The organism is Photobacterium sp. R1 (assembly GCF_054600795.1).
Map to the genome: position 1 here is coordinate 115344 of NZ_BAAHZP010000010.1, position 57671 is coordinate 173014.

Consider the following 57671-nt stretch of genomic DNA (forward strand, 5'->3'; position numbering starts at 1 on the left):
TCTGGCCCCTGCCAGTAAGCGTAAGAAAACTATCAATGTCAGCGACATCGAAGCCATGATTGCCCGGATTGCCCGTATTCCTGAGAAATCGGTGTCATCCAGTGACAAAGAAGTGCTGCAAAAACTCGACGGCAAGCTGAAAATGCTGGTGTTTGGTCAGGATCCTGCCATCGATGCACTGACAGAGGTCATCAAGCTGAGTCGTGCTGGTCTGGGGGCTGATAACAAGCCTGTCGGTTCTTTCCTGTTTGCCGGCCCGACCGGGGTAGGTAAAACGGAAGTGACCGTTCAGCTGGCGAAGATTCTTGGCATTGAGCTGCTGCGTTTCGATATGTCCGAGTATATGGAGCGCCATACGGTCAGTCGCCTGATTGGTGCGCCTCCAGGCTATGTCGGGTTTGATCAGGGCGGTTTGCTGACGGATGCCGTCATCAAGCATCCGCATTCAGTGGTGCTGCTGGATGAAATTGAAAAGGCCCATCCGGATGTGTTTAACCTGTTGTTGCAAGTGATGGATAACGGGACGCTGACGGATAATAATGGCCGAAAAGCGGACTTCCGGAATGTCATTCTGGTGATGACCACCAATGCGGGTGTGCAGGAAACGGTGCGTAAATCGATTGGTCTGGTTCAGCAAGATCACAGCCATGACGCGATGTCAGAAATTAAGCGTGTGTTTGCACCGGAGTTCCGCAACCGTCTGGATAACATCATCTGGTTTAACCATCTTGAAAAAGAAGTCATTAATCAGGTCGTCGATAAGTTCATTGTTGAGTTGCAGGCACAACTGGATGCAAGAGGCGTATCCATGGAAGTGTCTAACGAAGCACGTGAATGGCTGGCGAACAAAGGTTATGACAAGTCGATGGGGGCTCGTCCGATGGCCCGTGTCATTCAGGAAAACCTGAAAAAACCAATGGCGAACGAATTGCTCTTTGGCAGTCTGGTCAATGGTGGGTCTGTTCGGGTTGGTCTGCGGGATGACGGTACGCTGGACTTCCACTTCAGCAGTGAAATGGAACCGGCTCACTAGTGTTCCACTGAAAGACAGTATTCGCTGAATAAAGAAACGGGACCTTCAGGTCCCGTTTTTATTCATCCTGTTTCAACAGGGAATGAGAGTTCTGCGTTGTTTGCAGCAGAAAAGCCAGAATGACTGGTCTCTGGCTCAGTACTATTAGCGCGAACGGAAGACGATGCGGCCTTTAGACAGATCGTAAGGAGTCAGTTCTACTGTTACCTTGTCGCCCGTCAGAATACGGATGTAGTTTTTACGCATTTTGCCGGAGATGTGTGCAGTCACAACGTGACCGTTTTCCAGCTCAACGCGGAACATAGTATTAGGTAGTGTATCTAGTACAGTACCTTGCATTTCAATTACGTCTTCTTTTGCCATTGAATCCTCTTAGGCTACCGTGCCATGCTTCTGATTGGGCCGGATAATGCCTTGAAACTGTTTAAGTGTAAAGTTAGGCCCGCAATTTTACCCTCGCAGCTTCTCTTTGTCAGCTTTTGTTGCAAACTTCATTTCTTTTCGCAGAGAAGCGATCGAGATATACCGGCCGAATGCTTTACTGCCATTGCCCCTTGACCAGCTTCTGGTAGGGCTTGAACCGGGTTTTATAGTTCATCGCAGGGCAGTCATCAATCTGATAACCTGGATACAACCAGCGCCGTTCCGTTTCCCGGCAGAAATCAATCTGTTTCAGAACGCATAACGTGCCCAGAGAGAGCGGATGTTCGGGGTCAAAAAACGTATAGACTGCACTCAGGGCTTGATCAAGAAAATCTGTTACAGCAACCGCAACCAGTCGGCCCGCCTGATACAGGTGCAGGAAGCGTGTATCCATCCAGCTCGCCTGGCAAAACTCAAAAAACTGTTGTCTGTTTGCCGGATACATCGCCCCGTGGACGTGCCGTTTCCGGATATAGTTTTCATAGAGCGGAAACCAGTTGTCATCCAGTTTGGATTTGAACTCAGCGTGAAAGCTATCCAGTTGTTTGAGCTGACGTTTCTGGCTTTTACTCGGGCTAAAGTTCTGACAATCAACCCGTAATGGCGTGCAGGCCTGACAGTGTTCACACATCGGCTTATAGATAGCCTGTCCGCTGCGGCGGAAACCGCAGCCGAGTAATGCGCCGTAACCGGACGTCGTCAGCCAGCGGTGGTCAACGACGACACCCAACTGTTCTTGCTGTTCAGGCAGGTAACTGCAATTGATGACGGGCGTAAAACCTAAGCGAATACTGGGAAGGCTCATGATGTTCCTACAACGTAATAACCTGAGGTGAGTAACAGTCTGCTGTAAGTATGGCGCATCTCAGGTGGGCCAGGCTTTGCAAAAATGCGTCACGATCGATTTCTCGTGCGCCCAGAGAGTTCAGGTGAGGGTTCATGATCTGACAATCAATGAGTTTGCCGCCGTGGGCACTGAAGTGGCGGCAAAAATGCCAAAGCGCAATTTTTGAGGCATTATCAGCCAGAGAAAACATCGATTCACCACAAAAAACTGCGCCGACGCTGATTCCGTACAAACCGCCAATCAGCTGGCCTTGCAACCAGACTTCAACGGAGTGGCAGTGCCCCAGTTGATGGAGATTTTTGTAAGCCTGAATCATGGCTGGCGTGATCCAGGTGGCATCCGGACCACGACTGTATGCACACTGCTCAATCACCTGATGACAGGCATGGTTCAGTGTCACCTGATAGCCTGATTTGCGAAAAAATTTTTTCAGGCTTTTGCTGGGCTGGAAAACATCGGGCAGAATGACTGCACGGGGAGAAGGGCTCCACCATAACAGGGGCTCCCCTTCGGCATACCAGGGAAAAATCCCCTGCTGATAGGCATGGATGAGCCGCTGGGGACTGAGGTCGCCGCCAAAGGCCAGCAGACCATTCGGATCTTCCAGTGCGGTATTGGGATGGGGAAACTCTAAATCAACCTGATCAAGCTCAGGCAAGTATATAGCCATATAAATACAATCTAGTTGGAGAAAATCCGTATGAAAAAGTGGTTACTGTTCGTGTTGCTGTTTCCACTGGTGTTGCAAGCTGCACCTTATCACCGCAATCAGGCCCGGCCAGTGAATCAGGTCGTGTTCGGCCAGTTGGAAACTGTACGTTATATTACCCAGCAGGAAGTGGTCAACTCCAGTCATAACGGCTGGGAAACACTTTTGGGGGCTGTGGTCGGGGGCTTGATCGGGAATCAGTTTGGTGGCGGTCACGGGCGTGAAGTTGCAACCGCCATTGGCGCGATGGCTGGCGCTGGGGTTGCGTACCGCCAGCAGGACATCGGACAGGCAATCCGGCACTATAAACTGGTCGAGCTGCTGATCAAAACAGAAGAAGGGAAGCTGGTGGATGTGATCCAGGATGTGGATCCGGATATGCTTTTCCAGTCAGGCGATAATGTCCGTATCCTGTATTTTGATGATGGCGTTCGGGTTGATCGTACCTATCCGTAATCTCTGCCCGTCTCACAACGAAAAAGGCTCTGAAATCATCAGAGCCTTTTGATATGCAGGTCAGATACGTTGCCAGAGTTCGCTGTACCGGCCTTGCTGGGCCATCAGTGAGGCGTGATTGCCTCGTTCTATGATGGCTCCCTCATCCATCAGACAAACCTGATCCATCTGTTCCAGCCCGACCAGGCGGTGGGTGATAAAGACCACGGTTTTCTCCGCCATATGTTCAAACAGCAGTGACAGGATTTGTTGTTCCGTGCGGCGATCCAGTCCCTCTGTCGGTTCATCCAGCAGCATGACCGGAGCATCGTGCAGCAGGGCACGGGCAATCCCCAGCCGACGGCGTTCACCGCCGGAAATCTGGCGGCCACCGTCGCCCAGCCAGGTATCCAGCCCATTGCCTTCCAGCAGTTTTTGCAGTCCGACCTGAGTCAGGGTTTGTGCAAGTTCTTCATCATTGGCCTCAGGTTTGGCCAGCAGCAGGTTCTCACGAACCGTGCCGTTAAAGATATCCACCCGCTGGCTGACCACACTGATCGCGTTGCGCAGCGATGCTTCCTGCCATTGAGCCAAAGGCACATTATCCAGCAGAATCTGTCCTTGCTGAGGGTCCCAGTTCCGGGTCAGTAACTGCAGCAGCGTGGATTTACCACAGCCGGTACGGCCCAGCAGCGCCAGTTTTTCACCGGCTTTCATGGTGAAGGAAACCTGATTGAGGACGCTTTTTTCACTGCCGTGATAAGTGAAGTGAATGCCCTCGACCCGGATATCACCTTTCACATTGGCCTGATGGCCGTTGGGATCAAACGGGGTGTCCGGTTCAGCATGGATGATTTCGTTCAGACGTCTGGCCGATGTCAGGGTTTGTCCCAGATACTGGAATGCGCCGGCGACAGGCATCATCAGTTCAAAGCTGGCCATTGTGGCGAAGGCGGCGAGGGCAATCATTGGATCAGGCGTTGTCCCGCCGACACCATCTGCAGCCAGCCAGAGCATCAGGACCAGGGTCCAGCCAGTCGCCAGCATCAGCATCGCGCTTGCCATGCCGGTCAGGCCGGCCATACGGCGTTGCGCCAGCAGCAGGGACTTTTGTTCATTGAGTGTCTGTTCACGGTAACCCGGTTCTGCATTGAACAGCAGCAGTTCGGCCTGGCCCTGAATCCAATCAAGCAGACGGATTCGGAATCCGGCTTTTGCCAGCGTCAGGGTTTCACCGTGTTTTTGCCCTAATTTGTAGAAAATTACCGGCAGGGTGAACATCAGCGTCAGCAAGATACTGCCAAGGACAAGACCCAGCGTTGGATCAAACCAGGCCAGAAATCCGCTGATTGCCAGCAGTGCTATCACCCCAATTACTAACGGACTGATCAGGCGAAGATACACATGATCCATCGCATCGACATCAGCGACCAGGCGGTTCAGCAAATCTGCATCCCGCAGATTGGTCTGACGGCCCGGGATCAGCGGGGTCAGTTTGCGGAAAAAGAAGATTCGCAGATCCGCCAGCAACTTGAATGTTGCATTGTGGCTGATGACACGCTCTCCCCAGCGACCTGCGGTTCGCGCAATGGAGAAGCCACGCACGCCAGCCGCCGGGAGCATGTAATTGAACGTTTCACGGGCGATGCTCAAACCGGCGACTGCAGATGCGGCCAGAAACCAGCCGGATAAGGTCAGCAGGCTCATGGCGGCAAGTAAGGTCGCCAGGCCCAGCAGCATTCCCAGTGTCAGACCGAACCAGTGCCGGCGGTACAGTTTCAGGTAAGGGATTAAATCACGCATCGAGATCCCTCTTATCAGTGTGCGATAACATGTCGGCTAACAAACCTTCCCGGCTGATCTGGCTGAAATGGCCTTGTTGGACGATCTGGCCATTTTCCAATACCAGGACTTTATCCATTTCGGTGAGCTGGTCCAGACGGTGACTGATCATCAGCGCTGTCTGTCCCTGAGTCGCCTGATTCAGACTCTGCTGAACCAGTTGTTCACTGTTGGCATCCAGACTTGCTGTGGGCTCGTCAAGCAGCCAGAAGCTGCCGTTTTGCAGCAATGCACGCGCGACAGCCAGACGCTGCGCTTGTCCGACGGATAAGCCGGCAGAGCGGTCACCCACCGGGTGATCATATCCACGTTCAAGGCGCTGGATAAATTCGCTGGCAAAGGCTCTTTCGGCGACTTGCTGAATATGCTCGTCCGTGGCCTGCGGGTTCCCTAAAACAATGTTGTCGCGGACACTGCCATGGATCAGCAGCGGATTCTGTCCGACCCAACTGATGGCCTGACGCCATTGAACCGGATCGATTTCTCGCAGCTCTGTACCGTTCACCCGGATGCTGCCTTCATAAGGCAGGAAGCCGAGCAGGGCGTTCAGCAGGCTGGTTTTTCCGGCACCACTCGGTCCGATGAGCGCGACCTGCTGGTGCGCTTCAATGTCAAAACTCAGCGGCCCTGCCAGTATCTGGCCTTGCGGACTCAGTACTTTGACATCGTTCAGGCGGATACTGATGGTTTCAGGCGCTTCGAGCGGCTGCTCGCCCTGGCTCATGTTATCCGCTTTTGTATTCAGGAAAGTCACGATAGATTCTGCAGCGCCAATGGCCTGTGCTTTGGCATGATAATAGGTGCCGAGATCACGCAACGGCTGGTAGAACTCCGGCGCCAGCAGCAGGATAAAGAAGCCGGTAAACAGGGTGATTGGCAGGCCGTAGTGGCCGAAATCTAACTCACCGATGAATGAGAAGCCGAAGTACACGGCGACCAGAGCAATCGAAATTGCCGTAAAAAATTCCAGAACCGCAGAAGAAAGGAATGCAAGACGCAATACTTCCATCGTACGTTTGCGCAGCGTATCTGCGGCGTCATGCAGGTTTTCTGCTTCTGCTTCAGCACGGTTAAACAGGCGCAGTGTCGCCAGTCCCTGCAGGCGGTCATAAAAGTGCCCGGACAGACGCTGCATCGCTGTAAAGTTACGTCGGCTGGCATCTGCGGCACCAATACCAACCAAGGCCATAAAAAAGGGAACCAGTGGTGCGGTGACCAGGAAAATCAGTCCGGCGGCCCAGTTGAACGGGAACACGGCGACTAAAATCACCAGCGGGATCAGAACGGACAGCGCCATTTGCGGGAGATAACGGGCAAAGAAATCCTGCATTTCTTCAACCTGCTCCAGGATCAGACTTGCCCAGGAGCCAGCCGGACGTCCTTTAATGAACGCCGGACCCAACTGATGCAGCCGGTTGATAATCAGTTCCCGGATATGCAGGCGGATTTGTTCGCCACAGCGGTAACCTGCGACTTCCCGTCCCCAGCTGCAGGCAGCACGCAGGGCAACAACAGCAATTAATCCCGCAAAATGAGGAAGCAACTGATGTTTGTCGGTCTGTTCGATAATGAGTTGCTGCAGGATAGTGGCGAGTAGGCCTGCCTGGGCAATAAGGAGAAGACCCGACAGAAATCCCAGGCCCACACTCAGCATCAGCCAGGGTTTGGCCAGCTTGCTTTGCGATTTTAACCACTTGGTCAACTCGCGCTGTAATTGTTTATCCATGTTGAAATAGCGCTGTATGGTTGGTTGAATTCTGGTTTCCCAATTGGGGGAAGGTAAACAGGCCGCAGTCGATTGCCGCGGCCGTAGTCATCGGTATTACTTGCTTAGGGCATCCAGATAGCGTTCTGCATCCAGAGCTGCCATACAGCCTGTTCCGGCAGATGTGATGGCCTGACGATAAACATGATCCATAACATCACCCGCGGCAAAGACACCGGCAACGCTGGTCTGGGTCGCATTTCCTTCCAGCCCGGACTGTACCTTGAGATAACCGTTTTCCATGGCCAGCTGACCGGTGAAAATATCTGTGTTCGGCTGGTGACCAATCGCAATGAAAACACCCATCACGTCGAGGTTTTCGGTGGCGTCTGACTTGGTGTCTCTCAGGCGTACGCCGGTTACACCCATGTCGTCGCCCAGCACTTCATCCAGCGTACGATCGGTATGCAGGATGATGTTGCCGTTGTTCACTTTGTCCATCAGACGATCGATCAGAATCTTCTCTGAGCGGAAGGTATCACGGCGGTGAACCAGGTGAACCTCTGAAGCGATATTGGCTAGATACAGTGCTTCTTCAACCGCTGTATTACCACCGCCAACAACCGCGACTTTCTGATTGCGGTAGAAGAAACCATCGCAGGTTGCACAGGCAGAGACGCCGCGTCCCTGAAATGCCTGCTCGGATTCCAGGCCAATATATTTGGCGGAAGCGCCTGTTGCGATAATCAGCGCGTCACAGGTGTACTCGCCATTGTCTCCTTTGAGGAGGAAAGGTCGCTGGCTGAAGTCTGTTTCGTTGATATGATCGAAAATAATTTCCGTATTGAATTTTTCGGCATGAGTTTTCATGCGTTCCATCAGTGCAGGACCTGTCAGGCCTTCTGCATCGCCTGGCCAGTTCTCTACTTCTGTTGTGGTTGTCAGTTGACCACCTTGCTGCATGCCAGTAATCATGACTGGATTTAAATTGGCGCGGGCCGCATAAACCGCTGCGGTATAGCCGGCTGGGCCAGAACCGAGGATGAGTAGTTTACTGTGTTTTACGTTACTCATTGTTTCTCCAGACTTAGTCAGCGTCACGTATCAGTAAGGCATCGATTGTAGGGAAATTGCAGGTGTAAGGAAAGAGCAGACCATAGCTCTGTTACAAACTCAATGAAAAAGCGCTAAAAACAAAGTTTTCAGCGCTGAAAGGGAAGTTCGGGCTCTGAAATTCACATTAGTGCATACTCAGGGCCACGGTCGGGTCTGTATAGTGCAGATTAAAGGCTTCGGCGACTTCGCGGTAGGTAACTTTACCGTGAATCACGTTCAGCCCGGCAAGGAAACCGGGGTCATCCAGCAGAGCTTGTTTATAGCCCTTGCCGGCCAGTTGAATGATATAGGGGAGTGTGGCGTTGTTCAGTGCAAAAGCTGAGGTTCTGGCCACGGCGCCCGGCATATTTGCCACACAGTAATGAACGACCTGATCCACGATATAGGTCGGATCTGTATGCGTTGTCGGGTGCGAGGTTTCAAAGCAGCCCCCCTGATCGATGGCGACGTCCACCAGACAAGAGCCCGGTTTCATCTGCTTCACGTGTTCCGCCGTGATCAGTTTCGGAGCGGCGGCTCCGGGGATCAGGACTGCACCAATAATGACGTCGGCTTCGGGAACCATCCGGTCGATCAGGTCGTCGGTTGAGTAAAGCAGCTTCACTTTACCCTGAAACTCACAATCCAATGCCCGGAGGGTATCCAGGTTGCGATCGAGTACGGTGACATCAGCCCGCATGCCCATGGCCATCCGGGCCGCGTTTGAGCCGACGACGCCCCCTCCGAGGATCAGGACTTTGGCCGGTTCCACACCCGGCACACCACTGAGCAGCAATCCTCTGCCGCCCCGGGGGTTTTCCAGTGTCTGAGCCGCAGCCTGTACCGACATTCTGCCCGCAACTTCGGACATCGGAGCCAGTAAAGGCAACTGGCCTTTATGGTTTTTGACCGTCTCATAAGCAATACAAATAGATTTGCTCTGAATCAGATCCTTTGTTTGCTCATAATCAGGGGCAAGATGCAAATAAGTGAAGAGGATTTGCCCTTCGCGAAGCATGGCTCTTTCGACGGCTTGAGGTTCTTTTACTTTAATAATCAGCTCTGATCTGGTAAAAACTTCTGAAGCAGTCGAAAGAATGGTTGCTCCGGCAGATTGATAATCTGCATCGGACAACCCTATACCAGCTCCGGCCTGGGTTTCAATGAGAACCTCATGGCCGAGTGAAACCAGCTCTCTGACACTACTGGTGACAAGGCCAACGCGGTATTCATGGTCTTTGATTTCTTTAGGCACACCGATGATCATGCTGTGCTCCTTGATCGATTTAGCAGGGTAAGCTATGGACAAGGTTGAAATGACAGAGCTAATGGCAGTATAGTTTGACTAAAAGAGTATTTGATACTAAAAAACTCGTAGATGTAATATATTTTATTGCAAGGAAGTAAGAAGGTGGAATAAAAAATGGTAGATACCAAAAAGAAACCCTCCAAGGAGTTGGATCGAATAGACCGTAACATTCTGAATGAACTTCAGAAAGACGGTCGAATTTCAAACGTTGAGTTGTCTAAACGTGTAGGTTTGTCCCCAACCCCTTGTCTCGAGCGTGTACGTCGTCTGGAGCGCCAAGGCTACATCAGTGGCTATACTGCGCTTCTGAATCCCCAGTATCTGGATGCCTCTCTGCTGGTTTTCGTAGAGATTACGCTGAATCGTGGTGCGCCGGATGTCTTTGAGCAATTTAACCGCTCAGTTCAGGAACTGGAAGATATTCAGGAATGTCATCTGGTCTCCGGTGATTTCGACTACCTGCTGAAAACCCGCGTATCAGACATGTCGGCATACCGTAAGCTGCTGGGGGAAACCCTGCTGCGTCTGCCGGGTGTGAATGACACGCGTACATATGTGGTGATGGAAGAAGTGAAGCAGACCAACAATCTGGTGATTAAGACCCGTTAATTGGTCTGATTGCTGAACCTGCTTCTCTCGTGAATTCAAGCGGCCTTTGTGCCGCTTGAATTGTTTCTGAGAATGCAGAAAAACATTCGGTCTTGATTGCTGAAAAAGTCTGCAACTCATCATTGAATTGACATTCAGATGAATTATTTGTGTTATCAAGCAACTACAATAAAAGCCTGATGACTGAAGTATTCAGGTCGTGGCGTAAGTAGGCGCGCTTTTTCCTACTTTGCTCCCACATTTTTTCAGGCGGGTAACAATACCAGTGAAGTGGTATAAAATGGGTCACTTGGATATCACAGCGCATCATGCTGATCCGCTCAGCTGGGTTACTGTTACTTACCCCCCGGCTTACAGCCAGTTTTAGCAAGACCGGAGAGAATTTTTGAGGAAGGTAAAAGGCAAATTTCAGCCTGTGCGTTTGTCAGGTGGGCAGCGCTTATTGGAAAGTTTCCTGATCATCGGCATTCTTGCCGCAGTGTATCTTATGGTGGCGCTGGTCAGCTTTGATCCGGCGGATCCGTCCTGGTCACAAACGGCCTGGCAGGGACCGGTTCAGAACAAGGCTGGTGCTTTTGGTGCACTGGTGGCGGATACATTCTTTTTCACTTTCGGTTCTCTGGCATATCCCTTACCCGCCGTGATTCTCGGCGCGACCTGGATCATGTTTCGCCGTCGTGGTGAGCGGACAGCACCGGATTATATGATTTATGGCACCCGGCTGCTCGGGCTGCTGGTTTTGTTCCTGACCAGTTGCGGTCTTGCCGATCTGAACTTTGATGATATCTGGTACTTTTCTTCCGGCGGAGTCATTGGTGATGTGGTTGCCAACCTGACGTTGCCGCTGTTCAACCTGCTGGGCACCACGCTGGTGCTGATGTTTTTATGGGCGGTTGGTTTCACTCTGCTGACGGGGATTTCCTGGTTGCGGGTTGTCGACGGAATTGGAGAATCGACGCTGGGGATGTTCAGCTGGCTGCTGAATAAAATCCGGGGCGAATCGTCGCAAACCCTGACACCTTTTGCCTCTGAAATTCCTGACGAAAGCCAGACGCCTTATGCTGCGACTTTGCTCGACAAGCCGAATGGGTCTGAGATTGACGACGATGACGTCTTACTGAAAAAGCCAGCGGTACGGGTGGCTTACACCCCAACTTCGTTTGCAGACACTGTACTGAACGAAGCGCCGAAGCCTGGTCTCACGTCTGCCGGTTCTGCAATTCCGGCAGCGAAACCTGAGTCTGACGTCGCGGTGAGTACTCCGCCGCCTGCGGAACCGGCCATTGTGATGCCGGAGCGCAGCAGACCGACTGCTGTGCCGGTGAACCAGCCACTGGGTACGAACCCGGATGCTGCGGACCTGACGATTGAAGCCTTGCAGTCTCAGCTGGCTCAGGACGAAGACTATAGTGTGTATGCGCCAGAGGCAGGCAGGGCCCAGGAACATCAGCAAGAGCATACTGCAGAACTGGCCGGAGATGATTTTGATGAAGAGCCGTCTCTGGGGGATCTGTCGTTGATTGAAGACACGCCTGAATTAACTCAGCCGGACCCGGTGCAGGCATCTGAAGCGCCGGAAGAGGATGACCTTCCGTGGGAAGAGCAGGATGAGGTGGAACCTGAAGCAGCTTCAGCCTATGAGGATGCGTTCGAGAGTGAACACGAGATTGAAATCGGTGTTCATGATGGGATGTCTGAGCTGGAACGCGCTGCCGCTGCAGATGAAGCGGATGATGCAGAAGACGCAGAGGAAATCGATGCCGAAGAATCGGACGAAGAGGCTTTCCAGCGTAAAATCCGTGAGGCCCAGCAGCAACAGGCTTATGCTGCCGGTCTCGACAATCCTTTCCTGATGAAGAAAGACGTGGATTTACCGAAGCCGACATCCCCGATGCCGACGCTGGATTTACTTCAGCCGGCACAACAGAATGTGCAGCCAACCAGTGAGGAAGAGCTGAAGCACACGGCAAGGCTGGTGGAATCTAAGCTGGCGGATTACAAAATTAAAGCCAAAGTGGTTGGGATTTATCCGGGCCCGGTGATTACCCGATACGAGTTGGATCTGGCGCCGGGCGTGAAAGTCAGTCGGATCTCAGGGTTGGCGAAAGATTTGGCCCGGGCTCTGTCGGCTTATGCCGTGCGTGTGGTCGAAGTGATTCCGGGCAAACCGTACATTGGTCTGGAATTGCCCAATGAACATCGCGAAACCGTGTATATGTCTGAGGTGCTGGCCAGCGACCGGTTCCAGAATATGCGCAGCGCGCTGCCGATTGTGCTGGGTTATGACATTGCCGGGGAGGCTGTGGTTGCTGACCTGAGTAAAATGCCTCACCTGCTGGTGGCCGGTACCACAGGTTCCGGTAAATCGGTCGGTGTGAACGTGATGATCCTCAGTCTGCTTTACAAGTGTAAGCCTGAAGACTGCCGCTTTATCATGATCGACCCGAAAATGTTGGAATTGTCGATTTATGAAGGAATTCCGCACCTGCTGACCGAAGTGGTCACTGACATGAAAGATGCCGGAAACGCCTTGCGCTGGTGTGTGGGCGAGATGGAGCGCCGTTATAAACTGATGGCCGCAGTTGGGGTTCGTAATCTGGCCGGCTTTAATGCCAAGCTGAAAGAAGCTGCTGCAGCCGGTCATCCGATTCACGATCCGTTATGGCGACCTGGCGATTCTTTAGACGAACACCCGCCGCTGTTGGAGAAAATGCCGAGTATTGTGGTCATAGTGGATGAGTTTGCTGATCTGATGATGGTCGTCGGCAAGAAAGTTGAGGAACTGATTGCGCGTCTGGCCCAGAAAGCGCGGGCTTCAGGGATCCATCTGGTTCTGGCAACTCAGCGTCCGTCGGTGGATGTGATTACCGGTCTGATCAAGGCCAATATTCCAAGCCGGATGGCGTTTACGGTATCCACCAAGACCGACTCACGGACCATTCTGGATCAGGGGGGTGCCGAATCACTGCTGGGTATGGGTGACATGTTGTACCTGCCGGCGGGTCAGAGTCATACAGTGCGTGTTCACGGGGCATTTGCCTCTGATGATGACGTGCATAACGTGGTCAATGACTGGAAAGCCAGAGGTAAACCTCAGTACATTGACGGCATTCTGAATGCCGATCAGGGGACTGAAGGCATGTTGCCCGGAGAGAGTCCGGCCGGTGGAGATGACGATTTGGATCAGCTGTTTGATCAGGTTGCAGCGTTTGTCGCTGAAAGTCGTCGCGGGTCAGTCTCTGGTGTGCAGCGCCGCTTTAAAATTGGCTACAACCGGGCTGCCCGGATTGTAGAACAGCTGGAAGCACACGGTATCGTCAGTCCGCCCGGGCATAACGGCAACCGTGAGGTTCTGGCTCCCGCTCCAACAGGAGATTAATGAATGAAGAAACACCCGAAAATGATAAAGACAGTGCAGCGAATTCTTTTGGCTGCGGCGCTCCTGCCTGGTCTGGCTTTTGCCAGTGCGCAGCAGGAGCTGAGCCAGCGTCTGAATAAAGTGGATGCGTTCAGTGCGAGTTTTACTCAGAAAGTTACCAGCCCGGAAGGCGACCTGCTGGTTGAAGGTCAGGGGAAAGTATCGGTGCAACGTCCGAATCTGTTCCGCTGGCATGCAGATACGCCGGATGAAAACCTGCTGGTTTCTGATGGCCGGACCTTGTGGTATTACACCCCGATGGTTGAACAGGTGACGGCGATGAAGCTGGAGGATGCAACTGAGCAGACGCCTTTTGTTCTGCTGATCCGGAATCAGAATCAGGATTGGGCAAAATATAACGTCGTGCAAACTGCTGATACATTCACGCTGACCCCGAAAGACCGTGCCGCTGTGACCGGTAAGTTTGTCGTGACCGTCGGTAAAGATGGCCAGGTCCGCGGCTTCTCGGTGGAAGAACAGGACGGTCAGCTCAGTCAGTTCCGTTTTGCTCAGTTTGCCAAGGGCAAACAGGACAGAAAGCAGTATAGTTTCACACCACCTGCAGGGGTTGAGCTGGACGACAAGCGCTGATTGCGCTAAAAACAAGAGATTCATATACAGGCGGTAGAAATACCGCCTTTTTCAGTTTTGGATGGTCAGTGTGGATAACTTCAGTCTTAACTTTGCCTCGGATTTTCGTCCGCTAGCCGCTCGTATGCGGCCACGTACTGTTGAAGAGTATATCGGGCAGCAGCATATCCTGGGGCCTGGAAAACCGCTGCGAAGAGCACTGGAAGCCGGGCATCTCCATTCCATGATTCTGTGGGGACCACCGGGCACCGGAAAGACCACACTGGCAGAAGTGGCTGCTCACTATGCTAATGCTGAAGTCGAACGGGTATCTGCAGTGACCTCCGGAGTGAAAGATATTCGCGCGGCCATTGATAAAGCGCATCAGAACCAACAGGCTGGCCGTCGAACCATTCTCTTCGTAGATGAGGTGCACCGCTTCAACAAAAGCCAGCAGGACGCTTTTCTGCCCCATATTGAAGACGGCACCGTGACCTTCATCGGGGCGACCACGGAAAATCCGTCATTCGAGCTGAATAACGCATTATTGTCCCGTGCCCGGGTGTATAAGCTGAAATCCCTGACCCGGGACGATATTCTGACCGTCATCAATCAGGCTCTGGCGGATAAATCCCGTGGGGTTCAGGATGACAGCCTGGCCTTTGCACCGGAAGTGAAAGAAAGTCTGGCACAACTGGTGAACGGCGATGCCCGGATGTCACTGAATTACCTTGAACTGCTGGCTGATATGGCCGAAGAGCAGGAAGGTCAGAAACTCATCACACTGGATTTGCTGGCAGAAGTTGCGGGTGAGAAAGTGACCCGGTTCGATAACAAAGGTGATCTCTGGTACGACATGATTTCTGCCGTGCATAAATCGATTCGGGGTTCCAGTCCGGATGGTGCGCTCTATTGGTATGCCCGGATGCTGCAGGCCGGTTGTGACCCGCTCTATGTTGCCCGCCGTTTGCTGGCAATTGCTTCGGAAGATGTCGGCAACGCCGATCCGCGCGGGATGCAGGTCGCGATTGCGGCCTGGGACTGTTTCACCCGGGTGGGTGCTTATGAAGGTGAGCGGGCGATTGCACAAGCGATTGTGTATCTGGCCTGTGCTCCGAAAAGTAATGCGGTTTATACGGCGTTCAATCAGGCCAAAGCCGATGCGGCGAATTTACCGGACTTTGAAGTGCCGCCGCACCTGAGAAATGCCCCCACCAAACTGATGAAAGAGCTGGGGTATGGGGCAGAGTACCGTTATGCCCATGATGAACCCGGCGCGTATGCGGCGGGTGAGTGTTATCTCCCGCCTGAAATGCAGGGGAAACGGTATTATCAGCCTTCTGAACGAGGCTTAGAGGGTAAAATTCGTGAGAAGCTGGATTATCTGGCTTCTTTGGATGCAAAAAGCCCGCAGAAACGCTATCAATAACCGGTTTTTTTGGGTATGGTTTGTGGACGTACGTTAGGGGTTCTAACGTATTCAGATTTCAACTGATTTAATCCGCATTCGGATTAAACTTTGTGCAACATTCTATGACGAGCACAGGATTAGCATGCTAGATTCTAAACTTCTTCGAACTGAGCTGGACGCGACAGCAGAAAAATTAGCGCAACGTGGGTTTACCCTTGATGTAGAAACACTTCGTTCCCTGGAAGAGCAACGTAAGTCGATCCAGGTAAAAACGGAAGAACTGCAGTCCCAGCGTAACTCCCGCTCGAAGTTGATTGGTCAGCTGAAAGGCAAGGGCGAGCACGAAGAAGCCGAAAAAGTCATGGCTGAAGTTGCGGGTCTGGGATCTGAACTGGACGAAGCAAAAAAAGCGCTGGCAGAAATCCAGTCGCAGCTGAGCGATATTGAACTGTCTATCCCGAATATCCCGGATGAGTCGGCACCTTTTGGTAAAGACGAAGAAGAGAATGTCGAAATTTCTCGCTGGGGTGAGCCGAAGTCTTTTGATTTCGAAGTGAGAGACCACGTCGATCTGGGTGAAATGGGCGAAGGTCTTGATTTTGCCAGTGCTGTGAAATTGTCCGGCTCTCGTTTCATCGTGATGAAAGGCCAGTTTGCCCGTCTGCATCGCGCGATCGCACAGTTTATGCTGGATCTGCACACTGAACAGCATGGTTATACAGAAATGTATGTCCCTTACCTGGTGAACCAGGATAGTCTGTACGGTACGGGTCAGCTGCCGAAGTTTGGTGAAGATCTGTTCAATACCAAGCCTGCGACTGAAGAAGGCGTTGGTATGTCACTGATCCCGACAGCTGAAGTACCGCTGACCAATATGGTTCGCGATACCATCGTTGAAGAAGCAGATCTGCCAATCAAGATGACAGCACATACGCCATGTTTCCGTTCAGAAGCCGGTTCTTATGGTCGTGATACCCGTGGCCTGATCCGTATGCACCAGTTCGATAAGGTTGAGCTGGTTCAGATCACCCGTCCGGAAGATTCAATGGCTGCACTGGAAGAACTGACCGGTCAGGCAGAAAAAGTACTGCAATTGCTGAACCTGCCATACCGTAAAGTGATTCTGTGTACCGGTGATATGGGCTTCGGCGCAATGAAGACTTACGATCTGGAAGTCTGGCTGCCGGCTCAGAACACGTACCGTGAAATCTCTTCTTGCTCAAATGTTGGTGATTTCCAGGCACGCCGGATGCAGGCACGTTTCCGCCGTAAAGGTGAGAAAAAGCCTGAGCTGGTTCATACCCTAAACGGTTCTGGTCTGGCTGTTGGCCGTACCATGGTTGCCATTCTGGAAAACTACCAGCAGGCTGACGGCCGTATCGAGATCCCAGAAGTACTGCGCCAGTACATGGGCGGCCTGACACACATCGGTTAAGTTGGTCAGATTTGTTCTGAACCTGATTTGAATGAAAACCCAGCCTTTTGGCTGGGTTTTTTATTTCAGGCCTGTAGCTTGAGCTGTTCAGCGTCTGCGGTGTCAGCCTTCGACTTTTCCAGCAGCGGCACCAGACTGGCAGGGATGTCGGTGGGAAAGTCATCAATTGCTAGCGCGTGGGCAATTTCAAGCAGTTTGGCGTCAAATAGGCAGAATATATTGTCCGACAAGCTGAGCGATAATTTGTACAGTGCCAGCCTGCATGCATAGGTAGCACTGGCGGATTGCAACAGTGTGTCCAGATCCTGTTCCAGCTGATCGGCCATCAGGGATGGCCCCGGTACAGACAACATCAGGTTCATCTGACCTAAACGGCGTTGCAGCAAATTCAGGTGGCGGCGCAGCAGCACTTCAGTTTTGATCTTCCCGGGACGAAACGAGGCCACCGTTGCCCGAAACTGAGCCAAAGTATCCAGCGCATTCAGAGTGACCGGCCAGAATTGCTGGTATTGATCAAAAAGACTGTCATTGTCGGCGAGCAGCATGCTGGTGGTTAAGTGGTCATCAATCAGATACATCGCATGACGGATGCTTTTCCCGTGCATTGCCTGATTTCGGGACAATGAATGTGCAGGCCACTCATGACACAGCTGCTGCAGGTTCTGGTCCAGAATACGGTACATTGGCTTTTGTTCCAGGCTGACCTGACTGACCAGCTGGCTGCTCATTTGCAGGATCACGTCCTGTTCATGAAAGACCGGGATTGTATGACCTGAACTTTTCATCAGATGGCTGTGCGATAAACGTCTGTGCTGGCGCAGCAGCTGAATCAGCTGTCGTAATCCGAGAATCTGCTCAAAGTGGGCTTCGGTTTGTGCCTGTTGTTGCTTGTTGTAGAAATACCAGGCTGTCAGTGCCAGTACCGTCAGCGTTAAACCGAGAATAATCCACATATCGACTCCTTATCTGCCAGATGAGTGGCATCAATACTTTGTTGTTCCTCTTTGACGTTTTGATTCTGTTTTGAAGTCAGCTTATTGAAGCTTGTGTGCAGTTTCTTAACGACGTTTTACCCCAGCATTTCAATCATGTGCATGGGCAAAAAGCATGCCTTTCCAACTGCCTGTGGGAGATAGAAAAAGCGTGCTGATGACTGAATAACGCAAAAACTGAGCCAGCTTTTCAACGGGGTTGAAATTGAGAAAAACTCAGGTGGATACGGGTGAGAAGAATCCCCCAAAAGAAAACGAGAGTTTTTTGTTGCACTATTTAAGTGCGTTCTGTGGTCTGGAATGCTTTCTTATAGTGCAGTCAGGATTCGGAAAACCTTGAATTGAACCGCGACGGGTTGGATTGGGAAAGGGCGGGGCGGGGAAACTTCTGTTTCAGGGTATTTTTGTGAATCTCAATTATCATTGATATATCAATCAAATCTTAATGAAGAACAAATTGTGTTATGCCGCATTGTTATCTCATGAATTTATTGATTTTCATCAGCCTGATGTCCCTGTCCGCGCTGACCGCTGCGGAAAAATTTGAGGTCAGCCGTTGTGCTTCTTGCCATGAAAAAGAAGTACAGCAATGGCAGGGTTCCCATCATTTTCATGCCATGTCGCCTGCTTCTGAAAAGACGGTTCTTGGTAATTTTCAAAACATCAAACTTCAAAAAGACAATTTACAGTTTCAGCTTCGCATTGATGATGGTGAGTATCTGGTTGAAATAAAGGGTGATTCTGGCGAGGTGGTCCGGTATCCAGTGCGCTATACCTTTGGGTACTATCCTTTGCAGCAATATGCAATTTCTGTGGGGAAGGGAAAAATTCAATTCATCCCTTTTGCCTGGGACAGCCGGTCAGAATCTGAAGGTGGAACACGATGGTTTGAGTTATATCCGGATCAAAAAACACATGATTTATTTCACTGGACTCAAATGGGGCAAAACTGGAATCAAATGTGTGCCGATTGCCATACAACTGATTTTCAGAAAAATTTCGATCCGAAAACCCAGCACTATCAGTCCACTTACAGTGCAGTAAATGTCAGCTGCGAAGCATGCCATGGCCGTAGCCAGCAACATTTGGAATGGGCGAGGGGCAACACTGAAATTTCACAAAAAGGTTATCCTCAACCGATCGGAAAACGAACGCCACTATTTGTTTCTCAGCCCAATGGTCAGATGAAAGCAATGACAGGGTTGAAAGAGAGCCGGCAGGTTGCCGTGTGTGCTACTTGTCATGCACGCCGGACCCAACTGTCAGACAGAACAGCACCGCATCATTTTTCGCAAGACTATCAGGGCGCTTTGCTGACCTCAGACATTTATCATGTCGATGGTCAGATATGGCAGGAAGACTATGTCTGGGGCTCGTTTCTGCAAAGCAAGATGTATCAGGCTGGGGTGACTTGCACCAATTGCCACAATCCCCATTCCGGAGAAACGGTCCTGCCCGGCAATCAAACCTGTATTCAGTGCCACAGTGCAACAACCTATGACAATACCACGCATCACCGGCATGCCGCAGGTCGTGCCGGGAGTCAGTGTGTTGACTGTCATATGCCAGCCACGACTTACATGCAGATCGATTCTAGGCGTGACCATAGTTTTCGGATTCCGCGCCCCGATCTGACCGTCAAAACCCAGGCGCCGAATGCGTGCCAGCAGTGCCATGCTGATCAATCCGCACAGTGGGCTAGCCAGCAAATCAAAGCATGGTTTCCCCATAGCACGCACCGGTCTCCCGAACATTTTTCACTCACATTTCAGGCCGCGGATCAGGGGGCGCTCTCTGCTTCGGAGTCGCTGACGCGGATCGCCCAGAGCAGCCAGTATCCTGAGATTGTCCGGGCATCTGCGATTGTCCGGATGGCCGCTTATCCCGACAGAAATTCACAGGTCGCGATTGCACGCGCTGTCCGTGAAGATGAGCCTCTGAAAAGACAAGCCGCGATCAGTGCGACGGCTTTGTATCCCGTTGCTGAGCGCTATCGTTTACTGGCGCCATTGCTGGAGGATAATCGCGCACCCATCAGAGCCAGTGCGGCGCAAGCGCTGGCCCCAATGCTGACCATGCCGCATGTGATACAACTGACCGAGGCACAGAAATCTGTGCTGGAGCAGGGATTGGCGATTTATCGCGACATGCAGCGCTATCAGTCGGATCGTGGCTTTTCGTATGCAAATCTGGGAAATCTGGCTTTGGCGCTGGGGGAGATGGACGAAGCTGAGTCGCATTTTCTGGCAGCCATTGAAGTGGAACCGATTTTTATACCGGCCTATGTCAATCTGGCTGATGTATACCGGGTGAAAGGGGATGAATTGAAAGCGCGAGCTGTGTTGGATCAGGCGCTGAAGGTTCATCCGAACGAACCGAGCGTGTTGTATGCCAAAGCGATGAGCTGGGTACGAAGCGGGGAGAAAGTAAACGCAGCCCCGTTCCTGAAACGGGCGGTGGAATACTCGGAAGGGAACGCTGATTATCTCTATGCTTATGGATTATTACTGCAGGAACTGGGACAAACGCGCCAGGGGGTGGGGTATATGCATCAGGCGATGAAAGTCGCTCCCCAAAACCCAGAGATTTACTACACCGTGGTGCAGAGTTATCTTCAGCTGAAAGACTTTGATCAGGCGTTGTTTTATGCGCAGAAGCTGGCTCTGATGGTTCCCGGAAATGCTCAGATTCAGCAATTGATCCAACAGATTCAATTGATGCGCTCAGTACAACCTCGTACTGAGGGGTAATCTCGGGCTGTGCGATGAAACAGGATTGAAACCAGGTTGAGCCCCGGTAAAGGTTTTCCTGCAGGAACAAAAACGCCAGTCCCGGAAGACTGGCGTGTAGGGGAGTTGCGTTGTCGTCAGCAGGATCAGGCTTTATGCAGATGAACTTCTTCGTCTTTCTCACCCGCTTTCGGGTCGTTAAAGCGTTTGATGTCCATCTCGTTCTCTGACTTGCCGACAATACAGGTCACGACACTGTCACCGGTAATGTTGACCGCAGTACGGATCATATCCAGCAGTCGGTCCACACCCATAATGATGGCAATACCTTCAACAGGCAGACCCACCTGGTTCAGAACCATGGCCAGCATGATCAGACCCACACCCGGTACACCGGCTGTGCCGATAGAGGCCAGGGTGGCTGTCAGGATCACGGCCATGTAGTCACCCATGGTCAGATCGACGTTGAATGCCTGCGCAATGAATGCGGTCGCAACACCCTGCATAATTGCGGTGCCATCCATATTGATGGTTGCACCCAGTGGCACGGTGAATGAAGCAACTTTGTTGCTGACACCCAGACGTTTGGTTGCCGTTTCCATCGTTACAGGAATGGTCGCATTAGAAGAGGCGGTGGAGAAAGCGAACATGACCGCATCTTCCATCTTCTTGAAGAAAGTGAACGGGCTCAGGCCGGAGAACACTTTCAGCATCAGGCCATAAGTCACCAGAGCGTGCAGCATCAGGGTGCCGCTCAGAACCATGAAATAGCTGATCAGGTTCTTGATAGCATCCAGCCCCAGACCTGTGAACAGCTTCGCCATCAGGAAGAACACACCATAAGGGGCAATGTGCATCAGCAAAGCAACCAGCTTCATGATCACTTCGTTCAGATCGGCAAAGATACCGGCAATGCGTTCACCCGCTTTTCCGGCAGCGCTGATTGCAATACCAAACAGCAGGGCAAAGACAATGATTTGCAGTGTATTACCTTGTGCCATGGAGTTAATCGGGTTCGTCGGGAACATACCGATAATAACTTGGCCCAGAGATGGCGCTTCTTTGGCAGCAAAAGAGGTTGCAGCGGCAAGGTCAGCCCCTTCACCTGGTTTGAACAGCGTACCCATGGTCAGGGCGAGTGTAATAGCGACCGCTGTTGTGGTCAGGTAAAAGGCGAGGGTTTTTCCGCCCAGACGGCCCAGGGTACTGATGTCGCTCAGGGTGCTGGTACCGCACACCAGAGAAACGAAGACCAGTGGCACAACCAGCATTTTCAGGCTGGCAATGAAGATAGAGCCACCGACTTCAAACAAACCATTGACGATATAGTCGTGTACAAAAGGGACGTCCGCGAAAAGCGAGCGGATAACAAATCCAGTCAAAATACCCGCAACCATGCCGATAATAATGCGGGTGGTCAGGGACATTTTTTTGTTTTGGGTTTTCATGAAAGAACACTCCTTATTATAAGTTGCTCTGTTTACTGCTCTATTCTTTGAGCTTCAGAGCGCGGAGCAGATTACCAGTTCCGGTTACGAAGTCGTGGTGTAAAATCAATGTCATGATTTAAAGCTTGTTTGAGATCACACTTTATTGAGATGTTTGTTACTTAATGCTCATATCTTTTAACAAAACAAAAACCTTTTGGTTGCTTTGTATACTGATATAGCAAGCATTTTTTGGTTCGATCGTCTGTTCTTTGCGAATAAATCAAAAGCAATTTCTGTCGGGCATCTGTTCCTTGCTCTGGAACGGAAGATATGAAACGGGCAGGATTGATGTGAAAGGAAGTTCGAACAGAATAAAAAAGGAGCTTTCGCTCCTTTTTTGTGTTCAATTTGTGCGGCGATAAATTACATCACTCGCATCCCAGGCTGGGCACCATCATGGGGTTCCAGCAGCCACAGGTCTTTACCGCCAGGGCCAGCAGCCAGGATCATGCCTTCAGACATGCCAAACTTCATCTTCCGTGGTTTGAGGTTTGCAACCACCACGGTCAGCTTACCGACCAGATCTTCCGGATTGTATGCTGATTTGATGCCAGAGAAGACCTGACGGGTTTCACCGCCGATATCCAGCTGGAATTTCAGAAGTTTGTCTGCTTTCGGTACAGACTCACAGCTGATGATTTTAGCAATGCGCAGATCCACTTTGGCAAAGTCGTTAAAGTCGATTTCATCTGCAATAGGCTCATCAATCAGCGGGCCGGCAGCCGGTGGGGTTGCAGCGGCTTTTTCTGCAGCAGCATCTTCTTTTGATGCTTCGATCATCGCTTCCACGTGCTTACTGTCAATGCGGTTGAACAGTGCTTTGAACTTGGAGATTTCATGGCCGGTCAGTGGCTGTGCAATCCCTTCCCAGGTCAGCGTTTCGTTCAGGAATGCTTCAACACGCTCAGCCAGTTTTGGCATGACAGGCTTCAGGTAAGTCATCAGAACCCGGAACAGGTTGATACCGACAGAGCAGATTGCCTGCAGCTCAGCATCTTTGCCTTCTTCTTTCGCGACAACCCATGGGGCTTTCTCATCCACATACTGGTTGGCTTTATCCGCCAGCGCAGTCACTTCCCGGATGGCACGGCCAAACTCACGGTTTTCGTACAGTTCTGCAATGCGATCGGCAGCAGCAGCGAATTCCTGATACAGTGCCGGTTCTGCAAAGCTGTCAGCCAGCTTGCCGTCGAAACGCTTGGTAATAAAGCCAGCGTTACGGGAAGCCAGGTTGACGATCTTGTTCACCACATCGCTGTTTACGCGCTGGGTGAAATCTTCAAGGTTCATGTCCAGATCATCAATCCGGTTGTTCAGCTTGGCAGCGTAGTAGTAACGCAGGCACTCAGGATCCAGGTGATTCAGATAAGTGCCGGCTTTCACGAAAGTCCCTTTTGATTTGGACATTTTCGCGCCGTTCACTGTGACATACCCGTGAACGAAGACATTGTTCGGCTTGCGCAGACCGGCACCGTCCAGCATTGCTGGCCAGAACAGGCTGTGGAAATACACAATGTCTTTACCGATGAAGTGGTACAGCTCAGTGGAACTGTCTTTGTTCCAGAACTCGTCGAAGTTCAGGTCGTCACGTTTGTCGCACAGGTTTTTGAATGAACCCATGTAGCCAATGGGTGCGTCCAGCCAGACGTAGAAGTATTTGCCGGTTTCACCCGGGATCTCAAAGCCGAAGTAGGGCGCATCACGGGAAATGTCCCACTGCTGCAGACCACCGTCGAACCATTCCTGCATTTTATTGGCTGTTTCTTCCTGCAGCGCGCCCGACTTGGTCCATTCTTTCAGCATGGATTCAAACTGCGGCAGATCGAAGAAGAAGTGGACGGAGTCTTTCATCACCGGCGTCGCACCGGAAACCGCTGATTTCGGGTTAATCAGATCGGTCGGGCTGTAAGTTTCGCCGCAGTTATCGCAGTTATCACCGTACTGGTCTTCTGCTTTACATTTCGGGCAGGTGCCTTTCACGAAACGGTCCGGCAGGAACATTTCTTTCTCTGGGTCGAACAGCTGAGAAATGGTGCGGCTGGTAATAAAGCCGTTTTTCTTCAGTTCGGTATAGATGAAAGAAGACAGCTCGCGGTTTTCTTCAGAATGCGTGCTGTGGTAGTTATCAAAACTGATATCGAAGCCAGCAAAATCCGCCTGGTGCTCTTTGCTCACTTCGGCAATCATCTGCTCTGGCTCCATCCCCATCTGTTGGGCCTTGAGCATGATTGGTGTGCCGTGTGCGTCGTCTGCACAGATGAAATGAACTTCGTTGCCGCGAAGGCGCTGATAGCGCACCCAGATATCCGCCTGGATATGCTCAAGCATGTGGCCAAGGTGGATAGAACCGTTAGCGTACGGCAGGGCGCAGGTCACCAGAATTTTTCTTGGGTTTGCAGCCATATTTCTCTATTCGCTCATGATGGGTAAAAAAGATATTAAGCCTTGAATACTACCCCAAGGCAGGCGTGATTCATAGTCTGACAATTGCAGCTGTCCGCGATGGAAAGTGGTAGGATAACAACAGCGTATTTCTACAACGGAGCAGGTAATTCCAATGTCGAATCATCCCGTGGGTCCATTTGCGGATAAATCAAGCTTATGTACCTGGCTGAATCAGTTCACCCACCCCTGGCTGCAGCATGAATGGGCAGACACACCGGGAATTGTTCAATGGCAGGGCGGCGGGCAGCTCAGCATTACGTTGCCTTTTGCAGCTTCGAGTGTGGCCGGTGCACTGGCCGACTGGATTGGCGATCAACAGGCAAAGCAGCGGGTGAGTAATCTGAACGTGACGATTTCGGTCAGAGTGGCTCCGCTCGCAGCTGGCGGGAAGTCGCCACTCAAAGGTGTGAAAAACCTGCTGGTAGTCAGTTCCGCTAAAGGTGGTGTCGGTAAATCGACCACCGCAGTGAATCTGGCGCTGGGTTTGAAGGCGCTCGGTGCCAAAGTCGGGTTGCTGGATGCGGATATCTACGGGCCTTCAGTACCGATGATGCTGGGGGCTGGCGATGAAAAACCATCTTCACCCGATGGCAAAATGATGTCGCCGGTCGAAGCACATGGCCTGTACACCAATTCCGTCGGTTATCTGGTGCCAGCCGAAAATGCCACAGTCTGGCGCGGTCCGATGGCATCAAAAGCACTGTCGCAAATCGTGAATGAAACCTTGTGGCCGGACCTCGATTATCTGGTGGTGGACATGCCGCCGGGGACCGGGGACATCCAGCTGACAATGGCTCAACAGATGCCGGTGACCGGTGCTGTCGTGATTACTACGCCGCAGGATCTGGCGTTGGCCGATGCTATTAAAGGGGTCAACATGTTCCATAAGGTGAATATTCCTGTGCTGGGAGTGGTCGAGAACATGAGTTACCACGTCTGCAGTGCCTGTGGTCATCATGAACCGATTTTCGGAACCGGCGGCGCAGAGAAGATGGCGCGGGATTATGCGATTCCGTTGCTGGCACAATTGCCGCTGCATATTCAGATCCGTCAGGATATCGATCAGGGGTTGCCGACAGTTGCCGCTTCTCCGGACAGCGAGCAGGCGAAAGCTTATGTTGAACTGGCCGGTCGGGTTGCCAGCCGACTCTATTGGCATGGGCAACCAGTGGCAGAGCAAATCAGTATCAAAACGCTGTAATTGTAGATGATGTAACTGTTTTCACCTGGGTTGTCGTTGCATTTGCATCATGCTTTGCGATTAAGATCGCATTTGCTCTGGCATCCCAGGCACCAACTCCTTATAATCGTGCGGTTTATTTTTTACCTGCAGTATAGTGCTGACACATTTTGTCAGCGATTTGCTGCGTTTGAGTAAAAGACCCGCTAGATTATCTTACAGGTGCTTTCTGATATGTCTGAACATTCACACCAGTGCGTTATTATCGGGATTGCAGGCGCGTCTGCATCCGGTAAAAGTTTGATCGCCAGAACCGTTTACAATGAGTTGAAAGAAAAAGTAGGCGATCAACAGATCGGTGTTATTACGGAAGATTGTTACTATAACGATCAAAGTCACCTGAGCATGGATGAGCGGGTCAAAACCAACTATGACCATCCGAATGCGCTGGACCATGATTTGCTGTGTGAGCATCTGGAAACCCTGATTCGCGGTGATGCAGTTGAAGTTCCTCAGTACAGTTACAGTGAACACACGCGTACGCAGGAAACCACCACGCTGACACCGAAGAAGGTGATCATTCTGGAAGGGATTCTGCTGCTGACGGATCCGCGTCTGCGTAATCTGATGCATGCAACCGTCTTTATGGATACGCCGCTGGATATCTGTCTGCTGCGCCGTTTGCAGCGTGATGTGGCTGAGCGTGGCCGGACCATGGAATCGGTTCTGCAGCAGTACCAGAAAACGGTTCGCCCAATGTTCATGCAGTTCATTGAACCCTCAAAGCAATATGCGGATATTATCGTTCCGCGTGGCGGTAAAAACCGGATTGCAATCGATGTGCTGAAAGCACACATTGCCCGCTTGCTGAAAGCGTAAAAAGCAGAAAGGCTGACGCAGGTCAGCCTTTTTTGTCTCTGGCCCCGGAGGCAAATCACAAGTGGCTGAGTCAAGCAAAGATAGACCTGATGCAGCACGCTCGTTATAGTGTCGGCACGTGAATATACCCAAGTGACCTGAATGCTTTTTCAGAGGTGATTTGGGTATATTTCTGACTGTTTTTGAATTTTTGCCCTGGAGAGACCCCGCAACATGAGACTCTGTGACAAGGACATTAAGACTTATCTTGATGAAGGTAAAATCAGTATTGAGCCACGCCCGTCAAACGATGTGATCAGTGGCCTGACCGTGGATGTGACACTTGGCAACAAGTTCCGTATTTTCAATGACCACGGCGCACCTTATATCGACCTGTCCGGGAAGAAAGAAGATGTTGCGGCTCAGATGGACAAAGTGATGAGCGATGAGATTGTCGTGGAAAACGGCGATGCTTTTTTTCTGCATCCGGGACAGCTGGCGCTGGCCGTGACGCATGAATCCGTCACATTGCCGGACAATATTGTCGGCTGGCTGGATGGCCGTTCTTCGCTGGCGCGACTGGGTCTGATGGTGCACGTGACTGCACACCGGATTGATCCGGGCTGGGAAGGCCGAATCGTGCTGGAATTTTATAACAGTGGCCGTCTGCCGCTGGCGCTGCGCCCGCACATGCCGATTGGTGCCCTGAGTTTTGAGATACTGTCGGGCTCGGCAGAAAAGCCTTATAACAAAAGGGCCAACGCCAAGTACAAGAATCAGCAGGGTGCGGTGGCCAGCCGGATCAGTGAAGACGAGAAAAAACACGGCTGATTTTTGGTCTCAAGTTCATTAAATTGCATTCTGTTTGATAAGGTCACCTTAACGGTGGCCTTATTTTTTGCTTTAATGAAGCCGGTATTTTGACATTTTTTGTTGGCATTTTTTTGTGCTGTGAGCAAAAAATCTAACTCCCCTGGCACAGGTTCCTGAGGACAAAATGAAGAAAATTCTCTATTTGCTACTGGCGATTGTCGTGGTGGTCGTCGTGGGTATCGGCGTTTTAGTAACGCTGATCGATCCGAATCAGTTCAAACCCCTGATTGCAGAACAGGTGAAGAAAGCCACGGGTAGGGATCTGGTGATGGAAGGTGACATCAGCTGGCGTTTCTTCCCGAGTATTGGTTTTGATATTGGCCGCACGGAATTCCGGAATCCGGAAGGGTTCGCCGAGCCAAATCTGGTGCAGTTTAATGAAGCCGGTGTGTCCGTCTCTGTATTGCCATTGTTCTCACATCAGCTGGAAGTGGGCAGGGTCACTTTAAAAGATGCCCGTGTCTTTATTCAGACACGCAAAGACGGTGTCAGTAACCTGGATGGTTTGACTGGCGAATCGGGTTCAACCGCCCAGCCGACACCGGAAAGTAGTCAGACAGAACCGCAACCGCAGCCAGCCGGTGACGGTGAACCGGTGGTTGAAGGGGAAACCGCAACCGGCGAGAAGTGGGTGATTCGTCTGGCAGGTATTGCGCTGGAGAATGCCAGTGTCAGTATTCGTGATGACAAAGCCGGTACGATGACGGCACTGGATTCGCTGAACCTGAATCTGAGTCAGTTTGCGCCGGGTGAATGGGCTGATTTGAGTTTTGATCTGGCCGGACAAAATGGTGCGATGCGCTTTACCGCTCAGGGCAAAACTGGCTTACAGATTGCGGAAACCCTGGATGATGCGTCACTGCGCAATACGGAATTGTCTGCCAGTATGACGGAAGCCGGGACGAAGCTGGAAAAGGTCACGGTGAAACTGGACAAATTTACGCTGGGTGACTGGGGTGAAGTGTCTCTGGCTGCCAAAGGGCAGGTACCGGATCTGGCTTTTGATGCCTCCGGTAAAATGCGTCTGATGGTGAATCAGGACAAGAACAAAGTTTCGGTTCAGGGGCTTGATCTGAATTCCTCGCTGGAAGGGGCAACGCTGCCGCGTCCGACCATGACGGTCGGTATTGCCGGTGATGCTGAATATGATTTGAAAGCCAGTCTGGCGAAGCTGAGTCAGTTTACCCTGAAAGCAGACGAGCTGGCTCTGAAAGGGGATGCGTCTTTCAAACAGGCTGCGATCCCGATGATCCGGTTTGATCTGAACAGCGACGAAATCAACGTGGATAACTGGATTGGCAGCCCGGAAGAAGCGTCTGCGGGATCAGGACAGGCGGAGTCCGGACAAAAGCAGTCGGCTTCGGCGGAGCAACCAGCTTCACCTGCAGCACCGGCAACTGCCAGTGATCAGGAGCCGGATCTCTCGGCACTGAAACAGTTCGACGTTGCCGGAACCGTGAAAGTTGGCCGGTTTGTGGCGGCAAATGCCAAACTCAGCCATGTGGATCTGGCCTTTGCAATCAAGAACGGTGTACTGGATCTGGATCAATTCGCAGCGGAGCTTTATGACGGCACGATTGCTGCTAAGGCCCGTCTGGATGCGACGGGTAAGCTGCCGGTTTATCAGGTCACTAAAACTATCAAAGGGGTTCAGGTTCAGCCGCTCCTGAAGGATGTTGCGGATAACGATATTCTGGCGGGTACAGGAAATATTGAAGTCGAAGTGAAAGGCAAAGGCCTGGCGGAATCTCGTCTGAAGAAAAACCTCGACGGTACTGTTGCCATCAACTTTGCGGATGGTGCAGTGAACGGCATTAATATTCCGAAGATGATTCGTGATGCCAAAGCGAAGTTAAAAGGCAAGTCTGATTCTGCAGGTGATGAAGCGAAGAAAACCGACTTCTCTGCGATGACGGCGACTTTCGTCCTGAAAGACGGGAAAGCTTCCACCAACAATATGTATCTGGCTTCGCCGCTGTTGCGTGTGGATGGCCGTGGAAATACTGATCTGATCGAACAGACGCTGGATTTCCAGATTGATACCTCACTGGTTGCCACCAGCAAAGGGCAGGGCGGTAAATCGGTTGATGAGGTGGCAGATATTACCGTCCCGCTGGATATTACCGGAACTTGGCTTGCACCCGACTATAAGGTGAATTTCAAGGAACTGGTGAAGCGGAACAGTGAGCTGGATAAGCGCGCGAAAGAGCTGGAAGCCAAAGCGAAGAAAGAAGCAGACCGGCTGGAAGAAAAAGCCAATAAGGAAGTTCAGCGGGGTCTGGATAAACTGCTGGGCGATAAATCCAAAGATGACAAAGTCCAGAAAGCCGCAGATAAATTGCTAAAAGGTTTGTTTAACTAATTATCTGATTTGTCTGATGAAAACGGTCAGTTGCTTATGCGGCTGGCCGTTTTTTTGTGACGGGACGTTACCTGTGTCCTTCATTGGCGCACTGTTCTGATACAATCGGGAAAAAATTTGTGGAGAACAGTTGGTGGATTCAGTCACTCAAGCCGCTTTGGGCGCTGCGGTTGCCGGTATGATTGCCGGACGGAAAGCATCGCCGAAAGTGCTGGTGGCCGGCGCGATGCTCGGCACCATTCCGGATTTAGATGTTCTGATTGATTACGGTGATCCTGTTTCAGACATGGTAAAACACCGGGGATTCAGTCATTCATTGTTTGTACTTTTTCCGTTTTCTTTTCTGCTGACGCTCTGCTGGCAGCGGTGGCGGCCAACTCAGTTTGGTTTTGGCCATCTGTGGTGTCTGGTGGCAGCCTGTTTGATCACGCATCCGTTACTCGATGCTTTTACGGCCTACGGAACCCAATTGTTCTGGCCTATGCCTGTCAGTGTGGCGATCTCCAGTATTTTTATCATTGACCCGCTCTATACGCTGCCCTTACTACTGACGTTGCTGGCGGCGCTGATCTGGCGTGAACGGATAGCCAGCCTTTGCCGGGCGGGGATCATTCTGTCCGGGATTTATCTGGCCTGGTCGGTCGCGGCACTTCATCTGATTGAGCACAAGGTCGAGAAACAGCTTGCCGGGACGGCACTGGAGGGACAGCCGGTATTGGTGACTCCCACACCATTTAATACGGTGTTGTGGCGTATCGTTGTGCTGGATAACGAACAATACTGGGAAGGGTTGTCTTCTTTACTGGATGGTAGCCACGACGTGGCTTTTATTGTCAAATCTCGCGGTCACTGGCCTGAAGACGTTGCAAAACCGACAACCTTACAGGCGCTGGAAACCTTTACGGATCGTTTTGTGCGCTATGAAACGCAGGACGAGCAGTTGATTGCCACAGATCTGCGTCTGGGCATGGTCGACTATCTGCCGTTTCGCTTTGTTTTTGCCAGCAAAGATGAGCACCAGGACTGGCAGTTGCAACGTCCGGTTCAGCTGGAAAGTCCGTCCGTTCGAATGAAGCATCTGCCATCGCTCTGGCTGAGGCTGCTGGGAAGTCAGGATATCAATGCCGATCTCTGCCATGTTTCAGAGACCTGCCAGGCCACAGCAGCCCGTCCGTTATCCGGGTAATTACCAGTCCACGCCTTTGCGGGCTTTGATACCGCTCTCAAAGGCGTGTTTGACATTCCGCACTTCAGACACGGTGTCCGCCATATCCGTCAAACGGCGGTGGGCCCCGCGACCAGTGACGACGACCGATTGTTCTGGCGGTCGGCGTGCAATCGTCTCCAGGACGTCTTCAATATCCAGATATCCATAGGTCAGCATATAGGTGAGTTCATCCAGCAGCACCACATCATAGCTGTCATCGGTGAGCATCTTTTTACATTCAGCCCAGGTTTTTTCTGCGGCCAGCGTATCAGCAGTTTTGTCCTGAGTGTCCCAGGTGAATCCGGTACCCATGACTGCAAATGTGACCCCGAGTTTTTCCAGCAGATTCCGCTCGCCATTATCCCAGGTGCCTTTGATGAACTGGCCTACACCACATTTCTGGCCATGCCCGACTGCACGGGCAATGGTGCCGAATCCGGATGTCGATTTCCCCTTACCGTTTCCGGTAATCACCAGCAGGATGCCTTTTTCTGTCTGGGCGGCGGCGACACGGGCATCCACCTCATCTTTTACTTTCTGTTGTCTGGCTTTGTAGCGATCCTGCTTGTTCTGTTCGTCTGCCATGAGTTTCTCTTCGTTGCCGTTTGATTTGGAAAACCATCATTCTGAGGGAGGCAGTTTTGAGGTGCAAGGATTAACCTCATTGATTTCAGCCGCTCGTATTTCGAGGGGGATGTTGTGAGAGGGGCGATCGAAGCTATCCGGCGCTCGCTTGCAGGGGATGTAAACAGCAAGCGCCGGAGGAAGCTTGAATGATGGGATTAGTGTTGCATTAACATCCGTTTGGCTTCCAATTCCAGGTTTTTATACGGCTGCCCAGAAACAGACACGCCAACGGCCTGTATGACACCGCCTTTGAAATCACCCGGTGATTTATAGAGGGCGCTGACCGCATCGCCGCTGTCATAGCCGACACATAGGCCGTCGCCCGACAGGGTAAATTTCGCGGGTTGCGTTTTCATTTCACCAGAAGCTACTTCTTTGTCATTGATGTAGAGCTGGGTTTTACCCAGAATCTCACCATTTTCACCTGTGCCTGTTTTTTCAAACGCCATGCCCAGCGTGTACTTACCGGGTTTCAGTTCTTCTGACGATTCAAAGACCTGCTCAGGCTGAATGCCCAGGAAGTTATAGACGTAATACAGTTTTTTATCTTTCAGGAACAATGAATGTCCTCCAAAGCGGGAACCATGGGCAAAGATGACCCCTGAGGCGTTTTCATCTTTGATTTCCACATTGGCAAGAATTTTATAAGAACGGCCCCGAATGTTCACGGCGACCCCTTCCGGGACCGGTGCTGTATCGGGGTAGTACACGTAAGTGTCTCTGGGGGCTTCTTCAGATGGCCGTTCAATGCCGAGAACTTCAGCAGCACTGCGGTCATCTAAGGGAAGCACATTGTTTTTCCTGGCTTCTTCAAACCAGGTGTCGACCAGTTCTTTCAATTTCTCCGGATTTTCTTTGGCTAAGTTTTTAGATTCAGAGCGATCTACTGCCACGTGATAAAGCTCCCATTCGTCTTTATCAAATTGACCGTGACCCGTCAGTGGCGAATGGATCGCAGAAGCTTTCCAGCCATCCTTCCAGATACCGCGTGTACCGAGCATTGAATAGTATTGAACTTTTTTCTGGGTTGGATCATCCGGCTTCGCATCAAAGGTGTAAACCATTGAAATGCCTGAGAGCGGATACTGCTCAACACCATGATTCACTTTGGGCATTTCATTCCCGGTAATTTCCAGAATGGTCGGGACGATATCGACCGAATGGTGGTACTGATGCCGTATTTCCCCTCTCGCCTTGATGCCTTTTGGCCACGATATGATGAGGGGATCAGCGGTCCCGCCCGCAAATTGTGAGTAGCGTTTGAACATTTTAAATGGCGCTGAAAACGCTGAAGCCCAGCCGGTCGGATAGTGGTTGTAGGTATCCGGTGAGCCGAGACTGTCCAGATACTTCAGGTTTTCTTTAATGTCATCGGGGTAGTTATTAAAGAATTTGTTTTCATTTACTGAGCCGTTTTCAGTCCCTTCGCCAGAAGCACCATTGTCGGCAGCATAAATGATGATGGTATTTTCCAGCTGTTTCGTCTCTTCAAGGTAGTCAATGATACGGCCCACCTGAGCATCGGTGTATTCTGAAAAACCGGCATAGACCTCAGCCATTCTGGCGAAGAGTTTTTTCTCATCATCACTCAAGGTATTCCAGGGGCGGACATGATCAGCTGGGTTTGCCTGATCTTTGGGCATGGGGTTCATGGGCGTGTTGACGGTGCCTTCAGGCAAGATGCCTTTTTCGATCATTTTTTGGGTCACCCATTCCCTGTATGCATCATAGCCATCGTCAAATTTACCTTTGTATTTGTCTGACCATTTTTTCGCGACATGATGCGGTGCATGGTTGGCGCCCGGGTTAAACCACATATACCAGGGTTTGGATGGGTTGGTTGCATTCTGGTTTCGCAGCATTTTTATTGCCTGATCAGCCAGATCTTTTGACAGATGGTAGCCATCTTCCGGACTGTAAGGTGCATCAATAAAGCGGTTATCTTCAACTAAATCCGGATACCAGTTATTGGTCTCGCCGCCCAGAAATCCGTAAAAGCGATCGAATCCCTGTTGAGTCGGCCACTCTTTGCGGGCGGCGCCCGGTGCAACATCCTGCTCCGGAACATTATGGTTCTTACCGATCCAAAAGGTACTGTATCCATTGTTTCTTAAGACTTCGGCAATGGTTGTGACCTGATCCGGGAAGCGGCCACTGGCACCGGGAAATCCATTTGCGGCTTCCGTAATGGCTGCCATCCCGTTTAAGTGGTGATTTCGACCGGTTAGAAGGGTAGAACGGGTTGGTGAGCACAGGGCCGTTGTATGCCATTGGGTATAAGTGAGGCCGTTTTGCGCGATTCGGTCAAGCGTCGGCATATTGATTCTGCCACCATAAGGTGACCAGGCACCCAAGCCGGTATCGTCGTAGAGTACAAATAAAATATTGGGAGAACCTTCTTTGGCCTTTTTCGGGGTGAAAGGTGTCCAGTCTGCTTTCGAATCTCTGACGTCAAGTTCCATTGTTCCCTGAAACCCTGCATTGACAGGGATCCCCATGTCATCGACAGCTGGGGCCGGGCTTTCTTCGGAAGCATGTGCCATGAACACACAAAGTGAACAGGCCAGGCTCAGTAAAAGCTGTTTTGGTTTCATGTGTGAGCTCCATGTTGAATTGATGGCAGGTTCCTGTTGGAAGCTGTCACGGGCGTTGTGACCAGAGCCCGTGAAAGAGACACGCATCAAATACTGTCTGAAATTTTAGGAGTCAGGCGACAGGACGCTGTATCGCTTTTCAGAACATTGAGTCAATAATCAGTGATGAAACTGTCCTGGACTTCGTTTCAGCGGCCGGGATAATCCCCGCGCTGAACAGGCGCAGGCTCTCAAGGATTAGTCACTGGCAACATCCGGGTCTTGCTATACTTTTAGCGTCCAGGTGAAGTAAAACGGGCAGGTGATGTTGTGAAGTACTTACTATTAATCTTGTGTATGGCCGTGCTGATACTGAGCGGGTGTGCCAGCAATCCCTACGGGAACAGCTATGGCAGGTCTCAGGCTCAGCATATTCAGCAAGTGAAATACGGCACCATTGTCCAGATTGACCCTGTGACGATTCAGGGCGAGCAAAATGTCGCCGGTACGATTGCAGGGGCAGCCATTGGTGGTCTGATTGGTTCGACGGTCGGGGGCGGTAAAGGTTCTGATATCGCCGCAATTGGTGGTGGTCTGCTGGGTGGTTACGCCGGTAACAAAGCCTCGCAAAGCATGTCTGAAAGCAACGGGGTAAACCTGACCATCAAATTGGATTCCGGCGACACCATTGCCATCGTTCAGGCTGCCGATCCCAATATGGTTTTCCGTGTCGGTCAGAAAGTCCGGGTGAATATCTCAGGCAGTACCGCAAGAGTGGTACCGAACTAAGCGGTACCCGCCTTTCGACTTTTCTGCTTCTCAGAACTGTCTATTGATTCTGACGGACCAGTACAGCCATGCGATGTAATTCTGCGAGCAGACCATGTAGTCCTTTTTTCATCGGTTCATTGGCTTCCAGAGCGCCATCTTCTTTGATGTATTGCTGATAAAAAGCAATCGGAACGGATCCGGACAGCGTCATGTTATTGACTGCGGACAGTAGCAGCCGCAGAGCCTGTGTAGAACGCAGTCCGCCTGAGACGCCGCCGTAACTGACAATCCCAATCGGCTTTTCGGCCCATTCTTTTGCCAGAAACTGAATGGCATTGACCAGAGCGGCCGGCGGAAAATAATCGTACTCCGGGGTGACAAAGACAACCGCATCTGCGGCACTGACTGTCTGGCTCCAGGCTTTGGTGTGATCTTTGGTGTATTTTTGCTGAGCCGGGTGCTCAGGTTCATCGAGCAATGGCAGATTCACGGTTTTCAGATCCGCGAACGTCACGTCAAAGGTGCCCGCTTGCCTGGCCTCCTCCAATACCCAGAGTGCGACGGGCAGACCACCCCGCTTGGGACGGGTGCTTCCGAAAATGATCAATAACTTAAGCATATCCTTCCTTCATGCATGCTGATGAGCTGTGTGATCTGAAATGTAGTCTATTTCAGACGCTTTTGACGCCGGGAATGAGGCACCGTCGGGCTGGATGCATCGGCGCCATCCGAATTGAGGGGAAACGGGTAGCTGATGGCTGTCCAGCGACCGGTCGCACAGAATATGACCATGAACACATAATGAGCAGAAAAATCTTTGGGGCTTGCACGGGACGTCTATTCTCGGAAAGAAGCATATTCCGGAAGGAAGCATATGTTGGTTGTCTGATGAGTGATTGCCCGTGAAAAGCATCACACATCGATATTTTGGGTCGTTCACGGATTGAACAATGGGGACATAGCATGACAGATTTAGAGCTTACGCATATTGCCAGCCAGGTTGTCAGCAATACCAAGTTCTGGATTGCGCTGGTGGGGGTTGTCGGTGCAATCATCGGCTCTATCGTTGCGATATTGGGGAACATGTCGCTGGAATGGTATAAAAACCGGGATCAGCGAAAGATTGACCAGGCCCGCCAGCTGACGCTGCAAACGATTTTGGAGCAGTCCGAATCGGGTTGGTGCGATCTGTCTGCTCTGGCTGCCGTCATTGGTTGCAACGAAGAGCAGACAAAAACACATCTAATCCAAATCCATGCTCGGGGATCAGAGCATTTTCCGGGTAAATGGGGGCTGATATCACGCTGTCCGTTACATGAAATCAGCCCGGAAGCAATCAGACAGGCCTCGCTCAAGCCATCGGTATGATATCTATGAAATACGTTCTTACTGTATTGCTCATTTTGCTGGGCGCTGTCTCAGTCTATGCCAGTCTCGATCGTCAGGCCGATAACGCCGACAATAAGAAGGACAAGACAATGGATACGGAAACGAAGTTGTTTCAGGTGAATGATATCGAAATGCTTTATCTGAAAACCAATCCGCCGCAGCTGGAGATCAAGGTTGCCGGATTTGCTTCGACACTGGGGTGGGACAACGTCCGGCTGAACCCGTTTGTGTATGTGGTCGCACCGCTTGACGGCATCTATGAGTTCGATTTTGTCGCTACGCCTCCGGAAGGTTTTGCCGCTGAGGCCATCATGCCTGTGGAAGCGAACTTTATCATGCAGAGTGTTCCGAGTGACCTGAAAGGCATTCGGGTCTACGCATCGAGCAATCAACTGGAAAAATTGCTGACTGAAAGTATTCAGTATGCCGGGTCTGATTCTAACTGATGAAATCCAGAAGCTGGTGCTTTTCTGTCTAATAAAATGGAGGCGATGCCTCCATTTTTATCTGGGATTCATCGGGTTAAGATGCCCCGTTCACCGCAAGAGATTTTGCCAGTCTCGCGTTTATCCGGCGAATCAAGACCCAGTGCCAGATCCAGAACACAATGGCGATGAAACCTGCAACCGAGCCGATCTGGTTGGGGAGCAAAGACAGGATTTGTGCGCCGCACCAGACCATGCCAATCGAAAAACCGAACGACTGAATTCCGGAAAGCGCGGAGTTCACCTGTGCCTCGGCGGCTAGGGAGCGGGACACATTTCTGATAATGAAAAAATCTTCAATGAAATTATACGGAAGCAGAAACATCAGCCACACACTCCGGGGACTGGCTTGTTGTGAGGATGGCGAGACCAATTCCAGTGATCGCATCAAATCTTTCGCATACAGGTAGACCAGAAAAAAGAAGAGTGCCGCCGTGATGACGAAGCCTGCATTCCCCAGCATTCTGAACTCGCCGAGAATACCGCCCGGATTGTCGGGATAAAAGAACGGGTACAACAGCCCGATACCCACCGGAATACTGAGAAGCACTTTCAAGCACGTGAACATGGTTTTCCCTCACCTGGTCTGAATCGACACATTGATTGACATAATGCGCAATAGTGTGCACATCGTGGCATGAATGGGTTTCAAAGGAAACGAAATTCATACAGAGATTTGTAAGTGTGAGGGATGGTATTGCCTCTTGAAAGGAATCATGGGCATATGTTTCCCCGCCTTGCAATCCAGCTCAATCAAGGCATAGTCTTTCTATCAGGTTCATTGAATGATATGAATGAGGAAAGCATGGCAACAGGAAAGATGCCTTCTGTGTTAGTTGTTTGTATGGGCAGCAGGTGATGTTCATATAAGTCCATGATTTTAAATAGTAAATATCGCACTCCAAAATCCCTCCAAAATATCCCCTCCAAAATGAGAGCATGTTCCCGCGGCCTCATAACCCAAGTGCAGCTATCTGGTTTACTAGTTACCATGTCACAGGTTTTCATACGTTTTGAGGAGTGTCTTCTGAAAGAGAATTGCCCCATTGTGTGATAGAGTTAAAACTCCCATTATTTCCACATGCTCTCCTTTGACTAAGCTTATCTAATACTTCTATTGTAAAACTAAGTGCTTATCAATTTGATAGTGTTTCAGGCTTCGTTCCGAGTTAGGTTTGTTTCATTAATCGCCATTTCCAATCATAGCTATGATGTAGTTTCACTAGGTGTGATTGTTAATGATTACTTTATCAATATATTCATTTAATTAATTTTGTCATTCCCATTGAAATAAGCCACTGTGAAACCTATAGAGTATATTGTATCCCTGAGGAGGATACTTAAACGTAACCAAAGAGGATTCGATATGAGCAACAAAGATAATGCCCCTGGCCAAAACAAAGGCCATGGCAAACCTGATAGTACTCCACCAGATCACAGTAATGGCCAAGGGCCGGGTAATGCCCCAACTCCTGGCCATGGGCGTAAGGTGGGTTAAATATGAAATGGTGGGAAATCTGGCCGAAAAGGTACGAAACAGAAATTCAAAAACTTGCAGATAATGGTTGGGATCCTCAAGAGGTTACAACTACTGAGCAAGCAGAATACGGATCGCGTGTAGTTCAAATAATTTACACGTACAACGATGTTCAGTACCCTATAGAGGTCCAGTTCCCACCAGAATATCCCTTCTTTAAAGGCTACGCATACCTTTCTCCTGATATCATCACATTGCCACGACACCACAATCCAATTTCAGGTGAACTATGCCTTTTAGCTGGTCAAACTGGATGGCAAGCCCAAACGTATATGGCGGACTTACTGTTTGATCACCTCAAGAAAATATTTGTTATTGCTAATGCACCTAGCAGTACGTACGCATTTGAAAATGAAGAGCCGCAAGGCGAACCGTATTCTAGTTATCTTGTCAGCCACCCTGAATCTGTTTTTATAGTGCCAGATATTGTGATACCTAGCGAAATAGATAATGGCAACTTCTTGGCCAATCGTCTTTCATTATCAAGTGAATTTCGTTTTGTACTATCACAAGTGTCTGATACTTCAAACAAATGCATCGAAAATTCACCGGAGTTGCTGAGAAGTTTTGGTAAAAATCACTCACTGCAGGGGTACTGGAAAAAAATTGATGCGACAAGCATTGATGTTGTCCGCCAGCTTAATGATCCCAAAACGTTGTGCCTTCTAGTTAATGAAAGTTTATTTAAATCAAAATGTAGAGGTACAGATGAATTCATTTTTGCTGCTGTATTCGAGCAAGAAGTACAACAAGGTGTCTATGAAACTGCATGGCGAGCGGTACATGTAAAGCCTTCTGGTAGCAAAGGGAATAGGGCCACTAAAAATAAAAGAAAGGGCTCCGCCCAAGTAACACCTCTAAAATTTGAAGACTTTCGTACCAGTAACAGGCTAGCTCGAATACCCGAAATTTCAGAGCTGGGTTCTAAATCAGTCTGCATTGTTGGCTGCGGGATGTTAGGAAGCACCATAGCAATTAAATTAGCTCAGGCTGGAATCAAGAAACTCTATCTCATCGATGGGGATACTATTGATGCAACCACATCAGTCAGATATGCACTTGGTCTGCAATACAGTGGCTTCCCAAAAGTTCACGCTTTACGTTCGTACATTCAGGAAAATTATCCATTCACGGCCGTAGAGCCAATTTATCATGCCTTTGGTTGCCCTGCTATGAGCGAACACAGTCATTTTGCAGTACAAGCTTTGGAGGATGCTGACATTATCGTTGATGCATCAGCGGAACAAGGTGTTAGCTATTTTTTAAGCCATCGGCTTAATGCTTTGAATGCACCTTCAGTAGTAGTTACAACTAGGCCTGGTACATGGGGAGGAGAGGTATGGAATCTAACCAATCCTGATGGCCCATGCTGGTCTTGCTTACAAAGGTATCAACACGAGAACGCCCTTCCGATGCCTAATGGTGACGATTCAGGAAGCAACATTCAACCTGGAGGTTGTAGTGCTCTGACATCAGAGGGATACGGCTTTGAGTCTGACTTAGTTTCATTGCATGCGGTTAGAGCTGTTATCGGCTCATTAACGTGCGAGACGGGCTTTCCGAAGGTTGATTGGCATGCAATAAATATAAATCTTAGAAGTGACAAAAATACGCATTCTGATCCTCTTGCTCTGACTTTTACATTTAATAAGCATCCGGACTGTTCATGTCACACCAGTTAAAAGAGATTAAAGTATGGATTCGAAATGATACATACACCAAGATGCTATTAGAGAGAGCCGATAAATTCGATTTCGAAACGGGAGGTATTCTTCTTGGATATAGAGATACATCTGAGGGAGTGGAGCATTGGGTTGTAACAGCTGTCGTGGGGCCTGGTCACACAGCAAAGCATGGAAAATTCACATATACTCCCGATTACGAGTATCATATTGAGGAAGCCGAAAGGCACTTTAACGAGTCTCAGGGAAAGGAATACTACATAGGAGATTGGCATACTCACCCTAATGCTTCTCCTAGGACAAGTTGGCTTGATCGAATTACAATATTAAGAAATGCGAAGAGAGCGATTCATACAAGTTATAGAAGCTTAATGATAATAATAGGCGGTCATCTGACTTCCCCAAAAACGGTTTCATACATTGGCTCATCGAGCCAAACTTACATCGGTTTAGCTGCAAAGCCGATAGCTTTGAAATTAGACTCTAAATACACCAATGTAGATTGGTTACTTTTTCAGACTTTGTAGCAATGCAGTGAAATTAGCCACCTTGAGAGATGAATGTCATAATCTAATTAAATAATAATTCTTTGAATAAACATGGTTAATCCATGATTCACTAAATTAGTAATCTCACCGACTCATTTATGTCCAATTATGTGTTACAGCGAGCAATTGTTCACTTTAATAAAAGATCAAATGAGACGCTAGATGCCTCATCTACCATTAATTCTCAAGGTAAATTTAATTCTGATACAGCCCACCTCTGGGCGAATCCTGAATTTGGCTTTGTAATGAGGATTAAACCCTCCTGAAGAGTAGAACGATGAGCAAGCCATATGTGCGTATAGACAATAATGATGCTGGAAAATCGCGGAGTGAGCAGCTGGTGACATGAGAGATGTGCACCAGCTGAAATGTGGTTCTAAGGATAACTCAGACGAGAGCCAATGATTGCTGATTTGTACAAACAGCTAGCTCCCGGCTTTGATTTACTGCTGTCGTCTCCAGCCGCTCCAAGCTGGATAACCGTTAGGATCCCGAAGCATTAAGACCTGGTTCCCCTTGCGAACTTCTGTGGCAATCACTACTGGGGTATCGTCAAAGGTGATTCGAGACCCTTTTATTTTTACCTTATCTCCGGGCATGATTTTCACATCTTGTTTCTCAAGGTACCACACTGGTCCCAAGTGAACGGAGACGTTACCCTGGCCGGTCTTGACGGTCAGGTGGGTGCCTTCTTGCATCTGGTGCATCATGGTAATTCTATCTACTGTAACCACTTCGCCGCTGATCTCCGTCATGGCCTGGTTGTCATACATCATTCCGTAAGTGGAATGGGGCCCCCATCCACCACTCCCATGCCAGGTCATGCCTTGCTGTGCGGCAACGTCAGTGGTGACCGTTAAATTCAGTAGAGCTACCAGTGGGATGAGCATGATGTGCTTTCTCATCTTTAAGCCTCCTTCAATGTTCAGCAAATGGATATGTTGGTTGAGCCTGGTTCAATACCCTATGGCTGAAAGGTGCTTACCGGGCCTGCCATAGGGTCTTAAGACCCTACAATATTAGTGGGAATTTGGCTTCGTACATGGATCAGGTTTGGCAAAGCTGGAAAAATGTCTTGGTATCTCTGAGACGTTAGGCTTGACCACTATCGTTCTGAGATACAGTTGCATTTGGTCGGTAAAAGTGAAATTCACCCGGATTTTGGGGAGTAGAAAGACACCATTCTCTTGTTTAATTGGCTAACCCCACAACCACATACTCTCCACCGCGCATGTCAGCATACTTGTCGGTCATACGGCGGTCACGGTGCCCAAGTAATACTTGGGTATCAACGCCTATTTTGTCATAGGTACGTTCTGCCAATGATCGGATCTCGTGGAATGTTGGCGGCTCTCCCTCCCATTTCAGGTTGGTGGCATCACGGGCCGTGGCGAAGTGGCGTGTAATCGTGTTTACGTTTACTCGATGGCCAGGTTTTACCTGTTGCACCGGTTTGGTGTGGTGGATAACGAATTTCGACACCACCTTACTTCTTCTGCAATTTGCGATGATTTCTCCAAGGCTGATTCCAAGCAGTGGGTTGGTCAATTCAAGAGGGAACGCTAGCTTTGTTTTTCGTTTTGATTTGCTGGTGGCGACATACAGAAAGCCATCACGGACATCTTTAAATTGAATTGCGCACACATCCTCACGGCGTAAGCCTGTAGTCAGTGCCAGCTGCATGGCATTCACAACGTAATCAGGCAAATTGATTTGTGCTGCTGAGATGATTGGCTTCCAGTCAGATTCAAGCAATCGGGCGCGCTTAACTTCTGCCTTCGGATTTTTGGTGGCGAGGGCAGGGTTGTAGCCAGCATCAACTTCGCCAGCATGTTGAGCTTCTTTGAACACATCTATCCACACGGAACGGAGCACTTGAGCCATACGGGCTTTGCCTGACTTCTTGTATTCATCCACGATCGTGGCAAGGGTTTTTGTATCCAGGTCTTTTATCCCGACCGACTTGCAGCGAGTCGTCAGAACATTGACTGCAGTTTTACGAGTTTTATATGTGGTGATCGCAATCTCACCCTCATCCAGGCGATCTTGCTGGATCTCCATATACTTCTCACACCACTGCTTGGTGCTGATGCCTTTCTTGGCGACTTTGGCGGGGTTTACATCCAGAATGTGCTGGTACTGCTCAACCAGTTGCTCCGAGATTCGCAGATTCAATTCTTTTGCAACGGCAACAGCGCGATTCTTGTCTGTACCCAGACCGTGAAACTTGCCTGAGCGAGCGTCACGGTACTGGTAGTAAACCTTCCCAGAGCGCTTATCCAGTTTCTGGTAAAGGTTAGGGGTTGTGATGTTATGAGAACGTGGACGCGCAGCCATCGTTAAAAATCCTTGCGACGAGTGGATCTGTTATTGGTTCATGATTTGATTTTGCGAGCCCGATAAATTTAGCATCCTCAACACACATCCACTTACCACCAAACTTTACCGGGGCTGGTGATATCTGCTTGGTTTTCGCGTAAGTAGAAAGGGTTGCAGGTGATGGAGCAAATCCAAAATGCTCGATTGCCCAGTCTTTTAGTGGGATATGCCTCATAGGTCACCTCTCAGTATTGGTCAGAGTAAACGGCTCGCTTCCAGTGCGAATAGTTGGAAGAACTCCGGTGATATTTCGGTATCAGCACGGAATTCTTTGGATACACCCCAGCCTTGGTTCCCGTCTTTGATTAGCGTTAGGCTGATGACTTCTCTGCATTGAACGAAGCTGAAATAAGGAGCGCTGACTGTAACAGCGCCGTGCTGTGTTTCGTAAGTCGCTGCCATTATGTTACCTATGCCGCTTTGCGTTTCAGGTAAGCACGGGCATGGTCCAGGCACTCTTTGAAGACCTGGCCAGTTTTGGCTTTGCCAGAATGGTAATGGCGGATGCCAGCTTCAACGGCCATGCTTATCTGATGGGATTTATAGCCTTCGAGCAGTAGCTTTTTGCGGATGTTATCGGCAATGAAGGTTTCGTGGTTGTTGCTCATCTGCTTGTCCTGTTTGATGAAGATGAGCTGATATTACAAATTGTATTTTTATCTGTAAATACAATTTGTATTTTTTATGCGTGTGGGCACAAAAAAACCGCCCTAAGGGGCGGTCCATTTTGTATTAAAATAGGTTAGAAAAGCTTTAACTTAGCATCCTTCACTACACCGATAATCTTGCAGTTTCCGTTGATTGGCATGATGGGGTAAGAAGGGTTGAGAGGTTTGAGAAACTTCTGTCCCGCATCAATGATGAGCTGTTTAAATGTGGCTTCATTAACATCTGTGAGTTTAGCCACAACGAGCTTGCCGCTTTCTGGTTCGATTTCAGGGTCAACTAAGATCATAGTGCCACTAGGAAAGCTGATTCCAGCTGCGGATGTCATGGAATCGCCTTGAACTTCCAACCAAAAAGAGCGCTCGCTTACGCGTTCTGTAGTTGGCAAATATGTGTCAATCTCTTCAATCTGGTATGGCTCTACAGCTTCAGCCCACATTCCTGCAGCAACTGAGCTTATTACAGGGAAGTCTGATTTGTATTCAGTATCCACTCCAACAACTGGAATTACATTGCTGATCGAATCAGCTGAATATTCAACATAGCCTTCAGAATCTAACACCAAGCTTTCAAGTTTGAGAGCTTTCATGATGTTAGCTATGTCAGAGATGCTTGGCTCTCTACGTTTATTGAGCCAATGGGCTATCGCGCCTTGAGTCTTACCCAGCATTTCTGCCAGCTGCTCTTGCGTAACACCAATCTCTTTCATTCTAGCTTTAGCTAGTTCATTCCAGTGTCTTTTCATAGTCATGATTATTACAGGATGTAATAAATCCATAAACTCACAAAACGTAATATTTCCTTGTGCAATAAAATTACAATATGTAATATTCGTTCATGCGTAAGGAGATGATATGTCGAACTTAAAACAGATCAGGTTGCAGTTGGGATTGTCCCAGGCAGCTTTAGCAAAACAAGCAGGAATTACTCAAGGAGCGATAGCCCACTTCGAGCGAGGTAAACGTACACCGAGCATCGATATGTGCTGGAAAGTTGTAAATGCACTGAATGCATTAGGAGCAAGCTGCTCCTTCGATGATGTCTTCCCTGATCCACAAGCGAATCATAAAGAGCTTTGAAAAGTAACAAAACTACCAACCTCAGGAGGAAATGGTGAACAAGAAAGAGATGGTTACAAAGTCAATTCAGAATGTGACAGGTGGACGGGAAGCAGTTGCAGCAATGCTGGGTATGTCGGTTGATAGCTTCAATAACCATCTTTACGAAAAGAAAGGCTCCAGATTCTTCAATGTTGATGAGCTTGCGTTGATCGCGAGCTTAGATAACACGGTCTATGTCGCTGATTTCTTCGCACGGCAAACCGGGCACTTGGTGGTTGAGATGCCGAATGTTTCTGAACTGGACAATGTAGAGCTGTTTGAACTGCAGCTGAAACTAAATGGCGTGAAGGGCCTGCTGGATAAAACAATCTCTGAAGCGCTGGTGGATGGGAAGATTGATCAAGTGGAGCGCAAAGCGATCACCGAGATTAAGCGCCAGTATATGGCCGTGTTTGAGACCTCGATGAATGCGTTGGATGCGGTATACGGGGAGAGCGTGTGATGAATGAAGAGTTTTGGGTAACCATCGAACAGGTAGCGCAAATGACGCAATCAAGTCTCCGGGTAATGGATAAGCAGTTTCAGAGTTCGAGTGATTATGAAGCTGAGCAGCTGCGATTACTGATGAAGAAGTGTGAACGTCGGTTGGAATTGATGGAAAAGGGGGCTTCAAGTCGCGAGCGCTTCTAGAAGCCAAAAGTATAGTCATGAACTTTTTATTGTTATTTACCTCTTCGTCAATATGAAAATATTAACACAGAAAAATCAACGAGCAACATTGAAAGTGCGCTTCGAAGGCCACCAGTTCGTCTACATCATGGTGGTAAAAGGGCAGCCGGTGCAAATCTGTCGTCAGCTGGCCAAAGCAGTATTTGAAGGAGTCGTGTAATGACTCGGATCAGTTTAGAAAGTGAGGTTGAGCATGTCAGTTAAGGTCATGAGTTACGTTTGGGATATCCCAGTGTTCAAGGGCTCTGACAAGTTGGTCATGCTCTGCCTGGCTGACCATGCGGATGATGAGGGCATTTGCTGGCCCTCTATCGACACAATTGCCCGTAAGTCTGGTGTATCGCCGACCACTGTGAAATCCACGCTCAAGAAACTGGAAAAGGGTGGTTGGCTGTTCAAGAAGAACCGTTTCAAGAAGGCGGACACGGGCAGATTGGTTCGATCAAACAATCAGTATCAGTTGCCGGTTCTGCTGCTGAAGAAGACTGCGGATGAACAGACGGATTTTGAACAGACGAATTTCGTCCATTCGAAATTTGAACGTTCGAATCTCGAACAGACGAAACAGCCTGAGGGGGTAGGTCAGATTTCGACGGGGGGTAGGTCGGAATCCGGCTATAAACCATCAATAGATCCACCAATAGAAGATCCGTCATTGAATGCACCGAGCAAGCTCGATGCCGACGAACAGCAGCCTGTTTTTGAATTGATTTTGAATGACAAGTCGATGTACCCGATTCATCAGGATGACCTGACGGTGCTTTCTGAGCTGTATCCGGCAGTTGATGTTCACCAGCAGTTCCGGAACATGATTGGCTGGCTGATTGCGAACCCTCAGCGCCGAAAGACGAAATCCGGGATCCGGAAGTTCATCAATGCCTGGCTGGCACGCGAGCAGGACAAGGGCTTTGTGGCTGTATCGGCTCAACCTGTTGCCAAACCGAAACCGGATGAGCGAACTCAGCTGAAAAACAAGATCCGTGATTTGGAGCTTGAGATTAACAACGAAAATCAGGCAATGCTGCGTGCGATTGACTGGAACGCTACTCAGGAGGCGATTGAATCCTGTAAGCGCCGAATTGAAAACCTAACCCGTCAACGTCAGGAACTCGTCGAACAACTGGGAGGCAAGCATGGCAAGTGAAAAGGATCTTCGTCGGTTGATGGCATCACGCCGGAAGCTATGGAGCCCTGTCGAGCTGTGTGAAGAACTGGGTGTGCATGTGTGTGTTTTGGCCCGCCTGTTGGACAAGGCTCGTAAGGCTGGGGCGAATATCCAAATGACGAACAACGAACAAACAGGGCACAGCAGTAAGCTGTGGCTGGCAAGTTGATCCCCCGAAAAGTGTAGGTGAAAACATCTAAATGCAACTGCACTCATGGTAAAATAATTTAAAAAAAGGATTCGATATGTCTATTAAAGGCTTTGATAGAAAAGAATTTATGTCAGTGCTGCATGAAGTACTGTCAGCAGCAAATCCAATTGATAACATCAATCAACTATTTGGTCGTGCAAAGCAGGTTGATGATATTGAAATGGCATTACATGCCAAGGGGCGTCATGCATTTATTTATGGGGATCGAGGTGTAGGAAAAACATCGCTGGCTCATTCAGTCGCTTATGTGATTCAGTCATCAGATAACAAACCGATCTTGGTGAGTGGTGAGCCGACGTCAACACTTGCAAGTATTACTCGTGTGATCATGGCATATGCAAAAGCGAATGTTGATACTGCAAAGTACAACAGAAAGTTTAAGCTAGGCCCAAGTTTCATGCAGTATGAGCATACTTCTGAGGTAAATGGTCAGCCAACTGATTTTGAAATTGTAGATACATTGACTGCAGCGCTTTCACTGAATTCGTTGTCGGAATGGCACTCAGAAACACCTGTAATTGTCTTGGATGAATTCGACCAGGTTCCCGAATCAGTACGTGGTGAGTTTGGGATATTACTGAAACAGTTGGGTGATATGGGCTCGAAAGTGAAAATTATTTTCACTGGTATTGGGGACTCGCTTAATGATTTGTTGCATGGGCATTTATCGAGCTCTCGGCAATTACACCAAGTAAAGCTTGATGTTCTGCCGTGGGATGGGAGATACGCGATAATTAAGGCTGCATTTGACCGATTTGGTGTAAAAATTCCAGACGATATTCGATACAAAATTGCTGGCCTGAGCGATGGATTCCCAAGTTATGTTCACCTCCTTTGCGAAATGCTTTTGAAAGAGGCCTTCCGAGCTGATGTGGTGGTTGAAGAGGTGACACATGATCAATTCATCACAGCTTTGAATGAAGCTATTGAGTCAGTCGCAGAAACTTTACGTAATAGCTATGACAAGGCTACATTGGGGCGTTCTGAGCACCTTCACCATATCCTGTGGGCTATGGCTGATTCAGCTGATTTGATTCGTGAATATTCGCATATCTATTTTTCGTATAAGAAAATTATGGAGGTGTTGGATACCCGGACACGAGTTGATTTTGCTATTGGTGAAGTTGAAACTGTTGGAATTGAGATACTTGACGAAAAGAAATTCAAGCAAGAATTTTCAAAATTAAAACAGGAAAAGTTTGGCTGTATTGTTGAAAATGCACTTGGTTCAAGACGCGGCTGGTTTAAGTTTTCGGAAAATATCATTCGAGGGTTTGTGCGAATGGTTGCGGAAGGGAAAAACGTTACGCTCGACTTTGAACGAAATTTTACAGCCATGACCGCTTCGACAAGGGTAATAAAGACGAAGAGTTCATATAGTCCGTTAACGCCAGTCGAACATCAGGCTGATAAAGCTCGTCAGCGTAGTTCTTGAGAGGAGCGGACTAAATGTTAGTCTTACAGCCATTTCTACAACCTGAGCTGGGCTTGATGATGTTCAAGCCCGGAAAATCATTATTGAATGAGTTGGCTCAGATGAGTCAAGGGAACAGGTTAGTGGTTATGCCATTGCCAGAAAGTTTCGTGAATGTCCCGAGCGGTAAGCTGAATCAGCCAATCCAGGCTACTCAAAGCAGCTCGCTGGTGGATGACGATCGGCTCATCCCGTTCTTCAATCATTCTGAAGTACGTAAGCGTTTAGGGAATGGGTTTAGTTTCTGGCTCAATCAGATTCAGCACTGCCAGCTGGGTGATGGTATTTACTGCGATAAGAACTTGACGATTACAGAATGTGCTGGCGGTGCAGTTTGGTCTTGTTGGCATCACGACAATGAAGCACGCCGATCTCAAAGCAAGACGAGTGAACAGCTGGCAAGACGTAATGTGCTGCTGTGGGCACTGAGCGTTGTGGCTTCGCAGCTTGGGTTAGGGAGCAAGCATGCTTTAACGTCCGCTGAGCTATGCTGGTGGGCCGTCAGGCATGAAGTCTATCCACACTTGCCAGATGCTTTCTTGGATGACGTTTTCAAGCGAGAGGAAGCACACAAACGAGTTGGGTTTGGGGCTAAGCGCTCGACTCATGCCAGATATGTTGAACCGGCGTCTGACGCGCTTGAGCGATTGGCAAAGCCAGTGAAGAAGGTGGTGGTAGATGCCGAACCACCAGCAATGTTTATGGCAAGACCCAAAGCGAATACTTGGAAGTCTGAAGCCTATCTAAAATTCGTCCGTTCTTTGCCGTGCTGTGTGAGTGGTCGAAAAGGGAGCGACTTGGATCCCGTCGTTGCTCATCACCTCATCGGGCACGGCGAAGGCAAGATGGGCGGTAAGGCGCATGACCTGTTCACCATGCCCATGCTAGCCAGTGAACATCAGAAGTTCCACCATGACCCAAAAACTTGGGAACAGCAGCATGGCTCGCAGTTAGAGTATGTGAAAGCGACGATTAAGAAGGCGTTGGATATGGGGGCGGTTGAATAGCTTTTGCCCCAAAGTTTGTTACACTTCGAATTCCTGAGATAGATAATCAACGGCTATTCAACTACCGTAGAAGCCGCTACCCCGTCCCCAGAGAGATGAGGTTTCACTATGGCATGTTAGGTATGTTCACTTGCAGTTGCTTCAGAACATACTGAAGAATGCCTCCTGAGTTGAAATATTCTAGTTCCTTCGGGTTGTCGATACGTGCAATAACGGGAATGGAATGTTCCGTTCCTTCAGCGGTTACGACGATAATATTCATCTCTAGTAAGGGCTTAAGCGGTTCATTTGGAGCGATAAAAACAGTCTCATTACCTTCTAGTGTTAGTGAATTTAATTCATCTGGCCGCATCAGTTGAAGAGGCAATACGCCCATACCGACTAAATTACTACGATGTATCCGTTCAAAGGATTCCGCAATGACTGCTTTTATATTCAACAAAAGACATCCTTTTGCCGCCCAGTCGCGACTAGAACCTGAACCATAATCTTTGCCGGCAAATATTACCAAAGGAACGTTAAGTTCGATTGACCTCCTGCTGGCGTCGAAAATAGGAATGACTGGAGGCGCTTTCTCAGTGGTTGACATGTTACAGTCATCCAGTTTGGTATCGCCGTAACATCGCGTGACACCGCCTATAGTTGGGGAGGCGATTTTGTTTTCCAAACGTACATTTGAAAAAGTCCCACGAACCATGATGTGATGATTTCCTCGGCGTGAACCATAGCTATTGAACTCTTCTGGGGCGATGTTTTTTGAAAGCAAATATTGGCCCGCCGGACTATTTTCTGAAATGAGGCCTGCTGGTGAAATGTGGTCGGTTGTAATCGAATCCCCCAAAATGGCTAATACACGCGCTGATTCAACAGGAAAAGTCGGCGGTGGTATTTCCAAAAACGGAGGGCGTTGTATGTAAGTGGAGTCTTCGTCCCAAGGGTAGCAGGGGCTGTCTTTCATTGACAATTGTTCCCATTCTTCATCACCTTCAGTAATGTCGCTATAGCTCAATCTAAAGTGGCTCTCATGTACTTGATTCAGCATTTCATCCAGCATGGTTTGGCTTGGCCACAGATCTCTTAGATAGACAGGCTCATTGTTACTATTGATAGCAATTGGGTCGTTTTCTAAATCAATACAGGTCGTACCCGCTAACGCAAACGCGACGACTAATGGTGGTGAGGCAAGCCAGTTTAGGCTAACAGATGGATGTATTCTGCCTTCAAAGTTTCGATTACCTGATAATACCGCCGATACGTTCAGGCGGTTATCCAAGATCTCGGTTTCAAGATTGTTTTTCAGTGGGCCAGAGTTACCAATGCATGTGGTGCAGCCGTATCCAACTCGATGAAATCCCAACAGGTCGAGGTAGTGCTGCAAACCCGTATCATTGAGATATCGAGCGACAGCTAATGATCCGGGTGCGAGAGAAGTTTTGACGTGGCTAGGGACAGACAGTCCTTTCTTAACTGCTGCTTTAGCAAGCAAACCCGCCGTCAGCATCACGGCAGGGTTCGATGTATTAGTGCATGAGGTGATGGCTGCAATGACTACATCCCCATGCTTTAAGTGCCTAGATGAGTCTGAATGGTCTGAGTTTGAGGTACCTTCAAGAGAACATTGATCAAGAGTCGCTTGCTTAATTGCACTGATGTTAAGTCTGTCTTGAGGTCGTTTTGGTCCTGCTATTGAGGTGACGACAGCAGATAAATCTACCACTACAATTTCATCATACTCAGGTGAAGGACTGTTTGTATCCCACCATAGTTCTTGCTCTTGAGCGTAAGCACGCACTCTATCAACGAGTGAAGAAGGTCGGTTTGTAAGCGTTAAATAGGCAATAGTGTTATCGTCAATCGGGAAAAAACCACAGGTGGCACCGTACTCTGGGGCCATATTGGCAAGAGTAGCTCGGTCGGCCACAGATAAATGCGCTAAGCCACAACCATAGTACTCAACAAATTTACCGACCACTCCGTGCGACCTTAACCTTTCTGTAATCGTCAAAACCAGATCAGTCGCTGTAACACCGAGACGCAATTGCCCGTCAAGACGCACTCCGACAACACGTGGGACAGCGATATTGAGCGGTTGACCTAACATTGCAGCTTCGGCTTCTATGCCGCCCACTCCCCACCCCAACACGCCTAAACCGTTTACCATAGTCGTGTGGCTGTCTGTTCCTATAACAGTATCTGGTGTTAACACTCCATTTTCGTCTTTACGAACAACGTGTGATAGATACTCCAAATTCACTTGATGGCATATGCCCTTACCGGGCGGTATCACAGTCAAGTTACGGAAATTTTTTTGTGCCCATTTTAGGAATGTATAGCGCTCTCTATTTCGTGCCATTTCATGTTCACGATTCGTATGTATCGATGATTCTGAACCTGACTGATCAACAATTAACGAGTGGTCTATGACAAGATCTACCGGGCACGTAGGGGTTACATGGTTTGGGTCTCCGCCCCCTTGGGCTACAGCATCTCTTATCGCGGCTAGATCGACCAAAGCAGGTATCCCGGTATAGTCCTGCATCAGCACTCTGCTAGGATAGAAACTAAATTCTGATGAGTTACCGCCACTCTCGGAATCGGAAGACGTATTTTTAAAGAACAATGCTTCAATAATCCGAGATAACTCTTTTAACTCAGAGGATTGTCGCATTACATTTTCAATAAGAAGACGCTTAGTAAAGGGAACTTTGGACAGGATTACTTGATAATCTTGAGCAATTTTTTTTAATGACCAGTATCTATATTCGGTGCCTTTTACATTCAGTGAACTTTGATATTTTTGACGCCATGTTTTTTCATTGGTAGGAATCATGGTTTATTTCCTTTCAGTAGCGGTTGACCATTAATAAAGGAACTGCTTTGTCATAGCGATGCGATGTTTTCTGTGACATTTTTATTTTCCTATTTCCAAAGAGTTGTAATTGGATGAAAACCTATAACCAGAAAGGTTCAGAGTTAAAATTTAATCGATGGAAGAAATTGAAGTGGATTTTTTTGCCATTAAACAAGAACTAGACTCATTAATACAAGGAAGGCAAAACTTATGATCGCTAAGCCTTCAGCTATACTCAGATGAGAGCCACCTTTGTAGCTTGTGTGCCTTTATCACCAGGTTCAACTTCAAAATTCACTCTTTGTCCTTCCAGCAGGGTCTTAAACCCACCAGAAGAAATAGAGCGGAAGTGGACAAAGATATCTTGGCCATCATTATCTTTGGTGATAAATCCAAAGCCTTTATTCCTCGTTAAACTATTTCACTGATCCAGTTTCTCTGTCAGATATATATACCTCGACTAATGTATATGGTAAGCTTCTGATAACTAGAGCTATTTCATAGTCACTCAAGATGGCTGTCGCAGAAGCTAAACGAAAGGGATCGAAAATTACTGTGATAGGAGACTTGTTTCACAATGAAAAAACAACTCAAATCGACGGAGCTATTTTAAGTATAAGCCTTAAATTGAAAATATTTAGTTGAGTCCTCGGCCATATTTTCATTTAGTTCTACGGTTATGATTTTATAAGGAAATCATCAGAAAAAATTTAAACGTTTTGATGAAAAAAGATGAATTCATACATCGTGGCACTTAGCTATTTTATCACATCCTAATGCAGTGCAACCTCGATTGGCTGCTTGGTGTTCTGGTTTTGGGCTGATGTACTGAGTTTCATCTCCTAGTGGGGCTGACCTGCTCCCCAAAAACTAGTCCAGTCTGTCCTTAGTAACGTCCGTTTGGTTGTGTTTGTTGCCATGGGTTCTTACCGTCGCGGCAATTTCCGAGGGCGTAAGATACTCCAGTGCTGAGTGCGGGCGGTTTTCATTCTAATCGAACCGCCAGGCACTGATAATTTCTCGGGCATGATGAAGGTCCCTGAACCAGTGTTCATTCAGGCACTCATCTCTAAAGTCGATGAGCTGTTTGCTGAAGGTGTTCGCTACTACAAGCTGGGAGTTTGATTCATTGCTATGACCAGTGCAAAGCATGCACAGGGTGATTTGTTCAATGAGTCACCGTCTAATCCAGCGCTGATGAAGGTTTTTGACAGTATCAATTAGAAATACGGTAGCAATTCCATGTTCCTGGCTGCTCAGGGCATTGAGCAAAAATGGGCGATGAGGCGGGAGCTGCTGTCGCCTCAGTACACGACTCGCTGGGGGGGGGGCCTAAGGTGAGGTGTGGGTGATTGTAGTACGGTCTTGATAAGAGGCAGACTAAAATTGACAGAGTTTGAACAATATCAACCAAGCATGATTTGTGCTGGCGCCGGTGCTAACTACAACTACAGTGTAGGTATACGTTCCATCCATCCTACATGGGGTAAATAGCATGTTCGCCAAGCGTCGCTCTTATATTCTTGCTGGGAAAACGCATCCAAAAGCCCAGGTTACAGTCAATCCCTTGGGAAAGCTTCATATTGATGTTAAAGATGAAAAGCGAGAGTTAGATGGTGACTTTGAAGATTTAACATTCAACAAAAGTGGCAAAATCACTGTCTTACTCTGCCAGAAACACGGTAAACCAAAGCAGAAATGCTGGCAGGTTGAGCTTTCCAGCAAGGACGCTAAAGAACTCACGAAGCTTATTCATGATGCTGAAGATGAATTTGAGACCTTAATGCGTGATCTCTGATAAAAAACAGAGTGTTATCTCTCTGGATTTTCACAATCTATATTTCATTGAGCTAAAAAACGTAAGCTTCTGAACACCAAGTTGATATGGTAGACCCTGTCACCCAGTTGGTATCAGATATTTCCCTTTGGAAATCAGAGTGCAATACATTGATTAGTGCTGCTGAGCAAGATCTATAAAGTTTACCTATCCAAAGTCAGTTGTTATGCAGGTTATTTAGAGTGTGTTGATAGCCTGCGCTTAATTTATTTAATTATCTTTCCTGTGAGTTAATCCTATCTCTATAGTCCTACTGGTACTGTTGTTATATACAGTGCTTGGTGTGATAATTTGGGTGTATCAACACTCGGAGATAATCATGGGCCTAGCAACAAACATCGAAAAATGGGACATGTCAGCTGCGATCGGTATGGCAACTGAAGGCGTCCGTTCTTCTTATAATCAGGGCGCTGGTGGCGGTGGCTTTGGTGCTGCTGACAGAGAAATTGCATCCCGAATTGATGGGGCAAAGGTGCTGGCTGCGATTGACCGTATCGGAAAACAGGCCGCCCATCTAGCTGACTGGAGTATGTTCGCTTATGCCTCACCATACTGGAATGGCCAACAAAACCGGGAGCGGTTCTTTAACCATGTGCTCCATGATTGGGTCATGTCCTGGGCATGCAAAGGTGTCTACATTCAGGAACGGACATTTAACCGAGTGAAAGCAATGTTGCCTGTGATTGCTGGTGGATTGGCATTAGAGCAAGCCACCGGTGCAGAGATTTCCGAATGGACCGTTGTAGGCCAAAAGCTCAAACAGGAACTGCAGTATCAGCCGACTGCAACAAAGGCATTGTTGATCCGTGCGCTGGTGGAGCAGGACTGTCTGGATAAAGGCGAAGACTCAGAAGCCTTTCAGAAGAAGCGACAGCGCTGCTACCAGAATCATTGGTCTGACTGGTCCCAACATGTTGAAACCATTCGTTCCCAGCTCATTCAATACGATCGCCTTGCTCGAAAAATGTTTAAAGTGACTATTGAAAATTAAAACGGTGCATATTAATGTATGTATATCCAGTATGGATAAGTGTACAGCATTGTTACCAACCGCCTCTCGGGGCGGTTTTTTTATGCCTGAAATTCACGGAGATGTAATGCAAGACAAAGACCCGAACCTTTGGGCGGCATTGCTGACGTGGCTGGCTCATCATTCACCAACAATATATGGCGCTGTGTTAGCCGTGTCTGTGGCTGTTGTTCGGGTGATATATGGCCGTGGCTCGCGTCGGCAGGTTGTTCTCGAAGGTCTGCTGTGCGGTCTGCTGAGTTTAACACTCACCAGTGGACTGGATTTGATTGGCCTGCCGATATCAGCAGCAAGTTTTGTTGGTGGCATGGTTGGCTTCATTGGTACAGAAAAAGTCAGGGAGTTTGCGCTTCGCTGGCTGGGAAAAAGAGCTGAACAGGCTTAAAGATTCAATCACTCAAGGGGGATTCATGTATTACCTTGGCAAACGAAGCCTTGGCCGTCTCCACCGTTTACACCCTTCACTCGCTGCATGCGTCGCAATCGCCATTAGTGAATCTGATGTTGATTTCACGGTCTCGGAAACTGTCAGGACCAAAGAGCGACAGCACCAACTCTATTACGGCACACCCAAACGTACCTGGACACTCAGCAGTAAACATCTCGTTCAACCAGATGGCTTTAGCCATGCGGTTGACCTGGTTCCGCTGCAGGGTGGTCAGCCTGCCTGGGATAAATGCCCGTTAGTGAAAGATGCGATGTTTAAAGCAGCTGAACGAGTCGGTGTGAAACTACGTTGGGGCGGCGACTGGAATCAGAACGGTGATAGCCGGGATGAGCACCAACGGGGCAGCTATGACGGGCCGCATTTCGAATTAATTGAGCAGTTCTCTTGAAAGTCACTTGGCGGCCATCGGGCCGCTTCTTTTTTATCGGAGGGCAACACCATGAAATACATTGGCTTATCGCTGGTGGCATTACTCGCAATCCCTGGGACAACAATGGCAAATGAAGTCGTACAAACTTCTGAGCTGTTGCAGCAGTTCCTTGGCGAGTATTGGGGCGCGGTTGTTTTCGGTGGTATCTGCGTGGCGGGTTATACCTGGACCATTGTTCGGCAGTTCATCAGCCCGGATGCGATGTCGGTCTTACCGAACTGGCTCATTACTTTCCTGGAATGGGCTGCAGGGAATGCCCGTCACAGTTCGAATGGAACATTCAATGATCCACGTTCCCGGAAAGTGCTGAGGACCAAGTGATGCCAACCTGGTTGACGGCTCTACTCACGCTTTTAAATCGTGTGGCTGGGCATTGGGAACGGCATGAACGACAGCGAAAACTCACAGATAAGGAGAAACGGCTGGATGAAGTTAAAGAGTGCCCAACGGATGCTCATTCTGATCGCTTCGGCCAGCCTGCTGGCCGGGTGTCAGTCAACCGGGAAGACGAGCGTCAGTTGTAAGCCCGTCGCGCCGCAACTGGAATGGTACACAACGCCAGATGGTGGCGTGTACTATCCGAAGCGAGCGTTTACCAATCTGAATCTGTATATCGAAGCGTTGAATATGTGTGTTGATGAATATAATGTTGGCCTTTAATTTCAATAACTTACGTCGTGGAAGGTACTCCCCCGGAGCCTGAGCACCACGGGGGTACATACTCGCGGGAAAACTGATTTTTTTGCACATCTAGGGAGAGCAGCAGCAGGTGGGGGTAATCCCAGTGTTTCTGCGGGATCCGACCTGCTCAACCTGCACTCTGACTTCCTTTTTTAAAACAACCTCAAGGTGATGACTTGTGAGTGAGATAACTCAGATTTCTGGCGCCTTTGAGTGGTCTATTTCGAAAATCGCGGAATCTCTTGGCATGAGCCGGAACACGGTTGCCAAACGGCTTCGCGAGAATCATGTCCATCCATCCCGGAAAGAAAAGGGCAATTTCGTTTATGCCCTGAAAGATGCAATGCCTGCGATTTTTGCTGCAGATTCAGCAAAAGCGACGGGGATCAATGATCCGGATGAGATGGCCCCCGAAACACGGAAAGCCTGGTTTCAGTCCGAAAACGAGCGCGTCAAGCTGGAGCGGGAACTCGGGAACCTTCTGGATTCCAGCGATGTTGCTCGTGAATTTTCTTTAATGGCAAAGGCTGTGATTCAGGTGCTCGATACCCTGCCGGATGTCCTGGAGCGGGACTGCGGTCTGACACCGTCACAAGTTTCAAAAGTGCAGGGTTCCATTGATGACTTACGTGATCAGATGGCGCTCCGAGCGGGTGCAATTGAAGACGAAGAGGATGCCGCTTAATGCTTGCCAGTGCCGCTGACATTCGTCGTGATGTCTCTCATTTATTCAAAGCGCCGAACCGGATGCCCGTTGCTGATGCAGTTGCAAAGTATATGCGAGTGCCGATTGGCGGGGGGAACTCAGTGCAATGGGACCCGCAAACCACGCCCTATGTGATTGAGCCAATGAACTGCCTCACCAGCCGCGAATACGATGCAGTCATTTTTGTCGGACCGGCCCGAACAGGGAAAACGATCGGACTGGTGGATGGTTGGGTGGCTTACAACGTGGTTTGTGACCCTTCCGACATGCTGGTAGTTCAGCTGACGGAAGAAAAAGCGCGGGAATATTCCCGTAAGCGACTGGAGCGGATGTTTCGTGTTTCCCCTGAAGTGGCCAAGCGTCTGAGTCCCCGCTCAAACGATAACAATGTTCATGACAAGGTGTTC

At 49.3% G+C, this 57671-nt stretch carries 55 protein-coding genes and 2 pseudogenes (2 of these 57 cut by a window edge); 34 read left to right on the plus strand and 23 right to left on the minus strand.

The window, feature by feature from the left end:
* On the plus strand, positions 1 to 1033 hold the end of the coding sequence (gene clpA, locus ACYP03_RS16915; RefSeq protein ID WP_459781193.1) for an ATP-dependent Clp protease ATP-binding subunit ClpA. The gene continues 1232 nt to the left of window position 1, outside the view; 1033 of the gene's 2265 nt are visible here — the last part of the coding sequence; its start codon lies off the left edge, out of view; the stop codon is at positions 1031 to 1033.
* A 144-nt stretch (positions 1034 to 1177) separates the two neighbouring features.
* Here the strand turns inward: clpA and infA are convergent, their stop codons facing one another.
* The 3 genes from infA to aat form a co-directional block, all read right to left on the minus strand.
* Positions 1178 to 1396 carry a translation initiation factor IF-1 gene (gene infA, locus ACYP03_RS16920; RefSeq protein WP_027252769.1) on the minus strand — a complete coding sequence of 73 codons (219 nt, stop codon included), beginning with the start codon at positions 1394 to 1396 and terminating at the stop codon, positions 1178 to 1180.
* A gap of 175 nt (positions 1397 to 1571) precedes the next feature.
* On the minus strand, positions 1572 to 2261 hold the full coding sequence (locus tag ACYP03_RS16925; protein ID WP_459781195.1) for an arginyltransferase: 690 nt from the start codon (positions 2259 to 2261) through the stop codon (positions 1572 to 1574).
* Between the two features lie 7 nt (positions 2262 to 2268).
* Positions 2269 to 2973, minus strand: coding sequence for a leucyl/phenylalanyl-tRNA--protein transferase (gene aat / locus ACYP03_RS16930; RefSeq protein ID WP_459781196.1), 705 nt, complete (start codon positions 2971 to 2973; stop codon positions 2269 to 2271).
* A gap of 30 nt (positions 2974 to 3003) precedes the next feature.
* Between aat and ACYP03_RS16935 the strand changes: the two genes are divergently transcribed.
* A complete protein-coding gene (locus ACYP03_RS16935) occupies positions 3004 to 3468 on the plus strand; it encodes an outer membrane lipoprotein (RefSeq protein WP_248140990.1) in 465 nt (154 codons plus the stop codon).
* A 60-nt stretch (positions 3469 to 3528) separates the two neighbouring features.
* Here the strand turns inward: ACYP03_RS16935 and cydC are convergent, their stop codons facing one another.
* The 4 genes from cydC to ald all read right to left on the minus strand — a co-directional run bounded on the left by cydC (position 3529) and on the right by ald (position 9356).
* Positions 3529 to 5250: a heme ABC transporter ATP-binding protein/permease CydC gene (gene cydC, locus ACYP03_RS16940; RefSeq protein WP_459781199.1), complete on the minus strand. Its 1722-nt coding sequence runs from the start codon at positions 5248 to 5250 to the stop codon at positions 3529 to 3531.
* Positions 5243 to 7015, minus strand: coding sequence for a heme ABC transporter permease/ATP-binding protein CydD (gene cydD / locus ACYP03_RS16945; protein ID WP_459781200.1), 1773 nt, complete (start codon positions 7013 to 7015; stop codon positions 5243 to 5245). The genes cydC and cydD overlap by 8 nt, the downstream gene beginning before the upstream one ends.
* Positions 7016 to 7111: 96 nt before the next feature.
* Positions 7112 to 8068 carry a thioredoxin-disulfide reductase gene (trxB, locus tag ACYP03_RS16950; protein ID WP_248140985.1) on the minus strand — a complete coding sequence of 319 codons (957 nt, stop codon included), beginning with the start codon at positions 8066 to 8068 and terminating at the stop codon, positions 7112 to 7114.
* Positions 8069 to 8234: 166 nt separating this feature from the next.
* A complete protein-coding gene (gene ald / locus ACYP03_RS16955) occupies positions 8235 to 9356 on the minus strand; it encodes an alanine dehydrogenase (protein WP_248140984.1) in 1122 nt (373 codons plus the stop codon).
* A 156-nt stretch (positions 9357 to 9512) separates the two neighbouring features.
* On the opposite strand from ald, the gene lrp reads away from it, so the two are divergent.
* From lrp to serS, 5 genes are all read left to right on the plus strand, one after another.
* A complete protein-coding gene (gene lrp / locus ACYP03_RS16960) occupies positions 9513 to 10007 on the plus strand; it encodes a leucine-responsive transcriptional regulator Lrp (RefSeq protein WP_027252761.1) in 495 nt (164 codons plus the stop codon).
* Between the two features lie 385 nt (positions 10008 to 10392).
* Positions 10393 to 13386, plus strand: a complete 2994-nt coding sequence (locus tag ACYP03_RS16965) for a DNA translocase FtsK (protein WP_459781202.1) — start codon at positions 10393 to 10395, stop codon at positions 13384 to 13386.
* A gap of 33 nt (positions 13387 to 13419) precedes the next feature.
* Complete coding sequence (gene lolA / locus ACYP03_RS16970) at positions 13420 to 14016, plus strand: outer membrane lipoprotein chaperone LolA (protein ID WP_371929407.1); 597 nt, start codon at positions 13420 to 13422, stop codon at positions 14014 to 14016.
* Between the two features lie 70 nt (positions 14017 to 14086).
* The gene (locus tag ACYP03_RS16975; RefSeq protein ID WP_459781203.1) at positions 14087 to 15424 is read left to right on the plus strand and encodes a replication-associated recombination protein A; all 1338 of its coding nucleotides are present in this window, start codon (positions 14087 to 14089) and stop codon (positions 15422 to 15424) included.
* A 124-nt stretch (positions 15425 to 15548) separates the two neighbouring features.
* Positions 15549 to 16841, plus strand: a complete 1293-nt coding sequence (serS, locus tag ACYP03_RS16980; RefSeq protein WP_459781205.1) for a serine--tRNA ligase — start codon at positions 15549 to 15551, stop codon at positions 16839 to 16841.
* A 65-nt stretch (positions 16842 to 16906) separates the two neighbouring features.
* Here serS and ACYP03_RS16985 read toward each other — a convergent pair whose 3' ends face one another.
* On the minus strand, positions 16907 to 17794 hold the full coding sequence (locus tag ACYP03_RS16985; protein ID WP_459781208.1) for a hypothetical protein: 888 nt from the start codon (positions 17792 to 17794) through the stop codon (positions 16907 to 16909).
* A gap of 521 nt (positions 17795 to 18315) precedes the next feature.
* On the opposite strand from ACYP03_RS16985, the gene ACYP03_RS16990 reads away from it, so the two are divergent.
* Complete coding sequence (locus tag ACYP03_RS16990) at positions 18316 to 20583, plus strand: tetratricopeptide repeat protein (RefSeq protein WP_459781210.1); 2268 nt, start codon at positions 18316 to 18318, stop codon at positions 20581 to 20583.
* Between the two features lie 125 nt (positions 20584 to 20708).
* Here ACYP03_RS16990 and ACYP03_RS16995 read toward each other — a convergent pair whose 3' ends face one another.
* A complete protein-coding gene (locus ACYP03_RS16995; protein ID WP_248140977.1) occupies positions 20709 to 22010 on the minus strand; it encodes a dicarboxylate/amino acid:cation symporter in 1302 nt (433 codons plus the stop codon).
* A gap of 405 nt (positions 22011 to 22415) precedes the next feature.
* The gene (gene metG / locus ACYP03_RS17000) at positions 22416 to 24455 is read right to left on the minus strand and encodes a methionine--tRNA ligase (RefSeq protein WP_459781211.1); all 2040 of its coding nucleotides are present in this window, start codon (positions 24453 to 24455) and stop codon (positions 22416 to 22418) included.
* Positions 24456 to 24609: 154 nt separating this feature from the next.
* On the opposite strand from metG, the gene apbC reads away from it, so the two are divergent.
* The 5 genes from apbC (at position 24610) to ACYP03_RS17025 (ending at position 30956) form a co-directional block, all read left to right on the plus strand.
* Positions 24610 to 25698, plus strand: a complete 1089-nt coding sequence (gene apbC / locus ACYP03_RS17005) for an iron-sulfur cluster carrier protein ApbC (protein WP_459781213.1) — start codon at positions 24610 to 24612, stop codon at positions 25696 to 25698.
* Between the two features lie 213 nt (positions 25699 to 25911).
* Positions 25912 to 26556: a uridine kinase gene (gene udk, locus ACYP03_RS17010; protein WP_459781215.1), complete on the plus strand. Its 645-nt coding sequence runs from the start codon at positions 25912 to 25914 to the stop codon at positions 26554 to 26556.
* A 213-nt stretch (positions 26557 to 26769) separates the two neighbouring features.
* Positions 26770 to 27366 (plus strand): dCTP deaminase, encoded by a 597-nt coding sequence (gene dcd, locus ACYP03_RS17015; RefSeq protein WP_248140970.1) that lies wholly within the window; start codon positions 26770 to 26772, stop codon positions 27364 to 27366.
* Between the two features lie 166 nt (positions 27367 to 27532).
* Complete coding sequence (locus ACYP03_RS17020) at positions 27533 to 29770, plus strand: AsmA family protein (RefSeq protein WP_459781217.1); 2238 nt, start codon at positions 27533 to 27535, stop codon at positions 29768 to 29770.
* 133 nt (positions 29771 to 29903) lie between these two features.
* Positions 29904 to 30956, plus strand: a complete 1053-nt coding sequence (locus ACYP03_RS17025) for a metal-dependent hydrolase (protein WP_459781219.1) — start codon at positions 29904 to 29906, stop codon at positions 30954 to 30956.
* Here the strand turns inward: ACYP03_RS17025 and cobO are convergent, their stop codons facing one another.
* Both cobO and ACYP03_RS17035 read right to left on the minus strand, forming a co-directional pair.
* Positions 30957 to 31562: a cob(I)yrinic acid a,c-diamide adenosyltransferase gene (cobO, locus tag ACYP03_RS17030; protein ID WP_330959129.1), complete on the minus strand. Its 606-nt coding sequence runs from the start codon at positions 31560 to 31562 to the stop codon at positions 30957 to 30959.
* Between the two features lie 197 nt (positions 31563 to 31759).
* The gene (locus ACYP03_RS17035; RefSeq protein WP_459781221.1) at positions 31760 to 34198 is read right to left on the minus strand and encodes an arylsulfatase; all 2439 of its coding nucleotides are present in this window, start codon (positions 34196 to 34198) and stop codon (positions 31760 to 31762) included.
* A gap of 336 nt (positions 34199 to 34534) precedes the next feature.
* On the opposite strand from ACYP03_RS17035, the gene ACYP03_RS17040 reads away from it, so the two are divergent.
* A complete protein-coding gene (locus tag ACYP03_RS17040) occupies positions 34535 to 34966 on the plus strand; it encodes an outer membrane lipoprotein (RefSeq protein WP_248141693.1) in 432 nt (143 codons plus the stop codon).
* A gap of 40 nt (positions 34967 to 35006) precedes the next feature.
* Here the strand turns inward: ACYP03_RS17040 and ACYP03_RS17045 are convergent, their stop codons facing one another.
* Positions 35007 to 35567 (minus strand): NADPH-dependent FMN reductase, encoded by a 561-nt coding sequence (locus ACYP03_RS17045; protein WP_459781223.1) that lies wholly within the window; start codon positions 35565 to 35567, stop codon positions 35007 to 35009.
* A 344-nt stretch (positions 35568 to 35911) separates the two neighbouring features.
* Between ACYP03_RS17045 and ACYP03_RS17050 the strand changes: the two genes are divergently transcribed.
* Positions 35912 to 36316, plus strand: a complete 405-nt coding sequence (locus ACYP03_RS17050; protein WP_248140960.1) for a hypothetical protein — start codon at positions 35912 to 35914, stop codon at positions 36314 to 36316.
* Between the two features lie 5 nt (positions 36317 to 36321).
* Positions 36322 to 36783, plus strand: coding sequence for a hypothetical protein (locus tag ACYP03_RS17055; protein ID WP_459781225.1), 462 nt, complete (start codon positions 36322 to 36324; stop codon positions 36781 to 36783).
* 76 nt (positions 36784 to 36859) lie between these two features.
* Here the strand turns inward: ACYP03_RS17055 and ACYP03_RS17060 are convergent, their stop codons facing one another.
* Positions 36860 to 37390: a hypothetical protein gene (locus ACYP03_RS17060; RefSeq protein ID WP_459781226.1), complete on the minus strand. Its 531-nt coding sequence runs from the start codon at positions 37388 to 37390 to the stop codon at positions 36860 to 36862.
* A gap of 932 nt (positions 37391 to 38322) precedes the next feature.
* On the opposite strand from ACYP03_RS17060, the gene ACYP03_RS17065 reads away from it, so the two are divergent.
* Entirely contained in the window at positions 38323 to 40041 is a 1719-nt protein-coding gene (locus ACYP03_RS17065) for a ThiF family adenylyltransferase (protein ID WP_459781227.1), read from the plus strand.
* Entirely contained in the window at positions 40026 to 40568 is a 543-nt protein-coding gene (locus ACYP03_RS17070) for a Mov34/MPN/PAD-1 family protein (RefSeq protein ID WP_459781229.1), read from the plus strand. The genes ACYP03_RS17065 and ACYP03_RS17070 overlap by 16 nt, the downstream gene beginning before the upstream one ends.
* A 464-nt stretch (positions 40569 to 41032) precedes the next feature.
* Here the strand turns inward: ACYP03_RS17070 and ACYP03_RS17075 are convergent, their stop codons facing one another.
* From ACYP03_RS17075 to ACYP03_RS17100, 6 genes are all read right to left on the minus strand, one after another.
* Complete coding sequence (locus ACYP03_RS17075) at positions 41033 to 41494, minus strand: hypothetical protein (protein WP_459781230.1); 462 nt, start codon at positions 41492 to 41494, stop codon at positions 41033 to 41035.
* Positions 41495 to 41780: 286 nt separating this feature from the next.
* Positions 41781 to 42926: a phage integrase Arm DNA-binding domain-containing protein gene (locus ACYP03_RS17080; RefSeq protein ID WP_459781232.1), complete on the minus strand. Its 1146-nt coding sequence runs from the start codon at positions 42924 to 42926 to the stop codon at positions 41781 to 41783.
* On the minus strand, positions 42901 to 43143 hold the full coding sequence (locus ACYP03_RS17085; RefSeq protein ID WP_459781234.1) for an excisionase: 243 nt from the start codon (positions 43141 to 43143) through the stop codon (positions 42901 to 42903). Before ACYP03_RS17085 ends, ACYP03_RS17080 begins: the two co-directional genes overlap by 26 nt.
* Positions 43144 to 43163: 20 nt before the next feature.
* Positions 43164 to 43370, minus strand: coding sequence for a hypothetical protein (locus tag ACYP03_RS17090; protein ID WP_459781236.1), 207 nt, complete (start codon positions 43368 to 43370; stop codon positions 43164 to 43166).
* An 8-nt stretch (positions 43371 to 43378) separates the two neighbouring features.
* On the minus strand, positions 43379 to 43576 hold the full coding sequence (locus ACYP03_RS17095; RefSeq protein ID WP_459781237.1) for a hypothetical protein: 198 nt from the start codon (positions 43574 to 43576) through the stop codon (positions 43379 to 43381).
* A 134-nt stretch (positions 43577 to 43710) separates the two neighbouring features.
* Entirely contained in the window at positions 43711 to 44412 is a 702-nt protein-coding gene (locus ACYP03_RS17100) for a LexA family protein (RefSeq protein ID WP_459781239.1), read from the minus strand.
* Positions 44413 to 44488: 76 nt separating this feature from the next.
* Here ACYP03_RS17100 and ACYP03_RS17105 point away from each other — a divergent pair, with 76 nt between their 5' ends.
* The 7 genes from ACYP03_RS17105 (at position 44489) to ACYP03_RS17135 (ending at position 49281) form a co-directional block, all read left to right on the plus strand.
* Complete coding sequence (locus tag ACYP03_RS17105) at positions 44489 to 44713, plus strand: helix-turn-helix transcriptional regulator (RefSeq protein WP_459781241.1); 225 nt, start codon at positions 44489 to 44491, stop codon at positions 44711 to 44713.
* Between the two features lie 31 nt (positions 44714 to 44744).
* Positions 44745 to 45197, plus strand: coding sequence for a YmfL family putative regulatory protein (locus tag ACYP03_RS17110; RefSeq protein ID WP_459781242.1), 453 nt, complete (start codon positions 44745 to 44747; stop codon positions 45195 to 45197).
* Positions 45197 to 45385, plus strand: coding sequence for a hypothetical protein (locus ACYP03_RS17115; RefSeq protein WP_459781244.1), 189 nt, complete (start codon positions 45197 to 45199; stop codon positions 45383 to 45385). Before ACYP03_RS17110 ends, ACYP03_RS17115 begins: the two co-directional genes overlap by 1 nt.
* A gap of 232 nt (positions 45386 to 45617) precedes the next feature.
* On the plus strand, positions 45618 to 46568 hold the full coding sequence (locus ACYP03_RS17120) for a helix-turn-helix domain-containing protein (protein ID WP_459781246.1): 951 nt from the start codon (positions 45618 to 45620) through the stop codon (positions 46566 to 46568).
* Entirely contained in the window at positions 46558 to 46758 is a 201-nt protein-coding gene (locus ACYP03_RS17125) for a hypothetical protein (protein WP_459781248.1), read from the plus strand. Before ACYP03_RS17120 ends, ACYP03_RS17125 begins: the two co-directional genes overlap by 11 nt.
* A 76-nt stretch (positions 46759 to 46834) precedes the next feature.
* A complete protein-coding gene (locus ACYP03_RS17130; RefSeq protein ID WP_459781250.1) occupies positions 46835 to 48235 on the plus strand; it encodes an AAA family ATPase in 1401 nt (466 codons plus the stop codon).
* Positions 48236 to 48249: 14 nt separating this feature from the next.
* Entirely contained in the window at positions 48250 to 49281 is a 1032-nt protein-coding gene (locus ACYP03_RS17135; RefSeq protein WP_459781252.1) for a DUF968 domain-containing protein, read from the plus strand.
* Between the two features lie 106 nt (positions 49282 to 49387).
* Here ACYP03_RS17135 and acnA read toward each other — a convergent pair whose 3' ends face one another.
* The 3 genes and pseudogenes from acnA to ACYP03_RS17150 form a co-directional block, all read right to left on the minus strand.
* Entirely contained in the window at positions 49388 to 52111 is a 2724-nt protein-coding gene (gene acnA, locus ACYP03_RS17140; protein ID WP_459781254.1) for an aconitate hydratase AcnA, read from the minus strand.
* Between the two features lie 256 nt (positions 52112 to 52367).
* Positions 52368 to 52520, minus strand: a complete 153-nt coding sequence (locus tag ACYP03_RS17145; protein WP_459781273.1) for a cold-shock protein — start codon at positions 52518 to 52520, stop codon at positions 52368 to 52370.
* 482 nt (positions 52521 to 53002) lie between these two features.
* Positions 53003 to 53206: pseudogene (locus tag ACYP03_RS17150) on the minus strand (integrase core domain-containing protein); the annotation flags it as partial.
* A gap of 162 nt (positions 53207 to 53368) precedes the next feature.
* Between ACYP03_RS17150 and ACYP03_RS17155 the strand changes: the two are divergent.
* From ACYP03_RS17155 to ACYP03_RS17195, 9 genes and pseudogenes are all read left to right on the plus strand, one after another.
* Positions 53369 to 53473, plus strand: a pseudogene (locus tag ACYP03_RS17155) (DUF4113 domain-containing protein); the annotation flags it as partial.
* A 154-nt stretch (positions 53474 to 53627) separates the two neighbouring features.
* A complete protein-coding gene (locus ACYP03_RS17160) occupies positions 53628 to 53930 on the plus strand; it encodes a hypothetical protein (RefSeq protein ID WP_459781256.1) in 303 nt (100 codons plus the stop codon).
* Between the two features lie 358 nt (positions 53931 to 54288).
* A complete protein-coding gene (locus ACYP03_RS17165) occupies positions 54289 to 54960 on the plus strand; it encodes a hypothetical protein (RefSeq protein WP_459781257.1) in 672 nt (223 codons plus the stop codon).
* 106 nt (positions 54961 to 55066) lie between these two features.
* Positions 55067 to 55384 carry a phage holin, lambda family gene (locus tag ACYP03_RS17170; protein WP_152547927.1) on the plus strand — a complete coding sequence of 106 codons (318 nt, stop codon included), beginning with the start codon at positions 55067 to 55069 and terminating at the stop codon, positions 55382 to 55384.
* Positions 55385 to 55409: 25 nt separating this feature from the next.
* Complete coding sequence (locus tag ACYP03_RS17175; RefSeq protein ID WP_459781260.1) at positions 55410 to 55835, plus strand: M15 family metallopeptidase; 426 nt, start codon at positions 55410 to 55412, stop codon at positions 55833 to 55835.
* Between the two features lie 51 nt (positions 55836 to 55886).
* A complete protein-coding gene (locus tag ACYP03_RS17180) occupies positions 55887 to 56198 on the plus strand; it encodes a hypothetical protein (RefSeq protein ID WP_459781261.1) in 312 nt (103 codons plus the stop codon).
* Positions 56199 to 56303: 105 nt separating this feature from the next.
* Positions 56304 to 56537 (plus strand): hypothetical protein, encoded by a 234-nt coding sequence (locus ACYP03_RS17185; protein WP_459781263.1) that lies wholly within the window; start codon positions 56304 to 56306, stop codon positions 56535 to 56537.
* Positions 56538 to 56736: 199 nt separating this feature from the next.
* Entirely contained in the window at positions 56737 to 57243 is a 507-nt protein-coding gene (locus ACYP03_RS17190) for a DUF1441 family protein (protein ID WP_051641880.1), read from the plus strand.
* Positions 57243 to 57671, plus strand: the 5' portion of a protein-coding gene (locus ACYP03_RS17195; RefSeq protein ID WP_459781265.1) for a phage terminase large subunit family protein. It continues 1701 nt past the right edge of the window; 429 of the gene's 2130 nt are visible here — the first part of the coding sequence; the start codon lies at positions 57243 to 57245; its stop codon lies off the right edge, out of view. Before ACYP03_RS17190 ends, ACYP03_RS17195 begins: the two co-directional genes overlap by 1 nt.

Coding starts and splice junctions, on each gene's coding strand:
- infA (WP_027252769.1), bottom strand. CDS start 1,396: ATGGCAAAAGAAGACGTAATTGAAATGCAAGGTACTGTACTAGATACA.
- ACYP03_RS16925 (WP_459781195.1), bottom strand. CDS start 2,261: ATGAGCCTTCCCAGTATTCGCTTAGGTTTTACGCCCGTCATCAATTGC.
- aat (WP_459781196.1), bottom strand. CDS start 2,973: ATGGCTATATACTTGCCTGAGCTTGATCAGGTTGATTTAGAGTTTCCC.
- ACYP03_RS16935 (WP_248140990.1), top strand. CDS start 3,004: ATGAAAAAGTGGTTACTGTTCGTGTTGCTGTTTCCACTGGTGTTGCAA.
- cydC (WP_459781199.1), bottom strand. CDS start 5,250: ATGCGTGATTTAATCCCTTACCTGAAACTGTACCGCCGGCACTGGTTC.
- cydD (WP_459781200.1), bottom strand. CDS start 7,015: ATGGATAAACAATTACAGCGCGAGTTGACCAAGTGGTTAAAATCGCAA.
- trxB (WP_248140985.1), bottom strand. CDS start 8,068: ATGAGTAACGTAAAACACAGTAAACTACTCATCCTCGGTTCTGGCCCA.
- ald (WP_248140984.1), bottom strand. CDS start 9,356: ATGATCATCGGTGTGCCTAAAGAAATCAAAGACCATGAATACCGCGTT.
- lrp (WP_027252761.1), top strand. CDS start 9,513: ATGGTAGATACCAAAAAGAAACCCTCCAAGGAGTTGGATCGAATAGAC.
- serS (WP_459781205.1), top strand. CDS start 15,549: ATGCTAGATTCTAAACTTCTTCGAACTGAGCTGGACGCGACAGCAGAA.
- ACYP03_RS16985 (WP_459781208.1), bottom strand. CDS start 17,794: ATGTGGATTATTCTCGGTTTAACGCTGACGGTACTGGCACTGACAGCC.
- ACYP03_RS16990 (WP_459781210.1), top strand. CDS start 18,316: ATGAATTTATTGATTTTCATCAGCCTGATGTCCCTGTCCGCGCTGACC.
- ACYP03_RS16995 (WP_248140977.1), bottom strand. CDS start 22,010: ATGAAAACCCAAAACAAAAAAATGTCCCTGACCACCCGCATTATTATC.
- metG (WP_459781211.1), bottom strand. CDS start 24,455: ATGGCTGCAAACCCAAGAAAAATTCTGGTGACCTGCGCCCTGCCGTAC.
- apbC (WP_459781213.1), top strand. CDS start 24,610: ATGTCGAATCATCCCGTGGGTCCATTTGCGGATAAATCAAGCTTATGT.
- udk (WP_459781215.1), top strand. CDS start 25,912: ATGTCTGAACATTCACACCAGTGCGTTATTATCGGGATTGCAGGCGCG.
- dcd (WP_248140970.1), top strand. CDS start 26,770: ATGAGACTCTGTGACAAGGACATTAAGACTTATCTTGATGAAGGTAAA.
- ACYP03_RS17020 (WP_459781217.1), top strand. CDS start 27,533: ATGAAGAAAATTCTCTATTTGCTACTGGCGATTGTCGTGGTGGTCGTC.
- cobO (WP_330959129.1), bottom strand. CDS start 31,562: ATGGCAGACGAACAGAACAAGCAGGATCGCTACAAAGCCAGACAACAG.
- ACYP03_RS17035 (WP_459781221.1), bottom strand. CDS start 34,198: ATGAAACCAAAACAGCTTTTACTGAGCCTGGCCTGTTCACTTTGTGTG.
- ACYP03_RS17040 (WP_248141693.1), top strand. CDS start 34,535: ATGGCCGTGCTGATACTGAGCGGGTGTGCCAGCAATCCCTACGGGAAC.
- ACYP03_RS17045 (WP_459781223.1), bottom strand. CDS start 35,567: ATGCTTAAGTTATTGATCATTTTCGGAAGCACCCGTCCCAAGCGGGGT.
- ACYP03_RS17050 (WP_248140960.1), top strand. CDS start 35,912: ATGACAGATTTAGAGCTTACGCATATTGCCAGCCAGGTTGTCAGCAAT.
- ACYP03_RS17055 (WP_459781225.1), top strand. CDS start 36,322: ATGAAATACGTTCTTACTGTATTGCTCATTTTGCTGGGCGCTGTCTCA.
- ACYP03_RS17060 (WP_459781226.1), bottom strand. CDS start 37,390: ATGTTCACGTGCTTGAAAGTGCTTCTCAGTATTCCGGTGGGTATCGGG.
- ACYP03_RS17065 (WP_459781227.1), top strand. CDS start 38,323: ATGAAATGGTGGGAAATCTGGCCGAAAAGGTACGAAACAGAAATTCAA.
- ACYP03_RS17070 (WP_459781229.1), top strand. CDS start 40,026: ATGTCACACCAGTTAAAAGAGATTAAAGTATGGATTCGAAATGATACA.
- ACYP03_RS17075 (WP_459781230.1), bottom strand. CDS start 41,494: ATGAGAAAGCACATCATGCTCATCCCACTGGTAGCTCTACTGAATTTA.
- ACYP03_RS17080 (WP_459781232.1), bottom strand. CDS start 42,926: ATGGCTGCGCGTCCACGTTCTCATAACATCACAACCCCTAACCTTTAC.
- ACYP03_RS17085 (WP_459781234.1), bottom strand. CDS start 43,143: ATGAGGCATATCCCACTAAAAGACTGGGCAATCGAGCATTTTGGATTT.
- ACYP03_RS17090 (WP_459781236.1), bottom strand. CDS start 43,370: ATGGCAGCGACTTACGAAACACAGCACGGCGCTGTTACAGTCAGCGCT.
- ACYP03_RS17095 (WP_459781237.1), bottom strand. CDS start 43,576: ATGAGCAACAACCACGAAACCTTCATTGCCGATAACATCCGCAAAAAG.
- ACYP03_RS17100 (WP_459781239.1), bottom strand. CDS start 44,412: ATGGATTTATTACATCCTGTAATAATCATGACTATGAAAAGACACTGG.
- ACYP03_RS17105 (WP_459781241.1), top strand. CDS start 44,489: ATGTCGAACTTAAAACAGATCAGGTTGCAGTTGGGATTGTCCCAGGCA.
- ACYP03_RS17110 (WP_459781242.1), top strand. CDS start 44,745: ATGGTGAACAAGAAAGAGATGGTTACAAAGTCAATTCAGAATGTGACA.
- ACYP03_RS17115 (WP_459781244.1), top strand. CDS start 45,197: ATGAATGAAGAGTTTTGGGTAACCATCGAACAGGTAGCGCAAATGACG.
- ACYP03_RS17120 (WP_459781246.1), top strand. CDS start 45,618: ATGTCAGTTAAGGTCATGAGTTACGTTTGGGATATCCCAGTGTTCAAG.
- ACYP03_RS17125 (WP_459781248.1), top strand. CDS start 46,558: ATGGCAAGTGAAAAGGATCTTCGTCGGTTGATGGCATCACGCCGGAAG.
- ACYP03_RS17130 (WP_459781250.1), top strand. CDS start 46,835: ATGTCTATTAAAGGCTTTGATAGAAAAGAATTTATGTCAGTGCTGCAT.
- ACYP03_RS17135 (WP_459781252.1), top strand. CDS start 48,250: ATGTTAGTCTTACAGCCATTTCTACAACCTGAGCTGGGCTTGATGATG.
- acnA (WP_459781254.1), bottom strand. CDS start 52,111: ATGATTCCTACCAATGAAAAAACATGGCGTCAAAAATATCAAAGTTCA.
- ACYP03_RS17160 (WP_459781256.1), top strand. CDS start 53,628: ATGTTCGCCAAGCGTCGCTCTTATATTCTTGCTGGGAAAACGCATCCA.
- ACYP03_RS17165 (WP_459781257.1), top strand. CDS start 54,289: ATGGGCCTAGCAACAAACATCGAAAAATGGGACATGTCAGCTGCGATC.
- ACYP03_RS17170 (WP_152547927.1), top strand. CDS start 55,067: ATGCAAGACAAAGACCCGAACCTTTGGGCGGCATTGCTGACGTGGCTG.
- ACYP03_RS17175 (WP_459781260.1), top strand. CDS start 55,410: ATGTATTACCTTGGCAAACGAAGCCTTGGCCGTCTCCACCGTTTACAC.
- ACYP03_RS17180 (WP_459781261.1), top strand. CDS start 55,887: ATGAAATACATTGGCTTATCGCTGGTGGCATTACTCGCAATCCCTGGG.
- ACYP03_RS17185 (WP_459781263.1), top strand. CDS start 56,304: ATGAAGTTAAAGAGTGCCCAACGGATGCTCATTCTGATCGCTTCGGCC.